This is a genomic window from Bacillus sp. REN16, from assembly GCF_020731355.1.
Classification (GTDB): Bacteria; Bacillota; Bacilli; order Bacillales; family Bacillaceae_L; genus Ferdinandcohnia.
The window spans coordinates 1-56,805 of the sequence record NZ_JAJFZK010000006.1; the positions used below are offsets into that span (position 1 = coordinate 1).

64 protein-coding genes, 3 pseudogenes and 2 riboswitches (1 of these 69 only partly in view) are annotated in these 56,805 nt (G+C 37.8%); of the genes and pseudogenes, 44 read left to right on the forward strand and 23 right to left on the reverse strand.

Going from position 1 to position 56,805, the window contains the following annotated elements; translation table 11 throughout:
• Positions 1-154 precede the first annotated feature (154 nt).
• Together LKW28_RS09030 and LKW28_RS09035 are read left to right on the forward strand one after the other, a co-directional pair.
• Entirely contained in the window at positions 155-862 is a 708-nt protein-coding gene (locus tag LKW28_RS09030) for a hypothetical protein (protein ID WP_229140043.1), read from the forward strand.
• Between the two features lie 57 nt (positions 863-919).
• Positions 920-1,414 carry a dihydrofolate reductase gene (locus tag LKW28_RS09035; RefSeq protein ID WP_229140044.1) on the forward strand — a complete coding sequence of 165 codons (495 nt, stop codon included), beginning with the start codon at positions 920-922 and terminating at the stop codon, positions 1,412-1,414.
• A gap of 16 nt (positions 1,415-1,430) precedes the next feature.
• Here the strand turns inward: LKW28_RS09035 and trhA are convergent, their stop codons facing one another.
• Positions 1,431-2,084, reverse strand: a complete 654-nt coding sequence (gene trhA / locus LKW28_RS09040; protein ID WP_229140045.1) for a PAQR family membrane homeostasis protein TrhA — start codon at positions 2,082-2,084, stop codon at positions 1,431-1,433.
• A gap of 248 nt (positions 2,085-2,332) precedes the next feature.
• Here trhA and ilvA point away from each other — a divergent pair, with 248 nt between their 5' ends.
• The 3 genes from ilvA to LKW28_RS09055 all read left to right on the forward strand — a co-directional run bounded on the left by ilvA (position 2,333) and on the right by LKW28_RS09055 (position 4,957).
• A complete protein-coding gene (ilvA, locus tag LKW28_RS09045) occupies positions 2,333-3,607 on the forward strand; it encodes a threonine ammonia-lyase IlvA (RefSeq protein WP_229140046.1) in 1,275 nt (424 codons plus the stop codon).
• Between the two features lie 94 nt (positions 3,608-3,701).
• A complete protein-coding gene (locus LKW28_RS09050; protein ID WP_229140047.1) occupies positions 3,702-3,953 on the forward strand; it encodes a DUF2535 family protein in 252 nt (83 codons plus the stop codon).
• A gap of 140 nt (positions 3,954-4,093) precedes the next feature.
• The gene (locus LKW28_RS09055) at positions 4,094-4,957 is read left to right on the forward strand and encodes a DegV family protein (protein WP_229140048.1); all 864 of its coding nucleotides are present in this window, start codon (positions 4,094-4,096) and stop codon (positions 4,955-4,957) included.
• A 19-nt stretch (positions 4,958-4,976) separates the two neighbouring features.
• Here LKW28_RS09055 and LKW28_RS09060 read toward each other — a convergent pair whose 3' ends face one another.
• The 3 genes from LKW28_RS09060 to LKW28_RS09070 form a co-directional block, all read right to left on the reverse strand.
• Positions 4,977-5,456: a PCYCGC domain-containing protein gene (locus tag LKW28_RS09060; protein WP_229140049.1), complete on the reverse strand. Its 480-nt coding sequence runs from the start codon at positions 5,454-5,456 to the stop codon at positions 4,977-4,979.
• A 169-nt stretch (positions 5,457-5,625) separates the two neighbouring features.
• Entirely contained in the window at positions 5,626-5,913 is a 288-nt protein-coding gene (locus tag LKW28_RS09065; RefSeq protein WP_229140050.1) for a hypothetical protein, read from the reverse strand.
• A 14-nt stretch (positions 5,914-5,927) separates the two neighbouring features.
• Entirely contained in the window at positions 5,928-7,178 is a 1,251-nt protein-coding gene (locus tag LKW28_RS09070) for an MFS transporter (protein WP_229140349.1), read from the reverse strand.
• A 247-nt stretch (positions 7,179-7,425) separates the two neighbouring features.
• Between LKW28_RS09070 and LKW28_RS09075 the strand changes: the two genes are divergently transcribed.
• From LKW28_RS09075 to cysC, 5 genes are read left to right on the forward strand one after another with little or no spacing between them, the layout of a single operon-like run.
• Positions 7,426-8,193, forward strand: a complete 768-nt coding sequence (locus LKW28_RS09075; protein ID WP_229140051.1) for a phosphosulfolactate synthase — start codon at positions 7,426-7,428, stop codon at positions 8,191-8,193.
• Entirely contained in the window at positions 8,178-8,738 is a 561-nt protein-coding gene (locus LKW28_RS09080; protein WP_229140052.1) for a histidine phosphatase family protein, read from the forward strand. Before LKW28_RS09075 ends, LKW28_RS09080 begins: the two co-directional genes overlap by 16 nt.
• On the forward strand, positions 8,719-9,426 hold the full coding sequence (locus LKW28_RS09085) for a phosphoadenylyl-sulfate reductase (protein ID WP_267497957.1): 708 nt from the start codon (positions 8,719-8,721) through the stop codon (positions 9,424-9,426). Before LKW28_RS09080 ends, LKW28_RS09085 begins: the two co-directional genes overlap by 20 nt.
• Positions 9,427-9,445: 19 nt before the next feature.
• Positions 9,446-10,594: a sulfate adenylyltransferase gene (gene sat, locus LKW28_RS09090; protein ID WP_229140053.1), complete on the forward strand. Its 1,149-nt coding sequence runs from the start codon at positions 9,446-9,448 to the stop codon at positions 10,592-10,594.
• 11 nt (positions 10,595-10,605) lie between these two features.
• Positions 10,606-11,205, forward strand: a complete 600-nt coding sequence (gene cysC, locus LKW28_RS09095) for an adenylyl-sulfate kinase (RefSeq protein ID WP_229140054.1) — start codon at positions 10,606-10,608, stop codon at positions 11,203-11,205.
• A gap of 29 nt (positions 11,206-11,234) precedes the next feature.
• Here cysC and LKW28_RS09100 read toward each other — a convergent pair whose 3' ends face one another.
• A complete protein-coding gene (locus tag LKW28_RS09100) occupies positions 11,235-11,855 on the reverse strand; it encodes a YitT family protein (RefSeq protein WP_229140055.1) in 621 nt (206 codons plus the stop codon).
• A 169-nt stretch (positions 11,856-12,024) separates the two neighbouring features.
• Here LKW28_RS09100 and LKW28_RS09105 point away from each other — a divergent pair, with 169 nt between their 5' ends.
• Positions 12,025-12,621 carry an SCO family protein gene (locus LKW28_RS09105; protein ID WP_229140056.1) on the forward strand — a complete coding sequence of 199 codons (597 nt, stop codon included), beginning with the start codon at positions 12,025-12,027 and terminating at the stop codon, positions 12,619-12,621.
• Positions 12,622-12,666: 45 nt separating this feature from the next.
• Here LKW28_RS09105 and LKW28_RS09110 read toward each other — a convergent pair whose 3' ends face one another.
• Positions 12,667-12,816 (reverse strand): hypothetical protein, encoded by a 150-nt coding sequence (locus LKW28_RS09110; RefSeq protein WP_229140057.1) that lies wholly within the window; start codon positions 12,814-12,816, stop codon positions 12,667-12,669.
• A 136-nt stretch (positions 12,817-12,952) separates the two neighbouring features.
• On the opposite strand from LKW28_RS09110, the gene LKW28_RS09115 reads away from it, so the two are divergent.
• The 5 genes and pseudogenes from LKW28_RS09115 to LKW28_RS09135 all read left to right on the forward strand — a co-directional run.
• A complete protein-coding gene (locus tag LKW28_RS09115) occupies positions 12,953-13,570 on the forward strand; it encodes a metallophosphoesterase (RefSeq protein WP_229140058.1) in 618 nt (205 codons plus the stop codon).
• A 182-nt stretch (positions 13,571-13,752) separates the two neighbouring features.
• The gene (locus LKW28_RS09120; RefSeq protein WP_229140059.1) at positions 13,753-14,535 is read left to right on the forward strand and encodes a GDSL-type esterase/lipase family protein; all 783 of its coding nucleotides are present in this window, start codon (positions 13,753-13,755) and stop codon (positions 14,533-14,535) included.
• Between the two features lie 23 nt (positions 14,536-14,558).
• Positions 14,559-15,140, forward strand: a complete 582-nt coding sequence (locus tag LKW28_RS09125; protein ID WP_229140060.1) for a YpmS family protein — start codon at positions 14,559-14,561, stop codon at positions 15,138-15,140.
• A gap of 101 nt (positions 15,141-15,241) precedes the next feature.
• Positions 15,242-16,486: an aminopeptidase gene (locus tag LKW28_RS09130; RefSeq protein WP_229140061.1), complete on the forward strand. Its 1,245-nt coding sequence runs from the start codon at positions 15,242-15,244 to the stop codon at positions 16,484-16,486.
• A gap of 122 nt (positions 16,487-16,608) precedes the next feature.
• Positions 16,609-17,157 (forward strand): annotated as a pseudogene (locus tag LKW28_RS09135) (magnesium transporter CorA family protein); the annotation flags it as partial.
• A gap of 39 nt (positions 17,158-17,196) precedes the next feature.
• Here the strand turns inward: LKW28_RS09135 and LKW28_RS09140 are convergent.
• A complete protein-coding gene (locus tag LKW28_RS09140; protein WP_229140062.1) occupies positions 17,197-17,718 on the reverse strand; it encodes an HD domain-containing protein in 522 nt (173 codons plus the stop codon).
• 151 nt (positions 17,719-17,869) lie between these two features.
• Here LKW28_RS09140 and LKW28_RS09145 point away from each other — a divergent pair, with 151 nt between their 5' ends.
• The gene (locus LKW28_RS09145) at positions 17,870-18,619 is read left to right on the forward strand and encodes an AAA family ATPase (protein ID WP_229140063.1); all 750 of its coding nucleotides are present in this window, start codon (positions 17,870-17,872) and stop codon (positions 18,617-18,619) included.
• Positions 18,620-18,649: 30 nt separating this feature from the next.
• Here LKW28_RS09145 and LKW28_RS09150 read toward each other — a convergent pair whose 3' ends face one another.
• Complete coding sequence (locus LKW28_RS09150) at positions 18,650-19,816, reverse strand: chromate transporter (protein ID WP_229140064.1); 1,167 nt, start codon at positions 19,814-19,816, stop codon at positions 18,650-18,652.
• Positions 19,817-19,966: 150 nt separating this feature from the next.
• On the opposite strand from LKW28_RS09150, the gene LKW28_RS09155 reads away from it, so the two are divergent.
• Entirely contained in the window at positions 19,967-20,662 is a 696-nt protein-coding gene (locus tag LKW28_RS09155; protein WP_229140065.1) for an AIM24 family protein, read from the forward strand.
• A gap of 51 nt (positions 20,663-20,713) precedes the next feature.
• On the opposite strand, the gene LKW28_RS09160 is transcribed toward LKW28_RS09155, so the two are convergent.
• The 3 genes from LKW28_RS09160 to LKW28_RS09170 form a co-directional block, all read right to left on the reverse strand.
• On the reverse strand, positions 20,714-21,664 hold the full coding sequence (locus LKW28_RS09160; protein WP_229140066.1) for a glycoside hydrolase domain-containing protein: 951 nt from the start codon (positions 21,662-21,664) through the stop codon (positions 20,714-20,716).
• A 90-nt stretch (positions 21,665-21,754) separates the two neighbouring features.
• On the reverse strand, positions 21,755-22,828 hold the full coding sequence (locus LKW28_RS09165) for a hypothetical protein (protein WP_229140067.1): 1,074 nt from the start codon (positions 22,826-22,828) through the stop codon (positions 21,755-21,757).
• A gap of 188 nt (positions 22,829-23,016) precedes the next feature.
• Entirely contained in the window at positions 23,017-24,228 is a 1,212-nt protein-coding gene (locus LKW28_RS09170) for an MFS transporter (protein WP_229140068.1), read from the reverse strand.
• Between the two features lie 249 nt (positions 24,229-24,477).
• On the opposite strand from LKW28_RS09170, the gene LKW28_RS09175 reads away from it, so the two are divergent.
• The gene (locus LKW28_RS09175) at positions 24,478-25,491 is read left to right on the forward strand and encodes an acyltransferase family protein (protein ID WP_229140069.1); all 1,014 of its coding nucleotides are present in this window, start codon (positions 24,478-24,480) and stop codon (positions 25,489-25,491) included.
• A gap of 66 nt (positions 25,492-25,557) precedes the next feature.
• On the opposite strand, the gene LKW28_RS09180 is transcribed toward LKW28_RS09175, so the two are convergent.
• The gene (locus LKW28_RS09180; protein WP_229140070.1) at positions 25,558-25,803 is read right to left on the reverse strand and encodes a DNA alkylation repair protein; all 246 of its coding nucleotides are present in this window, start codon (positions 25,801-25,803) and stop codon (positions 25,558-25,560) included.
• A 119-nt stretch (positions 25,804-25,922) separates the two neighbouring features.
• Between LKW28_RS09180 and msrA the strand changes: the two are divergent.
• From msrA to cspD, 3 genes and pseudogenes are all read left to right on the forward strand, one after another.
• A pseudogene (gene msrA, locus LKW28_RS09185) lies at positions 25,923-26,462 on the forward strand (peptide-methionine (S)-S-oxide reductase MsrA); the annotation flags it as partial.
• Complete coding sequence (gene msrB, locus LKW28_RS09190; RefSeq protein ID WP_324255029.1) at positions 26,439-26,885, forward strand: peptide-methionine (R)-S-oxide reductase MsrB; 447 nt, start codon at positions 26,439-26,441, stop codon at positions 26,883-26,885. The pseudogene msrA and the gene msrB, both read left to right, overlap by 24 nt.
• Positions 26,886-27,136: 251 nt before the next feature.
• Positions 27,137-27,337, forward strand: coding sequence for a cold-shock protein CspD (gene cspD / locus LKW28_RS09195; protein WP_229140071.1), 201 nt, complete (start codon positions 27,137-27,139; stop codon positions 27,335-27,337).
• Positions 27,338-27,593: 256 nt separating this feature from the next.
• Here the strand turns inward: cspD and LKW28_RS09200 are convergent, their stop codons facing one another.
• Positions 27,594-28,460, reverse strand: a complete 867-nt coding sequence (locus LKW28_RS09200) for a LysR family transcriptional regulator (RefSeq protein ID WP_229140072.1) — start codon at positions 28,458-28,460, stop codon at positions 27,594-27,596.
• A gap of 116 nt (positions 28,461-28,576) precedes the next feature.
• Here LKW28_RS09200 and LKW28_RS09205 point away from each other — a divergent pair, with 116 nt between their 5' ends.
• Positions 28,577-29,863, forward strand: a complete 1,287-nt coding sequence (locus LKW28_RS09205; protein WP_229140073.1) for an NCS2 family permease — start codon at positions 28,577-28,579, stop codon at positions 29,861-29,863.
• A 152-nt stretch (positions 29,864-30,015) separates the two neighbouring features.
• Positions 30,016-30,411: a VOC family protein gene (locus LKW28_RS09210; protein WP_229140074.1), complete on the forward strand. Its 396-nt coding sequence runs from the start codon at positions 30,016-30,018 to the stop codon at positions 30,409-30,411.
• 75 nt (positions 30,412-30,486) lie between these two features.
• Here LKW28_RS09210 and LKW28_RS09215 read toward each other — a convergent pair whose 3' ends face one another.
• Positions 30,487-30,858, reverse strand: a complete 372-nt coding sequence (locus LKW28_RS09215; RefSeq protein WP_229140075.1) for a VOC family protein — start codon at positions 30,856-30,858, stop codon at positions 30,487-30,489.
• A gap of 202 nt (positions 30,859-31,060) precedes the next feature.
• Here LKW28_RS09215 and LKW28_RS09220 point away from each other — a divergent pair.
• Positions 31,061-31,294 (forward strand): annotated as a pseudogene (locus LKW28_RS09220) (DNA alkylation repair protein); the annotation flags it as partial.
• Between the two features lie 42 nt (positions 31,295-31,336).
• Positions 31,337-31,702, forward strand: coding sequence for a DUF1801 domain-containing protein (locus LKW28_RS09225; RefSeq protein ID WP_267497958.1), 366 nt, complete (start codon positions 31,337-31,339; stop codon positions 31,700-31,702).
• A gap of 83 nt (positions 31,703-31,785) precedes the next feature.
• On the opposite strand, the gene LKW28_RS09230 is transcribed toward LKW28_RS09225, so the two are convergent.
• Complete coding sequence (locus LKW28_RS09230) at positions 31,786-32,664, reverse strand: LysR family transcriptional regulator (RefSeq protein WP_229140077.1); 879 nt, start codon at positions 32,662-32,664, stop codon at positions 31,786-31,788.
• 151 nt (positions 32,665-32,815) lie between these two features.
• Here LKW28_RS09230 and LKW28_RS09235 point away from each other — a divergent pair, with 151 nt between their 5' ends.
• The gene (locus tag LKW28_RS09235) at positions 32,816-33,505 is read left to right on the forward strand and encodes a CoA transferase subunit A (RefSeq protein WP_229140078.1); all 690 of its coding nucleotides are present in this window, start codon (positions 32,816-32,818) and stop codon (positions 33,503-33,505) included.
• Positions 33,506-33,520: 15 nt separating this feature from the next.
• Entirely contained in the window at positions 33,521-34,180 is a 660-nt protein-coding gene (locus LKW28_RS09240; protein ID WP_229140079.1) for a CoA transferase subunit B, read from the forward strand.
• Positions 34,181-34,263: 83 nt separating this feature from the next.
• Here the strand turns inward: LKW28_RS09240 and LKW28_RS09245 are convergent, their stop codons facing one another.
• Entirely contained in the window at positions 34,264-35,475 is a 1,212-nt protein-coding gene (locus tag LKW28_RS09245) for a NupC/NupG family nucleoside CNT transporter (RefSeq protein ID WP_229140080.1), read from the reverse strand.
• 218 nt (positions 35,476-35,693) lie between these two features.
• On the opposite strand from LKW28_RS09245, the gene LKW28_RS09250 reads away from it, so the two are divergent.
• Complete coding sequence (locus LKW28_RS09250; RefSeq protein WP_229140081.1) at positions 35,694-37,193, forward strand: YcdB/YcdC domain-containing protein; 1,500 nt, start codon at positions 35,694-35,696, stop codon at positions 37,191-37,193.
• A gap of 135 nt (positions 37,194-37,328) precedes the next feature.
• Entirely contained in the window at positions 37,329-38,555 is a 1,227-nt protein-coding gene (locus LKW28_RS09255; protein ID WP_420708851.1) for a TolB family protein, read from the forward strand.
• A 75-nt stretch (positions 38,556-38,630) separates the two neighbouring features.
• Here LKW28_RS09255 and LKW28_RS09260 read toward each other — a convergent pair whose 3' ends face one another.
• Entirely contained in the window at positions 38,631-38,828 is a 198-nt protein-coding gene (locus LKW28_RS09260; RefSeq protein ID WP_229140082.1) for a Fur-regulated basic protein FbpA, read from the reverse strand.
• Between the two features lie 88 nt (positions 38,829-38,916).
• Positions 38,917-39,020, reverse strand: a riboswitch (SAM riboswitch).
• Positions 39,021-39,651: 631 nt separating this feature from the next.
• Here LKW28_RS09260 and LKW28_RS09265 point away from each other — a divergent pair.
• Entirely contained in the window at positions 39,652-40,188 is a 537-nt protein-coding gene (locus LKW28_RS09265; protein WP_229140083.1) for a hypothetical protein, read from the forward strand.
• A 104-nt stretch (positions 40,189-40,292) separates the two neighbouring features.
• Here LKW28_RS09265 and LKW28_RS09270 read toward each other — a convergent pair whose 3' ends face one another.
• Positions 40,293-40,760 carry a hypothetical protein gene (locus LKW28_RS09270; protein ID WP_229140084.1) on the reverse strand — a complete coding sequence of 156 codons (468 nt, stop codon included), beginning with the start codon at positions 40,758-40,760 and terminating at the stop codon, positions 40,293-40,295.
• Between the two features lie 169 nt (positions 40,761-40,929).
• Between LKW28_RS09270 and LKW28_RS09275 the strand changes: the two genes are divergently transcribed.
• Entirely contained in the window at positions 40,930-41,262 is a 333-nt protein-coding gene (locus tag LKW28_RS09275; protein ID WP_229140085.1) for an AraC family ligand binding domain-containing protein, read from the forward strand.
• A 56-nt stretch (positions 41,263-41,318) separates the two neighbouring features.
• Positions 41,319-41,738, forward strand: coding sequence for a helix-turn-helix domain-containing protein (locus LKW28_RS09280; protein WP_229140086.1), 420 nt, complete (start codon positions 41,319-41,321; stop codon positions 41,736-41,738).
• On the opposite strand, the gene LKW28_RS09285 is transcribed toward LKW28_RS09280, so the two are convergent.
• The 3 genes from LKW28_RS09285 to LKW28_RS09295 are packed head-to-tail and all read right to left on the reverse strand — an operon-like array spanning position 41,665 to position 44,189.
• Positions 41,665-42,396: an ABC transporter transmembrane domain-containing protein gene (locus LKW28_RS09285; RefSeq protein WP_229140087.1), complete on the reverse strand. Its 732-nt coding sequence runs from the start codon at positions 42,394-42,396 to the stop codon at positions 41,665-41,667. The two genes, LKW28_RS09280 and LKW28_RS09285, sit on opposite strands and share 74 nt — an antisense overlap.
• Before the next feature lie 2 nt (positions 42,397-42,398).
• Positions 42,399-43,340 carry an ABC transporter ATP-binding protein gene (locus LKW28_RS09290; protein WP_229140088.1) on the reverse strand — a complete coding sequence of 314 codons (942 nt, stop codon included), beginning with the start codon at positions 43,338-43,340 and terminating at the stop codon, positions 42,399-42,401.
• A 42-nt stretch (positions 43,341-43,382) separates the two neighbouring features.
• Positions 43,383-44,189, reverse strand: a complete 807-nt coding sequence (locus LKW28_RS09295; protein ID WP_229140089.1) for an ABC transporter transmembrane domain-containing protein — start codon at positions 44,187-44,189, stop codon at positions 43,383-43,385.
• 307 nt (positions 44,190-44,496) lie between these two features.
• Here LKW28_RS09295 and LKW28_RS09300 point away from each other — a divergent pair, with 307 nt between their 5' ends.
• Positions 44,497-46,230 (forward strand): ABC transporter ATP-binding protein, encoded by a 1,734-nt coding sequence (locus LKW28_RS09300; protein WP_229140090.1) that lies wholly within the window; start codon positions 44,497-44,499, stop codon positions 46,228-46,230.
• Positions 46,231-46,268: 38 nt separating this feature from the next.
• Here LKW28_RS09300 and LKW28_RS09305 read toward each other — a convergent pair whose 3' ends face one another.
• Complete coding sequence (locus tag LKW28_RS09305) at positions 46,269-47,006, reverse strand: AAC(3) family N-acetyltransferase (RefSeq protein ID WP_229140091.1); 738 nt, start codon at positions 47,004-47,006, stop codon at positions 46,269-46,271.
• Between the two features lie 261 nt (positions 47,007-47,267).
• On the opposite strand from LKW28_RS09305, the gene LKW28_RS09310 reads away from it, so the two are divergent.
• The 5 genes from LKW28_RS09310 to LKW28_RS09330 all read left to right on the forward strand — a co-directional run bounded on the left by LKW28_RS09310 (position 47,268) and on the right by LKW28_RS09330 (position 52,550).
• Positions 47,268-49,508, forward strand: a complete 2,241-nt coding sequence (locus LKW28_RS09310) for an ATP-binding cassette domain-containing protein (protein ID WP_229140092.1) — start codon at positions 47,268-47,270, stop codon at positions 49,506-49,508.
• A 251-nt stretch (positions 49,509-49,759) separates the two neighbouring features.
• Positions 49,760-50,230: a tRNA (uridine(34)/cytosine(34)/5-carboxymethylaminomethyluridine(34)-2'-O)-methyltransferase TrmL gene (gene trmL, locus LKW28_RS09315; protein ID WP_229140093.1), complete on the forward strand. Its 471-nt coding sequence runs from the start codon at positions 49,760-49,762 to the stop codon at positions 50,228-50,230.
• Positions 50,231-50,370: 140 nt separating this feature from the next.
• Positions 50,371-50,471: riboswitch (TPP riboswitch) on the forward strand.
• Between the two features lie 101 nt (positions 50,472-50,572).
• The gene (gene tenA, locus LKW28_RS09320) at positions 50,573-51,253 is read left to right on the forward strand and encodes a thiaminase II (RefSeq protein WP_420708852.1); all 681 of its coding nucleotides are present in this window, start codon (positions 50,573-50,575) and stop codon (positions 51,251-51,253) included.
• Between the two features lie 213 nt (positions 51,254-51,466).
• Entirely contained in the window at positions 51,467-51,790 is a 324-nt protein-coding gene (locus tag LKW28_RS09325; RefSeq protein WP_229140095.1) for a PadR family transcriptional regulator, read from the forward strand.
• 4 nt (positions 51,791-51,794) lie between these two features.
• Entirely contained in the window at positions 51,795-52,550 is a 756-nt protein-coding gene (locus LKW28_RS09330; RefSeq protein WP_229140096.1) for an HAAS domain-containing protein, read from the forward strand.
• A gap of 91 nt (positions 52,551-52,641) precedes the next feature.
• On the opposite strand, the gene LKW28_RS09335 is transcribed toward LKW28_RS09330, so the two are convergent.
• Positions 52,642-52,848 (reverse strand): hypothetical protein, encoded by a 207-nt coding sequence (locus LKW28_RS09335; protein ID WP_229140097.1) that lies wholly within the window; start codon positions 52,846-52,848, stop codon positions 52,642-52,644.
• 190 nt (positions 52,849-53,038) lie between these two features.
• On the opposite strand from LKW28_RS09335, the gene LKW28_RS09340 reads away from it, so the two are divergent.
• The 5 genes from LKW28_RS09340 to mvaD form a co-directional block, all read left to right on the forward strand.
• Entirely contained in the window at positions 53,039-53,536 is a 498-nt protein-coding gene (locus LKW28_RS09340; protein WP_229140098.1) for a hypothetical protein, read from the forward strand.
• Positions 53,537-53,880: 344 nt separating this feature from the next.
• A complete protein-coding gene (locus LKW28_RS09345; RefSeq protein ID WP_420708854.1) occupies positions 53,881-54,153 on the forward strand; it encodes a hypothetical protein in 273 nt (90 codons plus the stop codon).
• A gap of 3 nt (positions 54,154-54,156) precedes the next feature.
• On the forward strand, positions 54,157-55,512 hold the full coding sequence (locus LKW28_RS09350) for a tripartite tricarboxylate transporter permease (protein WP_229140099.1): 1,356 nt from the start codon (positions 54,157-54,159) through the stop codon (positions 55,510-55,512).
• A 37-nt stretch (positions 55,513-55,549) separates the two neighbouring features.
• Positions 55,550-56,497 (forward strand): mevalonate kinase, encoded by a 948-nt coding sequence (gene mvk / locus LKW28_RS09355; protein WP_229140100.1) that lies wholly within the window; start codon positions 55,550-55,552, stop codon positions 56,495-56,497.
• A 27-nt stretch (positions 56,498-56,524) separates the two neighbouring features.
• Positions 56,525-56,805: the 5' portion of a diphosphomevalonate decarboxylase gene (gene mvaD / locus LKW28_RS09360; protein WP_229140101.1), read on the forward strand. The gene runs 694 nt beyond the window's last position; 281 of the gene's 975 nt are visible here — the first part of the coding sequence; it begins with the start codon at positions 56,525-56,527; its stop codon lies beyond the right edge, outside the window.

Sequence of the window (56,805 nt, forward strand, 5' to 3'; positions counted from 1 at the left end):
TGAAAAAGTGTTAAATTTAATATGGATAGGTGTTTTATATATGTCTCATTTGGCTAGGTCAGTTCAGACCCTTAAGCCTTTTTTTGTTTATAAATAATTTATGAAGGAATCCGACAAATAATGTCGAATTATTAAAGCTGTTAGGGGGTGTACTATGTCAATCAAACAGAATAAGCAAAAAAGTAAAGAAGGTAATGGAAACGTTAAAGAGTTAAATCAAATAAAGAAATACTTTATCTGGGGTGGAGGTATAACCCTTTTAATTCTTATCTTCTTTCCGGTCATTGTAAACTTCATTATGAATTTCGATTTTAGTTTTCGTGTGAGTGGAGATGAAGGTGAATGGATTCCTTTCTATGCTTCTTTTTATGGTGCGCTACTGGGAGGTGGAATCTCAGGTGCTTTAACTCTTGGTGGTGTTTATTTAACAATACAACATGAAAGACAAAATAGAATCCTCGAAACTTATCCTCAGAAAAGAAAACATGCAGGAGATGTACTAATTTACATGGAAGAGGTAAAGAAATTTGTTTCCGAAGTGTATGATAAGGAAAATGAAGAAACATTAAATAAATATGATGGAAAGTTTTCGGAGCAATTAGGGAAATTTACTTTTAATAATAATAGTATTCTCAACTCAGCTGCTATGGTAAATGGAACTTATTTTTATAATACAAGAAAGGTAATTGCTCACCTTAAAGCAATTGAAGATTTTCAAAGAACACCAGCAATTCATCCTTACCACAGGTTAGATATGGATATGAACCAAGTTGAATATGCAAAAATTGTGCTTGAAACAATTAATGAATTAGAAGAACAAGCAAGAGAAATTGATAGAAAAATTGATGAGTTAAATTATTAGGCGAATTTTAATAGGGTATAATTTATCCTAGGACTTTTTTGTGAGGATGTGTATTAAATGATTTCATTATTACTGGCAATGGATAAAAACCAACTAATTGGTAAGGACAATGACCTTCCTTGGCGATTACCAGCGGATTTGGCCTATTTTAAAAGGGTAACCATGGGGCACGCGATCATTATGGGACGAAAAACGTATGATTCGATTGGCCGCCCACTGCCTGGCAGAGAAAATATTATTGTTACTCGTGATACTTCATACAAAGCGGAAGGCTGTAAGGTGATTCATTCAATTGATGAGATTGTGAAATTAAGAGAAGAAACCGATCAGGAGCTCTTTGTTATCGGCGGTGCCGAGATTTTTAAGATGATACTTCCATATTCAGACCGTCTTTACATAACTGAGATTGAAGAGGAATTTGAGGGGGATACCTATTTTCCGGCATTTAATAAGAACGAGTGGAAAGTCATCTCAAAGGAAAAAGGCATTAAGGACGAGAAAAATCCCTATGATTACACGTTTATAGTTTATGAAAAAATCCCGCAGAACTAAATCTGCGGGTTTCTTTTTAGGATATAAACGGTACATCAACGACATAGAATAACACGGAGAAAAACATCGCAGCGCTTCCCGCCAACACAAACAAATGCCAGATTGCATGGTTAAACGGCAGCTTTCTCCATACATAAAACACTGCACCAACCGTATACAGAATTCCGCCTGTTAACAATAACATAAATCCGTTGAATCCTATACTTTCATATAACGGCTTAATGCCCGCGATAATTAACCATCCCATAAGGACATAACAAACCGTTGAAAGGATCATAAATTTTTCTACAAAAAAGACCTTAAACACGATGCCAACGACAGCTAGTCCCCATACGACTCCAAATATCGTCCAACCTAGCCAGCCTCGTATCGCTACTAAAACGAAAGGTGTATACGTGCCGGCAATTAATAAATAAATCGCCGAATGATCTAAGATCGCAAACACTTTTTTCGCTTTTAGATGTGTGATGCTATGCAAAAGGGTTGAAAATAAATATAGAAGAACCATAGTGGTCCCGAAAATAGAGAAGCTCACAATATGCCAAACATCCCCATATTTCACGGCAAACACGATTAACATAACAAGGGCTGGAATACTTAATAAAACTCCGATACCATGTGTGATGGCATTTGCAATTTCTTCCTTTAGTGTCTCTTGCCTAAACGTCATTCTTTTCACCTCAATACAATTCTTCATCCAATCATACTGCTAATAAAAACAGATTTCAAATGACATTTGTCATTTTACATAAAGGTTGTTAAGAAAATTTTGAAATGGAAGCGATTCATTTAAAAAAGTAATAAAATATTTAGAAAACTTTGCTACATATAGGCTTATTCATGTTATAATGAACGAATTAAATATTTCAATACTGTACTGTGTTGTTGCAGAAACACACGAAAGGGGATATGGGGCTCATGGCACACGAAGTAAAACAAAAACTAGATGGGATCCATGTAGAGGATATCATAAAAGCAAATCAAACATTGAAGGATGTTATAATCCATACACCTTTACAAAGAAATGAATTACTATCTGAACGTTACGAATGTAACTTACTAATAAAACGAGAGGACTTACAAATTGTTCGTTCTTTTAAAATTAGAGGTGCTTACAATCGAATTAAAAATCTAACTGAACAAGAGCTTAAAAACGGAGTCGTTTGTGCAAGTGCAGGAAACCATGCACAAGGAGTGGCGTTTTCCTGTTTTGCATTAAAAATCCGAGGCAAAATCTATATGCCATCTACAACACCAAGGCAAAAGGTTTCCCAGGTAGAAGCTTTTGGACGAGATTATGTCGAGATTATCTTAACCGGTGATACTTTTGATGATTCCTATGAGGAAGCGGTAGCCTGTTGTGAAAGAGAGAATCGCACGTTTATCCATCCTTTTGATGACACGGATGTGATGGCTGGTCAAGGAACGGTAGCGGTCGAAATTTTAAATGATTGTGCAGAGCCTGTTGATTTTGTATTTGCTGCAATTGGCGGGGGCGGACTTATTTCAGGTATCTCAACCTACATGAAGAGCATTTCTCCAGAAACAAAAGTGATCGGAGTTGAGCCAGAGGGTGCCTCAAGCATGAAAACATCGATTGCAAATGGTGCAGTCACGACTTTGCAAAAAATTGATAAGTTCGTTGATGGTGCAGCTGTAAAAACAGTTGGTGAAAAAACCTTTGAAATTAGTAAACAGCTTGTAGATGATATTGTTGTTGTACCGGAGGGAAAGGTATGTACAACGATCTTGGACTTATATAATGAAAATGCCATTGTTGCAGAGCCTGCTGGAGCATTATCAATTGCGGCCCTTGATTTGTACAAGGATAAACTAAAAGGCAAAACTGTTGTCTGTGTGCTTAGTGGCGGAAACAATGACATCAGCAGAATGCAGGAAATTAAAGAACGTTCGATGCTGTATGAAGGCTTACAATGCTATTTTATCGTGAATTTTCCACAAAGGGCTGGCGCATTAAGAGAATTATTACTTGATGTATTAGGCCCAACAGACGATATTACCCGATTTGAATATACAAAGAAAAATAACAAGGAAAATGGTCCGGCACTAGTTGGAATTGAACTAAAGCATAAGGATGACTATCAAGCATTAGTGAACCGAATGATGAAAAAAGGGTTCCCATTCCGCGAGTTAAATAAAGAAAATACGACATTATTTAATTTATTAATCTAATAATGTTAATTTCACGAATTCAACATAATTAGACAAAGACGAATTGTTTGTTCTCATGTATAATAAAAGAAACGGGTGAAAAAGGACTGATTGTTTGCTATTCAAAAGCCTAGAGTTCAAAAATAGTTATGGACAGAAGGTTAAAGTAATTGAAATTCCAGTATTGGAGAAAGGCAACACATATCGCTTTATGCTCGATTTTCGTTTACAGGCATATTTGTCGAAAATCATGTTAAAATCAAGTCCAAATCAAATCTATTCGTTTCGAGAATATTTAAAGACCGTTCTTAAATGGACTGATTATGAACGTATTTTTCAACTAGATATTTTAAAACATAATGCATAGTTTTAGAATGAAGCCGATTTTAAAACAATTAAAATCGGCTCTTTTTTTGCATTTGAGCATTATTTGAGCAATTTACCCGTTAAAATATGGACAAGCTATTTAGTAAAAATAGATAAACGCCAGACGTAGGAAGTGAACGTATGACAAAGGTGAAAATTGTAACAGATTCTACAGCCGATCTTTCAAAGGAGCAAATTAGAGAATTGGGTATCTCCGTCGTTCCGTTATCCATCACAATTGATGGGGTTACGTTTCTTGATCGAGTGGATATTACACCAAAAGAATTCTTAACTAAAATGAAACAATCAGCCGAACTGCCAAAAAGCTCTCAGCCAGCGGTTGGGCACTTTGTCGAGCTATACGATCAATTAGGAAGTGACGGCAGTGAAATACTCTCCATCCATATGACCGGGGGGATGAGTGGTACTGTGGCATCTGCTGAAAATGCGGCAAGATTGAGTGAATCAAAGGTCACTGTGATTGATTCCATGTATATCTCTAGAGCCTTAGTATTTCAAGTTGTGGAGGCTGCCAAAATGGCAAATGCGGGACACACGATGGATGAGATTGTGAAACGGATTGAGGAAATAAGAGAAAACACAACATTATTTGTAACGGTTGATACATTGGAAAATCTGGTTAAAGGCGGGCGAATCGGAAAAGGTAAGGCACTAATTGGGTCGATACTGAATATTAAACCAATCGCGTCATTGCAGGATGGTGTCTATACTCCTGTGTCGAAGGTTAGAAGCCATGCGAAAATTGTAAAATACTTAAGTGAAAAGTTTGCCGAAGATGTAAAGGATAAAATGATTAAAGGTGTCGCAATTGCCCAAGTCGATGCAGTGGAGCTTGCCTCCAATTTAAAAGATGCGATTAAAAAGTTAACCGGATACGAAGACGTTGACATCGTTGATACTACGCCCGTCATCAGCACCCACACGGGTCCCGGAGCGATTGGGTTTATGTATTATGTGGAAATAGAACGCAAAAATGACGTGTGAACATTCACACGTCATTTTTTTAGATTTCGGGCATTGGAGTTGGTGTTGGATTAGCGTAGCCTTCTTTGTAAGTTTCATCAATCATATCCCGAATTTCACCTGGTGATTTACCCTTTGAATATTCCATTACGGATGTAGCTGCAATTTCTAGACATACCATACATTTTGTACCATGATCATCCCATACAATCGCATCACCTTTGTTTTCATGAACAAAGCAATCATAATTATCACGGTGACCCACAGAGTCAGCGCAACCACAGTAACAAGGTATCGTTTCAAGTAGATCTTTATTTATTGCTGCAGCTTTATAAATTGTCACCATTTCCTCTGACTTTCCATCTAAAAAAGATGGCATTACATCTATTGAAGCGGTTTCTTCACGAATATCTCCCATTACATGTTCTTCGCCGTTTGATTCATGATCTTCATCGTTTTGCGAACAGCCAACCATACCAAATACGAGAATAAGCGTGAGAAAGACAACGATCTTTTTCATAATAAACAACCTTTCTTATCTTATGTAAGCCTATTTTAACATATCAAATGTTTGTAAAAAAAAGAATTCACGATTTTGTCATAAAAAGAAAGCTCAAGAAGCCCGCCTATCGGATTGCGATGGCTTCTTGGGCTAGATAAGTAAAAAAAGGACATCGTAACCGATATCCTTACTTACCTTCTGATTCTTCATCTGATAATTCTAACTTCTCTCCTCCAATCGAAATATAGGTGAGAATATCTAAATCAGGCTTAGCCTTGGCCATACCTTGAATATATGGTGTGATCGTATCTTTAAAATCCTTACTAACACCCATCTCCTCACAGTGCCCATAAACATACATTTTCTTATCATCAAAGAAGAAAGCAATATAGCCAAGCGCCTTCTTATCCTGATTAACGATATTCAGAATTTGACATTCTTCCTTAATCAATTCTGGAGAAACAAAGATTTGCAAGACGATTCCTCCTTTTATGTTAACTGCAATTTTTTAAATAGAGAATCATTTGTTTCCTTACTTGGATTTTTCTTTTTCACCCGAATTAAAATCATACATAACAGGCCAACGACTAATGTCAACGATGCAGTGGTTAAAAACATTCCCGCGCGTGACCAATTCATGAGCCAGCCGTAAATAGGGGGACCTATTGCTACGCCTAAAAATCGAACAGATCCATAAAGAGATGTTACGAAACCTCGTTTTTCTGTTGAAACTGAACCCGTGATAAAGCTATTAATACACGGTAATACGAGTCCAGTACCGATGCTGCTGATGGCCAATACTGCAATGAACGGAATTAGACTTTCAAAAAAAACCAACAATGCAAATGAGACAGTCATGAGAAATAACCCCACGATAATGAGATTTTTCATTAATGGCATTTTTTTCCCGATTTTACTGCCCGTAATGTAGGAAGTTGTTGTCATACATAAAAGAGGGATGGCTAAAATCGCTCCTTTAAGAACACCATCTGTATCATAGGTTTTCTCTAGTACATCCGATAAATAAAAGAGAATTCCAAACAGAGTGAATAAACAGGTTGCACCGGCTAAATAAGCTGTAAATAGCCATCTCCCTTCATTTTTAAATACTGAAAATAACCCGTGTACATATTTTTTGAGCGGTGGTGGTTCTTTCTTTTGTTTTTTCTCCTTGACGAAAAAGATCGTAAGCAGCACAGAAAGTAAACAAAAGATTGGGAAAGCGAAAAAGGCTGCATACCAAAATAACAGTGCGAGTAATGAGCCAATTATTGGCGAGATCACCTTTCCAAAGCCATTTGAGGCTTCAACTAACCCTAAGACACGACTCTGTTTGCCGCCTTTGAATAAATCACCTGTAAGTGCCATTGCGATTGGTGCTGTTCCTGCTGCCCCTATACCCTGCATAACCCGGCCAGCCATGATCCAATAATATGGACTCGAAAACCAAGCAGCTGCCATTCCAGCAAGCAGTCCACCTGTACCATAGAGAATGAGTGCAGGTATGATGACGGCTTTTCTAGAAAATCGATCTGAGAAATAACCGAGCAATGGGATCGAAAACGCAGCTGCTATTGAAAAGGTAGTAATAACAAGACTCACCTGGAATTGACTAATATCAAGTTCCTTTTGCATTTCGGGTAAGACTGGGATGAGCATTGAATTACCAAGAACAAGGATTAGTGGAATTGAACTAATCGCAACAATAGTCATTGCTGAATTATTTTTGCTGGACAAGATTTGCATCTCCTTATATTTCGGTGTGAAATGAACAAAATTGAAATCAATTCATGCTTTACTATTTTTTCAAATTCTCGTTATGCCTATTCTGTTAGTAGTTTCCAATTGAAAGAAACATTAGAAAAGCCCATTCTTTACACCATTTACCTGTTTTTGAATAACATAGCAACTGTAAGAAGATGGGTGTATATAACAAAAAAGAGATAAACAACCGGTTTATGTTTGTTAACAAGGAGGAATTATGCCTATGGACTTTTTAAATGTTCCTGAGCGAACAAAGGGAGATCGGAGCTATGGAATTACCTCAATTGCTGATTTTGGTACGCCTGTTCCCATAGTGGAGGCGCATTTACGTGATTACCATGCCTATATAGATATCGCGAAAATCGGAATTGGTTCCGCATATGTGACCCCGAATTTGCAGGAAAAAATCAATCTTTATAAAAAATATAAGGTAATCCCATATTGTGGCGGCACGTTTTTTGAAAAATGCTTTGTCCAGGAAAAACTTGATGAATATGCTAAAAGCCTCCAAAAGCTTGGCATTGAATGGATTGAGATTTCAAATGGGACGGTAGATATCCCGCTTCATAAAAGGCTCTCACTCATAAAAAAATGGAAAAAGCATTTTAATGTGATTGCTGAAGTAGGCTCAAAGGATCAAAATAGGGAAATGCCATTAGCTGACTGGGAGCAGGAAATAAATTTGCTGTTAGCAGCGGGATGCAAGTATGTGATTACAGAAGGCAGGGATTCTGGTACTGCCGGAATTTATAACCGTTCTGGCCAAGTTAACACTGAATTAATTGATCAGATTTCAAAAAATATTGATGTCAATAAACTTATTTTTGAAGCTCCGACACCAAAGCAGCAAATGTTTTTTATCAACGAATTTGGTACAAATGTCAATCTGGGTAACGTCAAAATTACTGACGTTTTAGTTTTAGAATCACAAAGACTGGGCTTGCGGAGCGAAACCTTTTTCATGGGAGAGAAGACATGGAACTTACCTTGATCAGGCACCTTCCCACAGAGTGGAACGTGAAAGGGGTGCTCCAAGGAAGCCGAAACATTCCAATACTAGAAATAAATAACGTTAACAAAGAGGATATAGAAAAAAACAAAAAACGGTTAAAACAACATTACTCCTTGGTCTTAACGAGTGAATTAACCCGAACACAACAAACTGCAAATGCTTACGGATATGACCATTTTGAAATTGAGCCATTGTTAAATGAAGTTCATTTTGGCGAATTTGAAGGGAAAGAAAAAAGTCTACTTATAGAAACACATAAAAAGAACTGGTTTACAAACCCGCGTGAAATTATTCTTGGGGAAAAAATCACGGACTTAGAAACTCGGATGCTTGAATTTTTACAAAAATATAAGGATTACGAGTCAATTTTAGCATTTGGTCACGGATCCTGGATTCGTGCATGCGTATCTTATTTCAGATTTGGAACGATTAATAAAATGAATCAGCTGGAAATAAAAAATAATCAAATGCTAACAATCGAAGCAGGAGAGGAGGAGTTTGAGATTGGGCGTTATCACATATGAAAACTGGAATGAACAGAGTGTTTCGGACATCGTGAAAAACAACAAGGACTATTATGACATATTAAAGTGGGCATATAACAGTTATTCGGCTGAAGATATTGTGTACGCATGTAGCTTTGGGGCAGAGGGAATCGTATTGATTGATTTAATTTCAAAGGTGAAAAAAAACGCTCGAATCGTCTTCTTAGATACTGGCCTCCATTTTAAAGAAACATATGAACTCATTGAAAAAATCAAACAAAAATATCCAACTCTTACGATTGAATTGAAAAAACCGGTATTAAGCCTAATGGAGCAGAAAGAAAAACACGGTAATGAATTATGGAAGACGAATCCGAATTTATGCTGTCAAATACGGAAGATTGATCCTTTACATGAGGTTCTTACTGGTACAAAAGCATGGATCTCGGGTTTGCGTCGTGAGCAGGGACCTACCCGCAAAAATACGGAATACGTAAACAAGGATGAAAAATTTAAAAACATTAAAATATGTCCGCTTATTCACTGGACATGGGACGATGTTTGGACGTATATCAAGCTTAACAATCTTCCCTATAATGAATTGCACGACAATAACTATCCGAGTATTGGCTGCGCGCCATGTACAAACCAAGTTCTAAATGGAGATTTACGTTCAGGCAGATGGGCGAACTCCGATAAAACAGAATGCGGATTACATGTGAAATAAGGTAATGGAGGTTATCAAATTGGCATTAAGTAAACCGCATGGCGGTACATTGGTTAATCGTTTTAATCCAACGATTAATTATGAAGAAATCGATAAACAAATTGAACTCAGCAACATGGAGTTAAGTGATTTGGAATTACTTGCAGTAGGTGCATATAGTCCACTTGAAGGATTTATAGGGAAGGCCGATTATGAATCGATTCTTCACTCGATGAGACTTGCTAATGGACTTCCGTGGTCAATTCCTATTACATTGGCAGTAGACAAAACAGTTGCAAAGAAAATCTCAATCGGGGAAAAGGTCCGATTAGTTCAAAATGGCGAGGTCTACGGAGTGATCGAGGTCATCGAGAAATATCTGCCTAACAAAGAAGTAGAGGCATTTAAGGTATATCGGACAACAGAGACAGCACATCCTGGTGTCAAACGATTATTTGAAAGACCCAATGTTTATATTGCCGGGCCGATACATCTTGTCAAACGTCCAAAGAAAAAGAGGTTCGAAACCTTTTATTTGGATCCAATTGAAACTAGGGCCGTTTTTGAACACTTAGGCTGGAAAAAAGTAGTCGGATTTCAAACGAGAAATCCAGTTCATCGAGCACATGAGTATATTCAAAAGTCAGCTTTGGAAGTCGTCGATGGATTATTTTTAAATCCGTTGGTCGGTGAAACAAAATCAGATGATATTCCAAGTGATATTCGGATGGAAAGCTATATGGTTCTCCTAGAAAAATATTATCCGAAAAACAGAGTGTTCCTATCTGTATTTCCAGCTGCGATGCGTTATGCCGGTCCAAGGGAAGCAATCTTTCATGCATTAGTCCGGAAAAACTATGGGTGTACACATTTTATTGTAGGTCGCGACCATGCGGGGGTTGGAAATTACTATGGTACCTATGACTCTCAAAAGATTTTTAGCCATTTTACAGAAGAGGAACTAGGAATTTTACCATTGTTTTTTGAACATAGTTTTTACTGTAACAAGTGCGGGAACATGGCCTCTGCCAAAACATGTCCTCATAGTAAGGAGGACCATGTAATCCTATCAGGGACAAAAGTACGTGAAATGCTAAAGGCAGGAAAAAAACCACCTAGGGAATTTAGCAGGCCAGAGGTAGTCGAGGTCCTCATTCGAGGCATGGCAGAACAATATTCGAAGATATAAAGGTGGGTAATATGGGCGAAGAACAACATATTATATGGCATCAAGCTGCAATAACGAAAATGGCGAGACAACAACAAAATCAACATAAAAGCTGTGTGATTTGGTTTACAGGACTATCAGGTTCAGGTAAATCATCTTTAGCAAATGCCCTAGACCAGGTGCTTTTTACAAATAAAGTGCAAAGTTATGTCCTTGACGGGGACAATATTCGCCACGGTTTAAATGCTGGCCTTGGTTTTAGCAAAGAAGATCGGAAAGAAAATATTCGCAGGATTGGTGAGGTGTCAAAGCTTTTTGTAGAAAGTGGGCAAATTGTCTCGACAGCATTCATTTCGCCATTTCGTGAAGACCGTGAGCAAGTAAGAAATTTGTTTCCTGATGGGGAATTTATCGAGGTTTACGTAAAATGTCCAATCAATGTTTGTGAAAATCGCGATCCAAAGGGCTTATACAAAAAAGCGAGAAACGGAGAGATACCCGATTTTACCGGAATAAGCTCCCCGTACGAAGAACCGGATTATCCAGAACTGGTAATCGAAACGGACAAATTTACCATCTCACAATCCGTAGAAAAAATAATTGACTATTTAAAACAGAGGTCAATTCTTTAAAGTAAGAAAGTGATTTCAGCTTTCTTACTTTACTTTTTTCTCCAACCAAGCTGGTTAGTTGCGATAAAAGAAGGTGCCCTAAGATGATAAATAAAATCAATAATGTTCGTTGATACGGTTTGACAAAGGATTGCATAAAAGACAATTCGAATATCAATGACGGAAGCTGTTAATAAGAAAATGAAAAAGTTCAGCCAAAGCATGACTTTGCCCGGTGACCAATCATTGTATTTAGCAATCATTAACGTCGGAATGACCATCCCGCCACTAGATGAACCACTTCGGATTAATAGTCCTACCCCTATACCGAAAATCATGGCCCCACAGAGTAAGTCAAGCCAGAAAAAGGGTGTAAGAAATGAGCCAAGTGTAGATACAAAACTCACCGTAACAGACGTAATCGTAACAGCAATCATCGTTTTTACGGTCCAGGAAAATCCGAAATATTTTAACGCAAGAATTAAAAAGGAGAAATTGACAATCCATAAAGACGTACCTAAAGGTAATTGTGTCCAGTAATTCATCAAAATCGCAAGCCCAGCGGCACCACCTGAAGGAATGTTATGAGGGAATAAAAATAAGGACATACCAAGCCCTTGTAAAAATGCGCCACTAACAATGCAAATATAGGTAATCACAGCTTTAGGCATTGATTAAATTGACCTTTCTGATAACGTTTATAGAACTCATAAATATGTAACCTCCCGAAACTCACTCTCCTTGTCCATTTTATGTTGACAAGCTATTCAATATGTTCGAAAATTGTTCACATCCATTTGAGTTGTAAGTTTGTCACATATTCTTTAAAATGAGATGAGAATGAGAATTAAGGATGTAGGTGAAAACGTGAAAAAAATAAAATTTTTAGTAGTTGTTGCACTTATTTTTGTTTTAGCAGCATGTGGCAGTGGAATTCCTAATGCGTTGAATTATGAGGTCTCCGATTTCTCCTATGTGAATCAGAATGGTGAAGATTTTAGCTTAAAGGATTTAGAGGGGAAAGTTTGGATAGCTGATATGATTTTTACTAATTGTGATACAGTTTGTCCGCCAATGTCAGCTCACATGGCTAAGTTGCAAGGCATGGTGAAAGAAGAGGGGCTGGATGTTGAATTTGTTTCCTTCTCTGTTGACCCGGAAGTAGACACACCTGAGGTGCTGAAGGAATATGCGGAAGGCTATAGTGATGATTTATCTAACTGGCATCTGTTAACCGGATATACAATTGATGAAATAACTGTATTTGCAAAAGACAGCTTTAAAGCATTAGTGGCAAAACCTGAAGGCCAAGACCAAGTATTGCATGTGATTAAGTTTTACTTAGTTGACCAAAATGGAACTGTTTTGAAGGAATACAATGGGGTCGAAAATACTCCATATGAAGAAATTTTAGCCGATATTAAAACAATTCAATAGAAAAGTAAGGGACTCCAGGGTGGAGTCCCTTTTTAATGGTTTCCTTTAATCCTCGGGCAACTCAACACCATCCACTACAACGGTCTCAAGTTCTTTCCAGAACAGCTCATGGCTCGTAAAGGTGAGGCAGCCGCTTGAGATTTTCTCTGGGAATTCTTGATCCTGATCTGGTTTATTTTCACGCTCTTTTTCCATAAGGATGACCTCGTTTCGTATAGTTCTTTTTGAACATAGTTTTAAAAAGAATTCTCCTTCTTATCCTGCCTTACTTTTCCAAAATAATTTTCATCGAATTAGAGAAAATGAAACTGTAAATGAATGTTAAAGGGGATTGAATGATGCTGGCATTGCTATCATCCTCGCTTTCTATTTGATTAAAAAAGCCAATAAAAACACATACAACGTGAATGTAAATAAAATTGTTGTTACTCCAGCTCAAGAGTTTGTAAATCCAACGCAAATTAATGTTCTCCACCTATCAGACTTACATCTTGAAAATCTATCAATTACTCCTGAAGAATTATATAATAAAGTTAAAGATGAAAAAATTGATTTAATTGCTGTTACGGGTGATTTTTTAGATCGTAAACGCAGTATTTCCAAGTTAGTTCCGTACCTTGCTATTTTTAATAAAATTTCCCCGAATAATCTTGTACTAACCCATGATCCAAACCTTGTATTGCATATGAAGGATTATCATTTTGGTTATTTATTGTCAGGCCATTTTCATGGTGGACAAATTTGTTATCCAAAGCCATATCGTTTGGTGAAAATGGGGAAACTTGTTAGAATGAAGATGATTAAAGGTTTTCATACGCATGATGGAAAACCATTTTACATTAATGAAGGATTGGGACAAACTGGCGTGAATATTCGTGTCCGAAGCACCCCCGAAATTACAATTCATACGCTGACGCTGGGTGAAAAGAGCGCTAGTCAAGCTATATAAAGACGTCCATATAGACGTCTTTTTTCCGCATTTTTTCGAATTGGTTCAATTTTTATGACGATTAAAAATATTACTGTGAATTCGTGATATTTCGTTGAAACTGGAATCGTTAGTGGTTTTTTTACGTACTATAATACTAAACTTGTAGACAACTGTCACAAAGAGAAATGTAGGTGACCAGGATGTATAATCCATTTTTATCCATTATTATTACTATGCTTTTGATGAGCGGATGCTCTGGAGGAACGCCAGTAACAACTGGTATTGCCACCAGTAACCATAATACAGGTCTAACCCCGAAGCGGGAGATACCAGATGATTTTATCCCTAGGGAACTTCATATTGCGTCAATCGGTGATTCTCTTACAAAGGGTGTCGGTGATGAAACAAAGCAGGGGGGCTACACTTCCTTGCTAGAGGGAAAGCTGCTTGGTGAAAAAGATGTAAAATCTGTGACTCTTGAAAATTTCGGTGTGAAAGGGCATAAAACATCAGACCTTCTAAAGCGATTGCAAAATGAGGACGTGCAAGAAGGGATTGCCGGTGCCGATATCATTATCATTACGATCGGCGGTAATGATATAATGAAAATTGTAAAAGAAAACCTTTTTGATTTATCATTAAATGTGTTTCAAAAAGAACAGGAAAAATATGAAGTTCGGCTTCGTAAAGTACTTGAAAATATCCGGAACAATAATAGTGATGCAGAAATTGTATTGGTTGGTCTTTATAATCCATTTGGTTGGTTTATCGATCTTTCTACTGAAATTAATACGATCGTTGATAATTGGAACGAAGGTAGTAAAAACATTCTTTCCGAATTTGACCATACTAAATTTGTAGAAGTGGATGATGTATTTAGCCAAACAAGTGATAATCTTTTATCAGAAGATGAGTTTCATCCAAACGCAAAAGGGTATGAAATAATGAGTAAAAGGATTTTTGAAGCAATCATGTTTGAGTGATTTCCTTCGAAAGGAGGTCTTTGATGAAAGTAAAAAATAAATGGAAGGTCTTTTTTCTAACACTGCTTGCGATTAATCTAGTCTTTGTACTCGTTTTTTTCGGGTTACTTTTCGCGCCGAATAAAGAAGTGAGCCCAAAGAAAAAGGGTGTTACAAATGATCATGTGAATCTATCTGTTGAGACGAACAAAGAGGACCTAACAAGAGTTATCAATAACTTTTTAAAAAAAGAGGCCAAGGATACCCCGTTAAAATACAAGGTTCTGCTGACCGAACGGGTAATGCTGCTTGGGACGATTACGGTATTTGGAAAAGAGATAGATATGGTGATGACCTTTAAACCTGAGGTACTGGAGAACGGGGATTTGCTTCTTCAACAGGAAGCTTTTACTGTTGGCCAAGTGAGCCTGCCGGTAACGTTTGTTTTACGTTATATAAATGACTATTACAATCTCCCGGAGTGGGTTCAAATTGATGCAAAAAAACAAGATATCTATGTCTATCTATCTGAAATGAAAATGAAAAGCGATACGAAGGTTGAGGTTGATACCTTCGATTTAAGCAAGGATGAGTTAAGGTTCAAATTACAGGTTCCAATAGACTAGTGAGCAAATCAATGATTGGTTTGCTTTTTTTTGAAATAGTTTATCGTGATGGTTTGGTTATGCTAATATAATGTTATACATAAGATATTGGGGGTATTAATATGGTTCTGCCAAATTTTGAGGAGAATTTACAAAAGTATGCAAAGCTTTTGGTAGCAAATGGACTTAATGTGCAAAAAGGTGATTGGGTTAAAATGACGATCACAGTCGATCAAGCACCACTCGCTCGTCTTGTGACAAAAGAGGCGTATGCATTAGGAGCTGAGAAGGTTATCATCAAATGGTCTGATGACGAAATTACAAAGGAGCATTATCTACACCAGCCTGAAGAAGTGTTAACTGACATACCGGAGTACGAAATCCAAGAATCAGATGATCATGTTCTAAATCATAAGGTTTGCCGACTATCGATTGTTTCAAGTGATCCAGGATTTTTAAGCGGAGTTGATTCTGCTAAAATTTCAGCTTTTCAAAATAAAGCGGCAAAGGCTTTCAAGGTTCAACGTGTTGCAACACAAAACAATGATTTAAAATGGACAGTTGCGGGTGCGGCCGGAGCAGGTTGGGCAGCAAAAGTATTCCCAGACTTAGCAACTTCCGAGGAACAGGTAGATGCACTTTGGGATCAAATTTTCAAAACATGCAGAGTGTATGAAGACGACCCGGTTGCTGCATGGGAAGAGCATACACAAACATTAAATGAAAAGTGCGCAAAATTAAACGATATGCAGCTTGATGCTTTACATTATCGTGCTCCAGGAACTGATTTGAAGCTTGGCTTGCCGAAAAATCACCTTTGGGAGAGTGCAAGAAGCTATAATCCAAAAGAGGAAGAATTTATTGCAAACATGCCTACGGAAGAAGTGTATACTGCTCCAGATACCCGCCGTATGGATGGAGTAGTTCGCAGCACGAAGCCATTGAGCTATGCGGGTACATTAATTGAAGGCATTGAGGTCCATTTTAAAGATGGAAAAATTGTTGACATCTCAGCTAGGGCCGGGGATGAGATCATGAAGAAATTAGTATTTGATAATGAAGGCGGAACAGGTCTTGGAGAGGTAGCATTAGTGCCCGACCCATCGCCAATTTCACAATCAGGTATTACCTTCTTTAATACATTATTTGATGAAAATGCGTCAAATCACCTTGCAATTGGTGCAGCATATCCAACGAATCTTCGAGGTGGGACCAAAATGAAAGAAGATGAATTAAAAGAACATGGATTGAATGTTTCGACTGTTCATGTTGATTTCATGATTGGCTCAAGTGATATGGATATCGACGGCATAAAACAAGATGGAACAGTTGTACCGATTTTCCGAAAAGGTGACTGGGCTATATAGGAATGGATACCCCAAGGAAAGGCTTTTGAAGAGCTTTTTCTTGGGCTTTTTTTGTGAAAATTTTTGGATAGGAAAAATCATGTAGTTACAAACAGCGATCTTTCGAGTACAATATTACGGTGTTTAAAAGAACAAGATTTGCCTTCATGGCAACTTTATATCTCAGATATTTAAAACAAATTAGTAAAAAAACCGATCTAATCGAAAAAGAACTGCATCAATCGATGAAAAATAAGGAGCTTTTTTCGCTCTTAAACTTTGAAAAAAGTTTAGTCTATTTTACGACCTCATTGAAGTCGAACAATATTGTCATGCAGAAAATGTTGAAAAGCAATTATTTAAAAATGTATGAAGATGATCAGGAATTACTTGAGGATGTTATCATTGAAAATCAGCAGGCAATCGAAATGGCAGAAACTCATACATCTATTCTAAGTGGAATGATGGATGCCTTCGCGTCCGTGATTTCCAATAACGTAAATATTGTGATGAAATTTTTAACTTCGATTACGATTATTTTATCTTTACCCACAATGGTGGCAAGCTTTTACGGAATGAACGTATCGATTCCGTTCCAGGAATATCAATATTCATTTTTAATTGCAATCACCATTTCGTTTATTTTATCAAGTATTACTGCTTATATCTTTTGGAAAAAACGATTTTTTTAGAGTTTATCGCGTTGGTCCGGTTTTTGGATTGACGCTTTTTTAATGCTGATTTTCCATTTCTTCTTCAACTAATACATCTAATCTGGCAATCATTTTCGCCGCTTTGTCCTCATCAATTTGACGATAATGATGGAGACCTCCTTTTTCTTCATCCATCTCATCCGCAAGTTTAGTGATTGCTTGAAGAGGAGTCCGCTTAATAAAGCCTTCTTCAATATAGGAGTCGGTGTGGAAAAGAATCGCATAGGCAATTTCCTTAGCATATGTTGGATTTTCACCTAATCGAATTAATAATTTATGTGCACGTTCTGCTCCTTTAATCGCATGAATATCATTTTCCTTGTACATGCTATAATCCCATTTTCCATTTTTGTACCATGTATAATGGCCCATATCGTGGAGCAATGCCGCTTTTGTTGCGAGATCGACAGAAACATTCTGCTCCTTGGCCATTTTAAACGCATGGTATGCACAAGCAATGGCGTGTGCCTTCCCTGAACGAGACAGGTACTTTTGCGCAATCCGATGATTAAAGATGTCTGTTAAGGTAACATATCTCATTGACAGGCCTCCTAAAAAAGATAAATTTTTTGAATTTTATCATGTATGCAGGATATTATCAACATATAATAATCCAATTTCACTGGAAATGGGTGGAAGATTCGAAAACAAGTGGTAAAATATTTGTATTACGATAGTGTGGTGATTGGACTTGTTTTTAAGAAATGTGAAAGTAATAGCAGATAATCTTCATAATTTGAGGGAATATCCTTTTTCAATTCCAAGCATTAGGGGATTGGACCAACTTGATTTTCATGAGCCCGTGACTTTTTTTGTAGGGGAGAATGGGTCTGGGAAGTCCACTTTGCTGGAAGCAATCGCTTATAAGTGCGGGTTTAATACGGGAGGCGGAGGAAGGAATAATTACTACACGTTTGAAGATGACACACCTGCCTTAAGTGAACACATTCGGCTTTCTTGGATGCCGAAAATTAACCAGGGATTCTTTTTACGTGCGGAAAGCTTTTTTCAATTTGCGTCTCATTTGGATCAATTGGCTGAGGAGGATCCTACTTTTAATTATAACGGGTATGGTGGTAAGTCGCTGCATGAACAGTCCCATGGTGAGTCATTTTTGTCGTTATTTTTGAATCGATTTGGCGATCAAAGCATCTATCTTTTGGATGAGCCTGAGGCAGCCTTATCCCCAGCACGTCAGCTTGCGTTTTTACGAGTGATTCACGACTTGGCAAGGAGGGGAGATGCGCAATTTATTATCGCTACACATTCTCCGATATTATTGGGCTACCCTGGCGCACAAATATACAATTTTGATGCTTCTCCGATTGGGGAGATTGCCTATGAGGATACTGAGCACTACCAGATTACGATGGGGTTTTTAAATCGACGAGAGCGGTATTTGGAGGAGCTGTTTCGGGAGGATGAAGAGGAGGATATTTAGCCTTAAAAAATAGACTGCCGAACTGACAGTCTAAAATAAGCTTAAAATGGCTCCACCAATTGCCCCCGACACAACCACTATCCAAGGTGGAAGTTTCCAGTAAACTAGCATACTGAACAAGATTGCAGCACAAGCAAAATCGATGGGCTCAAAAACGGTACTTGTCCAAATTGGGTGATAGAATGCAGAGATTAAAATTCCGACAACTGCTGCGTTTACCCCTATTAGGGCTCCTTTAATTTTAGGATTTCGACGTAGTGAATCCCAGAATGGCAGTGTTCCTAAAATGAGCAGGAAAGCTGGTAGAAAAATGGCGATAGTTGCGATTAACCCGCCTTGCCATCCACCTATCACGGCTCCTAGATAGGCTCCAAAAGTAAAGAGTGGACCTGGAACAGCTTGTGCGGCGCCATATCCGGCTAAAAATGCTTCTTCACTAATCCACCCTGTCGGAACAAATTCACGCTCTAATAACGGTAATACAACATGCCCGCCACCAAAAACAAAAGAGCCCGAACGATAAAAGCTATCAAATATTGCAATCCATTCTAAGGAAGTTACCTCCCTTAAAACCGGCAAAACAATGAGCAAACCGAAAAACAACGACAAACAAATAACAGCAAATCTGCGAGATATCGGGAACTGTAGATTAGTAGTTTCGCTGTCCGCTTGATTCTTAAATAAAACAAATCCCAAGATTGCTGCTAGTAGAATAACTCCAACCTGTGTAAAGGCTGTTTGCCATAATAGTGTTCCAACTAACGCTAATAACGCGAGTGATTTTCTTGGTAAATCAGGGGTAAGCTTTTGCGCCATGCCCAAAATGGCATGTGCTACAACGGCGACAGCGACTAATTTCAATCCATGAATCCACCCGTCAGTGCCTACATTAAAACCTTGGAGGATTAAGGCAAAAATAATCAGAGCAATCACCGAAGGTAGAGTGAACCCTAGAAACGATACTATTCCGCCAAGTACACCTGCGCGCATGACACCAATACCGATACCCACCTGACTACTTGCAGGGCCAGGCAAAAATTGACACAATGCCACTAAATCTGCATATGTTTTTTCATCCATCCATTTTCTTCGGCGGATATATTCATCATGAAAATAGCCCAAATGGGCAACAGGCCCCCCGAAGGATGTCAGTCCTAGTCTAGCTGAGACAAGAAGAATCTCTAGTAAATTTTTCATTATGTTCTCCTTTTCATAATATTATCGGAATTATACCATTTGTAAGCAGGGTTCTACAGATAAACCCCATACAATTTACAAAACCTTTACAAAATGAAACCTTTTTGCCTGCTTAATCGTAAAACAAACTAACGAAAGGATGTGGGTGGAATGAGCAAATACTCAATCTCGGAATTTATAAGAAATACGGAACAAGAGGACAAAGGGGAAGGACTTTTTGAATTAGAGACTCCAAGAATGTTAGAGGTCAATCTAAATGGCATGGTTTGGGCTAAAGCAGGCTCGATGATCGCGTATAATGGAAAAATCAAGTATGAACGTGAAGGGATCCTTGAGCATGGACTAGGAAACTTGTTTAAGAAAGCGTTGACAGGTGAAGGGACTTCTTTAATGAAAGCGAATGGACAGGGGAAGCTGTACTTAGCAGATAGCGGGAAAAAAATCATCATCCTTCAGCTGCAGAACGAAGCAATTTACGTGAATGGAAATGATCTTCTTGCATTTGAACCATCCTTAAGGCACGAGATTAAACTAATGAAACGTGTCGCAGGTATGATGGCTGGCGGATTGTTTAATGTTCGGTGCGAGGGAAGTGGAATGCTCGCAATTACAACGCATTACGAGCCACTCACGTTGCGGGTAACGCCGGGAAAACCAGTTATAACAGACCCAAATGCCACTGTTGCATGGTCAGGAAACCTTATGCCTGAGTTCCAAACAGACATTTCATTTAAAACCTTTGTTGGACGTGGAAGCGGCGAGTCCATCCAGATGAGATTTGAAGGAGATGGCTTTGTCATCGTTCAACCATATGAAGAAGTTTATATGCAGCAGTCGAATAGTTAGCTAATAATCAGAAGCATGAGAATGATTAACTCATGCTTCTTTTATTCTTATTTAAGGTCCCCACAGAACATCGACGAGTTCACGTTTGAATAGATTTGTGTCAATGTTGCAGGTTTCTGCGTCCAGTCCATATTGCCAGCCCCAAGCAAGTGAGCCTTCTGGAGCTAATGGTTTAAATTCAGGTGCTTTTGCTTCAGCAGTGATTCCTATGCTCGGTGCAGCTGTCCAAATATAGTTTTGTTCGAGGATAGCTTTATTGCCTTTTCCAGCCTCTTGATAAGCTTTAAACAATGCTTGTTCAGGGTCAAACACTCCATAAATTCCTGATTTGTAGTTTGACGCTACAATGGTATCAAACCAGCCCTTAATAAACTCTGAATCGACTGAATAATCAGGTTCAATATCGGCAAAAATAGCGACTCCCTCAGGGATTCCTAGTTCACCAGCCAGCTTAATTGCTTCTTTTGCATGTGCCACTCCATTATCATAACCGGTCGCATCATTAAAATGGTTATAGATTGGTAGGATAAAATCTCCCTCAGCATGTATGATTTTCATTTGTTCGGCTGTAAGGCCAACCGAGATCCCATCACGTTCACCAATGTAACGGCCAAATACAACAGGGTCACCGAAGTTTTCTTTTACACATGCATAAAAATCCTTTGTTGTTTCACTTGCGGAATCAATTCCCCACACAATTTCAGGTAGATTATCACTTGGCTTTGCTTTTTCATCCTTTTTTTGATCTTGCTGTTGCTGCTTTTCTGGCTCTGCTTGTTTATCATTCTCATTATTTTTATCTTGATTATCTGGATTCTTTTCATTTGCTGGTGGCGGTTGATTCTTATCTGTATTGGCAGGAGGGGGAGTGGGTGGTGCCTCGGTGGCAGGAGTTGATGTTACAGGCTTGGTTTTGTCCTCTGTTACATAGAAATACACCGCACAGCATAATAGGAATCCGATGACAGCCGCAATGATTAGGTTAAATCCTTTTTCTGTCATTTCATCACCTCACCTTTATTCTCTTTGTATCATATGTAAGGTAAGAGTGTGCCGTGTGGGTTTGGGCTGGTGTACGCACACCAACCCATTTTAAAAAGAGACATCAGTTGTCTGCTTTTTGTATGTGATTTTTTGATGGATTTGGAGCAAATGTCTCAAACTGAGAAATACCTCGATTACGATCAGCGATAATATGAACCAAATTCCAAATGATAGGACAATATGACGGATATGTGAAATGAGGACGATATCCGTTTGAAGTCGGAATGTAAATGTATCAAACATAGCAAAGGTAAAAATTCGGCTCCACTGGGTGACATCATAAACGAGAATGCCTTGTTTAAGCCCAAGATGTTTGATGCGGATATAAAGCCTGATGACCTCAATCATTTCTACAATTATGTAAATAGCGAAGACAACAATCCAAACCGTTACGATGACGTTTGGATTCACAGTACCTGATATGATACATGCAATCCCAGAAATGGATAAAGCTCCGTGGAGGATACAGTTTGTATTATTCCAGTCGTTTTTCAGGGACCAGTTCTTTCCAATGTACCTTTTACCGATAAAATAAATCCCGACACCATAGAACAAGAAACCAAGCAGAAGCAGGCTAGTATTCAAAAAGACAGGTATTTCTGGAAAAATGGTATTTAGTATAAGTACCATAGACTGTGTGCTAACAGTGGTTAATAAGATAATCCCATGAACTTTATGATAGGTATTGGTTTTATGGATTTCGTAAAAGGCAAATAGCGAGATGACGATATAAAATAGCCATAAGCCGATGTTTACAATTGAGATAACCATGGCAGGAAGAAACCAATCGTTAAAAATGTAAAGTAAAATTCCACAAATGGAGGAAGCGGCCACCCATGTCCCAATGCCAAACCGATTAATCGGATGTTTGAGATGAAGCTCCTTAAATTTGCCTTTCCAAACAGCCATTCCTAAAGAAAATAGAAAGGAGAGCCAAAGGGTTACGTTGATCATCACTAAAATTTCACCATATACATCAAACCCAGCTGTGAAATAGTTGGAAAGGACACCTCTTGTCATAATCCCAATCGCCATAACTGCAGCCAAAGTGGAGGTTTTGACGTAAAGATTCGTATATTTTATGTAGAAAAACCCAATAAAAATGAAAAGTATCCATAACAAAAACAATATAATCACCTGTGTAATCTAATAAAGTACTAATCTATAATATCACTTTATGCCTGAAGGTAAAAATAAATCCTGAACAAAAATATAAACTTATCAGAAATTCGTTTTTCGTAAAAGTGTGGTGAAAATGAGGTAGAAAAAAACGCTAGGATTCACATGTCCTAACGTTTAGATGTGTTTTATCATTTATTTTTCGCAAGTACTTCCCGTTTCACGATGCGTTTTCGTTGATCATCATTTAGATAGGCTGTTGCAAGGGCAACTAAGAGTAATACACCTGTAACGGAGAAAAGGATTTGCGTTGGAAACAGACCTCCAAGTATACCTCCCAAAAGCGGGCCGATCATTCCACCGATTTGGTTTGCGGTTTGGTTCAAACTAAAAGCTCGGCCACGGAAATCTTCCGGTGTTGATTTGACGACCAACCCGTTTAAAGCAGGGAAGACTGCACAGAAGAAGATCCCATATACAAAACGAATAAGTGAAAAGCCCCAAATATGGGTAAAGACGATTTGCGCTAATGTTCCGATTCCAGCCCCTAAAAGTCCGATGAATAAGACGCGTTGGAAGCCAGCTTTATCTGCCCATTTTCCCCATACTGGGGCAAACAGTGCACTTGCAAGACCTGGTAAAGAAATGATAAATCCGGTTAGTAATGTAGCGTAGCTCGTATGACTTGCGATATCGGCAATGTATAACGGCAAGATCGGGTCGATGATCATCGTAGAGCAGCTGACCATGAGAGTAAGAATTAAAACTAACAAGAATGGGCGGTTGCTAACCGCAATGCGAAAGTCCTTGATTACAGAACCTTTTTCCTTGTTCGGTTTGAAATTTTCTTCTTTTACGAAAAAGATAATCAAAATTGTGGCGAAAAAAACGATGACTCCTGCACTTGCAAAGGCCCAGCGATTCCCCCAAAGTTCAGCTAAACCTCCACCTAATAATGGCCCCAAGATCATCCCGGTTGCTGCGGCTGATGAAATCATTGAAAGTGCATAACCAACTTTTTTCGTCGGTGTATTTGTACCAACAAGGGCAATCGCCCCTGGGATAAAACCACTTAGTAAACCTTGCATAAGGCGAAGACCTAAAATTTGATAAGGATTTGTAACAAATGCCATTAAAGTGTAAACGACAAAAAGGGCAAATCCTGCCCGAACAATCATTGGTTTACGTCCATATTTGTCGGCAACTCTTCCCCAAAACGGTGTCGCAAATGCACCCGCAAAAAAGGCGGCCCCGTAGATTAGTCCTGACCATAATTCAGTGTTATCGTGTACCCCAATTTCCAACAGAAAAATCGGTAAAAATGGGATAACCATCGAAAAGCCTGAAGCCGTAAAAAAGACGCCAATCCAAAGAACCCATAAATTTCGTTGCCAATTAGGCATATTTTTATCCATCTCCTAAAATATAACTTCATATTCTAATAGATTGATAATACCACAATTGAGGATTATTTTCATTAGGCGAAACTTTCGGGTATAGAAATAACCGTTTGTTTCAATTTGATTAAGATTTTTCAGTATAATTACAAACGAGTCATCATCTTTAAAAAAGCATTTACAAATCAAAGACAACGGAATAAAATACCTCCTTCCGATGCTATAATACGATAACAATAGTATGGAGGTTTTATGATGGCTACTAAGCGAGAGTATTATTTTGATAATGCTAAGTTTATTCTAATATTTCTTGTTGTCTTTGGACATTTTATCCAGCCTTTTATAGATGATCATAAAATCATCATGACAATTTACCACTTCGTTTATTCCTTCCATATGCCAGCATTCATTTTAGTTTCGGGATTTTTTGCAAAGGGATTCAAGAAGGAAGGCTATATTAAAAAGACAGCGAAAAAATTGTTGATACCATATTTAATTTTTCAGCTGCTTTATACGATTTATTATTACTACCTATATAAAGGTGAATCGTTATTATTCGAACCCTTTAATCCGCAGTGGTCACTTTGGTTTTTAATTAGTTTATTTTGTTGGAATGTAATGCTGTATGCTTATATAAAGTTACCTGTGAAATGGTCATTGGCCTTGGCGGTATTACTCGGGGTTGGGGTTGGTTATATTCCGTTCGTGGAGAATTATTTAAGTTTGTCGCGAACATTTGTCTTTTTTCCTTTGTTTTTATTAGGCTTCTATTGTAAAAAAGAACATTTTACCGCGCTGAAACGTCCGGAGGTACAAGTGGGATCAGCTATTCTGCTGTTAGTCATTTTGATTGGGTATTACTTTGTACCAGAATTCAACACGGGTTGGCTACTTGGATCAAAGTCTTATGAGACACTGTCACATGAAAATCTAGGAGGGCTTATTAGACTTGCGGTCTATGGTGTTTCAATTGTGATGACAGTCGCATTCTTTTCCCTTTTGCCGAAAAAACAATTTTTCTTTACAAGCTGGGGAACACATACATTATATGTCTACCTATTGCATGGCTTTGTAATTAAGTATTTCCGAAATAGCGATTGGCTTGATGTAATCAGCGATACCGGTAATTTTGTGATATTAATAGTCGCGTCACTGATTTTAACCTTGCTGTTATCAACCAAAACCATTCGGACGATTACCCAGCCGTTAATTGAACTTCGATTCTCAAGCCTGAAAAGACTTTTTAGAATCAAACAGGAAGGGTATTAATAGTAAGGGACTTCTCTCTTGAACCGGTCTAATCGGAATGCCAAGAGAGATGTCACTTAATTGCTTTCACCCTTTATAATTTTGAGCTCTTTTGACGAATGATTGTTCGTCCTCGATAAGGCCGCAAATACCACATTGTACTTTGATTTCTGGCCCGCGGTATGGGACATGGAACGGGTCAAGATTTTCGGTGTATTCTTCTATAACATCACCACTTTGCGGGTCCATTTTCACTGACCTTGGGACTTGTTCAATGATATTAAATCTTGAGCGATTACTTTTACAGTTAGGACATAAATAAGGACTACTCATTCCTACACCTCCTATTTTTTACTTTTTCCTGAATGAGGAAAATGTATGAGCGTATTTTTTTGAACGTACAGTAGAAATGATATAATGAAAATAAGTAAAAGGAGAAAGGAAGCGGGCATATGGAAAATACACATGAAAAAATGGAAAAAGCAACCTTTGCGGGTGGCTGCTTCTGGTGTATGGTCAAGCCGTTTGATACACAGCCAGGAATTATTGAAGTTGTTTCAGGATATACAGGTGGAATAAAGGAAAACCCGACGTATGAAGAAGTTTGTTCCGATACAACAGGTCATTACGAAGCCGTTCAAATCACATTTAACCCAGACATTTTTCCTTATGAAAAAATAGTTGAACTTTTTTGGCAGCAAATTGATCCAACAGATGCGGGAGGACAATTTTTCGATCGCGGAGACTCTTATCGTACGGCCATTTTCTACCATACGGACGAGCAGAAGAAAATTGCTGAACAATCAAAGCAAAAGCTTGCCGAAAGCGGAATTTTTTCAAAACCTATCGTTACGCCTATTCTTCCTGCAAAGGAATTTTACCGTGCGGAAGAGTACCATCAGGATTATTATAAAAAGAAACCAGAACATTATAAACGTTATCGCACAGGTTCAGGAAGAGATAAATTCATTAGGAAACATTGGGCTGCAAAGGAATTTGAAGATACGAAGAAAAATCTGACCGACATGCAGTATTATGTGACACAGGAACAGGGTACAGAGCCACCGTTTCAAAATGAGTTTTGGAACAATGCAAATGAAGGTATATATGTAGATATTGTTTCGGGCAAACCGTTATTCAGTTCATTGGATCAATATGATGCGGGATGTGGTTGGCCAAGCTTTACAAAGGCAATTGATGCGAAGGAAATTGTGGAAGAGCTTGATACATCACATGGTATGGTTCGTACTGAAGTAAGAAGTAATACGGCTGATTCACATTTAGGTCATTTATTTTATGATGGTCCCGGCCCAACTCGTATGCGTTTTTGCATTAATTCCGCAGCACTTCGTTTTATTCCGAAAGAAGATCTTGAAAAAGAAGGCTATGGGGAATATATAAAGCTTTTTAGTTAAAAAGCTTGTCTATACAACTTTTAGGAAAAAATTACTATTTTCAAAATTGTTGATTGACTATGTTTATCCGCAGTGATATGATGAAATTAACCATTTTGTTGCGTTATATAAGTTTAAAGAAAGAAAGAACGTTAATTTCGGCAATTCTTCTGAAGTTATATGTGAATTTGTTTTAGATTTATGTAAGTGTACAATGGTTAAATTTTTCAATGCACAAAGGGTTTGTGTGTTCATTTTAGGAGGCATATTTCATGCAAAATGGTAAAGTAAAATGGTTTAACAGCGAAAAAGGCTTCGGTTTCATCGAAGTACAAGGTGGAGACGATGTATTCGTACACTTCTCAGCAATCACAGGTGATGGCTTTAAAACTTTAGAAGAAGGTCAAGAAGTTTCTTTCGAAATCGTTGAAGGTAACCGTGGACCTCAAGCATCTAACGTAGTTAAATTATAATTTAACATATAAATGAGATCGGAAAACAGTCCTACTGATGTGGGGCTGTTTTTTATTGGACTTGGGTCGGAGGGATAGGTCTGTTGTACAAGTTTCGGACGACAAAAGTGGTTTCATGGTACAAGCATGGGTGGGAAAAGTCCAGATTATGTACTGCAAGGCAAGTCTCACAGTACAAACATGGTGGAAAAAATTAAGCGCATCTACCGCAAGACAGGTTTCACTGTACAAGCAAGGGTGAAAAAGGGAATGTAGCTTAAGATAGTTTTTCCTTTACCAACTCGATAAAATTTTTAGCTGGTGTTGAAAGATAATGATGCTCAAGCCAGATTATTCCTAATGAAGAATACAAATCCGCGTCTTTAATTGGAGCTGAGTAGAGAGTTCCATCCCCATACACATCCAATACTGATTTTGGTACGATGGTTGCGCCCAAACCGCCCTTAACCAATTCTATTAATACATGCATATCAGAGCACTCCGCAATACTGGAAAATTGAAGTTTTCGTTTTGAAAATGCTTCATGAATGATATTATAGCTCCCCAATCCCTCTGTACTAGGAATGATGAGAGGGATTTGTGAAATCTCTTCCAGCAAAATCATGTCCTTTTTCTTTTTACTTACAAAGACAAATGGCTCACTAATTAGATGTTCATAAATGAAGCCTCGATGTTCAAGTGGAAGTCGTACGAATGCCAGTTCGATAGCTCTACTATTTACCATTTCGCCAAGATAATAGGAATCATTTTGTACAACCTTCAAGGTTACAAGCGGATATTTTTTATGGAAGGCTCGAAGCAGATCCGAAAACCCCGAAACAGACAATGTGTTTATCCCAACAGCAAGAACACCCTTTGTTCCTTCCTCGGTTTCTTGAATTTCATTTTTAATTTCCTCCACACTGTTGACTAGATGTAATGCACGCTGATAAAGAATGTCACCTTTGTCGGTTAACTCCATTCTCTTGCCATTGCGCTCAAATAATTTAACTTTGAGCTCTTCCTCTAATTGCTTCAGCTGCATACTTAAGGGTGGCTGAGACATATGGAGACGATTAGCTGCGGCAGTTATATTCTTTTCTTCTGCGATTGCGATAAAATAGCGTAATTGCTTAATGTCCATGTTATTCTCCTTCCATACGAAAAAAGTATGGTTCCTATATGAATTATATATTTTTCATATGGTAGAAGTCCATGTTATCATTAGTTTTGTTTTCAACGGATAGAAAGGTGATTAATATGGAACGATTATTTAACTTAAAACAACATGGAACTACTATTGGAAAAGAATTTTCGGCAGGATTAATTTCATATATAACTGTAGTCTACATTATTATTGTTAATGCAACGATTCTTGCTGTGGCGGGTATCCCGATGGAGGCTGGAATTATTGCAACCATCTTAACCAGTTTTTTAGGATGTGTCATCATGGGATTATGGAGTAACACTCCCATCCTTCTTATTCCTGGAATGGGTCTTAATGCCATGTTTACTTACACGATTGTCCAATCAGGGGGATTCACGTGGCAGGAAGCGCTAGCAATGGTATTCGTTTCTGGCCTGATTTTCGTAGTGATTGCTTTCACACCGTTGGCAAAAGTGATTACTGCCTCCATCCCAAATTCGTTAAAAGAAGCGATTACGATTGGGATCGGAATTTTACTTATTTTAATCGGTTTTGACAACGCAGGGATTATCACTAGCTCTGAGCATACGTTATTGACAATAGGTGATTTAAGCAGTCCAACTGTAATCACAACTTTTATTGGATTGATCATCACGGTCATATTATTTATTAAAAATGTACCTGGTAATCTTTTACTAAGTATTATGATTACATCCGTATTATCGATATGGATGGGTGGAGCCCATTTTGAAGGAATTTCTTTGTCTACACCTAATTTTCAAGAATATTTAGGGGTGTTTGGTCAATTATCATGGGCGGAAGCAGGTAATATTGTCTTTTGGTTAACTTCTATATCATTAGCAATGGTTCTCGTTTTTGAAAATATTGGCTTGATTCATGGACATACCAACATGCTAAAACGCCCAGAAAATAGCAAAAAATCACTTCAAGCTACTGCGGTATCTGTTTTATCTTCTGGTATTTTCGGAACGAGTCCAACCGTTGCATCAGTGGAGACAGCAGCTGGTATCACAGCGGGAGGAAGAACAGGATTAACCAGTATCGTAACAGGGGTTATGTTTCTCGCTTCGATTCTTTTTATTCCAGTGATAAAAATGGTCCCAGCAAGCGCGGTTTCGCCAATTCTTATCTTAATTGGTATTCTTATGCTGCAAAATATCGTGAACATTTCCATGGATGATTTTACGGAGAGCTTTCCAGCGCTATTAATTATTGTGTTGATTCCTTTAACATATAGCATTGCAGACGGAATGGCAATTGGCTTTATTTTATACCCAGTAATGAAGCTGTTGATGGGGAAAGGGAAGGAAATCCATCCTGCACTTTATATGATTGCGATATTATTTATTAGTAATTTTGTGATTCAGTATGTGTATTAAAACAAGCAGTCCGTATACAGGGCTGCTTTTCTTAATGAAAGGATCTTCGAATAGAATTCCTTATATTTTCCGATAATGAAGAAGGTGTAACGACATCTTAAGTAGAAAGTACATAACGTAGTAAAAAATTTGTGAAAATGTAGGTGGATATCATGGGAAGATTGGTACATTTCGAAATTCATGTAGATGATATGGAGCGAGCCAAAACGTTTTATGGAGAAGTGTTTGGGTGGCAATTTCAAGATTGGACTGACTATGCGGGAATGCCTTATTTTGGAGCTGTAACTGGCGATGAAAATGAACTTGGTATAAATGGGGCATTGATGCAACGTCAGAGTCCTCCTCCAGAAACAAACCAGCCTTTAAATGGCTATGCATGTACAATGGGTGTAGAGGATTACGATTCGACGGAGCAAAAAATTATCGCAAAAGGTGGGAAGGTAGCGATGTCGAAATATGCACTTCCTGGAATGGCGTGGCAGGGTTACTATGTGGACACCGAAGGAAATATATTTGGAATTCACCAGCCGGATGAGAATGCGAAATAGTTTCCAAAAGCCTTTTTAAAGCAAGAAAGCCTTTTGTCACAGGACAAAGGCTTTTTTACTGCATTATGTATCTGTTTACCGATGCTGATCGAAAAGAATTTGATTCCCGTCTGGGTCTTCTATTATAAAATGCGCTGGTCCTTCGGTTGAATTATTAGCTTCTGTCAGCATGGTGATTCCTGTTTCTTTAAGCTGCTTTTGGATTTCTCGAATGTCCGTAAAGGTATCAAGATTTTGAGCGTTCGCATCCCATCCAGGGTTAAAGGTAAGAATGTTTTTATCGAACATCCCTTGGAATAATCCGATTACGGTATTTTCGTTTTTCATGATAAGCCAATTTTGCGAGATATCCCCACCGAAGATTTGAAAACCTAGATTTTCGTAAAATTCCTTTGATTTATGAATATCTTTTACATTTAAACTAACAGAAAATGCACCAAGTTTCATATTTTCCCCTCCATGTTATGATTTTAGTTTAACTATAAAGGAGAATAGGGAAAGCTACAATAATCTCCTTTTTATATGGGCTTTTATTTGTCAGAATGAAAGTATTACTGGTTCAAAAGCAGGGAATTTTTCGAGAGGATGATTTAACATGACATTTGATGATTCTGGTAATCATGATGCCATGTATTTAGCGGGTCTTTATACAGTACATGTGGAGCGAAATCGGGTCCGCTATGTAATGAATAGTTTTGTCTTGTCTGTGGTGACGTATGTCGCTGAGCTTAATAATGAAGCAAAGCAAGTCGCGGAACATATTGGGAAGGTACACGTGGATGTGGGAAATACTGCATGTAAGGTTCCTCTTGCGTCTGAATACATAAAAAAAGTAGAAGCAAAAAATAGAGTGGGTATGAAGCGAAAAACATGTATTTGCTGAAAGTGGACGTACACTATAACTTATAAACTGAAGGTGAAATGTTTGGAAAAAACAAGGACGATTGAACCGGTTGATCAGTATATTTTGAATCTACCAGAAGATATTCAAAACATTACTAAGGCATTAAGAAGAATGATACTGGACGCTTCCCCCAATCTGGTTGAAGAATATAAATGGTCGATGCCGAATTACACATACAACGGATTGGTATGTTATCTTCAGGCTTCTAAAAAACATGTGAATCTCGGTTTTCATAGAGGTATTGAACTCCAAGAACATGATACGGATCAATTATTGCGAGGTTCAGGTAAAGGAATGAGACATATTAGAATTAAAAAGTTGGATGACATTCAGCCGGAAGTTTTTACTGGGCTAGTTAAGGTAGCAATGGAATTAAATGAGAAATAAAAATAGGGACGGAAAACCTTCAAACACCGAAATGTGCTTGAAGGTTTCTTTTTTGAAAAGTTTTGTCTAAATAAAAATCCATTTTACTGAAACTCCTCAGCAAGAAACTTAAGCAATGCCCTTACCGCAAATGATTGGTACCTGTCTTTTTTTGTAATGACGACAAGTTCCCACATTGGCGGTGATTCAAGCGTGATCATGTTAATTTGAGTTTTATCCATTTTTGAATAGATGGATTTCGGTAATAGAGTAACCCCGAGTTGGGCAATGACAAGTTCAGCTATCAAATCCCATTGTGAACTCACATAAGCAATCGCAGGGGAAAATCCTGCTTTTTGACATTGTTGAATGATCAAATTATGCAAGGCAAATTCTTGATTAAAAAGAATAAAAGATTCATTTTCTAATTGTTCTAGTTTTATAGACTTTTCACTAGCTAATTGATGTGTACGATGCGTGAAAAGCATAAATTCTTCTTTGATAAATGGGTGGACCCTAAATTTATTGTAATCTGTGGGGTTGACGACAATCCCAACATCAACTTGCCCTTCATCTACTAAATGTTCAATCCGTTTGGCACCAAGTTCGATTAATTCTAATGAAACTTGCGCATGACCCATGCCAAATTTCCCGGCAATGGTGGGAAAGAATAGTGTTCCAATTAAGGGAGGTATCCCAATTTTAATATTTCCAGTCGGCAAGTTCATAAGGTCGTCTAATAAAGTATGAAGTTCATTTGTAGCACCCAGTATTTTAGATGCTTGCTTATATACGATTTCTCCTGCATCTGTCAGTACCAGCTTTCGGGTTGAGCGTTCAAATAATTCAACCTTGAGTTCTGACTCCAATTTTTTGATGGACTTGCTTAAGGTCGGTTGTGATATGTAGGTGTTGACCGCTGCTTTCGTAAAACTACCGTAAACTACTACTTCCATAAAATAGCGCAAATCTTTTAACTCCATTGAAGCCTCCTTTTATTCCATTTCGTAATAAAGTTTATTCTTATTATTCATTTTACCGATAAATGGGGGTATTGTAAAATTTTATTAAGAAGATATTGAAAATTGAAATTAAAGGAAATGAAGCTATTTTGTATTTCAGGAGGGGAAACAAATGAAAACAATATTTACAAGCTTTGAAGAGGCTGTAAGCGGTGTCAAAGACAGGATGACCCTGATGGTAGGAGGTTTTGGTCTCGTTGGGATTCCGGAAAATTTAATTCAAGGCCTTCGTAATACGAATGTAAAGGATTTAACGGTGATTTCAAATAACTGCGGGGTAGATGATTGGGGACTTGGTATCCTTTTACAAAATAAACAGCTTAAAAAGATGATTTCCTCTTATGTGGGTGAAAACAAGGAGTTTGAAAGACAGGTTTTGAGCGGGGAATTAGAGGTACAACTTGTCCCACAGGGTTCATTAGCGGAGAAAATACGAGCTGGAGGAGCGGGGATTCCTGCATTTTACACACCAGCGGGAGTAGGGACCCCAATCGCTGAAGGACGTGAAACGAAAGTGTTTAATGGAAAAGAATATTTACTAGAAGAAGGATTAACAGCTGATTTTAGTTTAATAAAGGCTTGGAAAGCGGATAAACTAGGAAATTTAGTTTATCGTAAAACGGCACAAAACTTTAATCCGATAATGGCGGCAGCGGGAAAATATACGATTGCAGAAGTAGAGGAAATTGTCGAGGTCGGTGAACTTGACCCTAACGAAATTCACACACCGAGCATTTATGTTCAAGGTCTTATTGTAGGTAACCATGAAAAACGAATTGAACGTTTGACAGTAAGAGATTAAGGAGGGGGTAAAAGGATGTCTAATAATGTGAGGGTGCAAATTGCACAAAGGGCAGAGCAGGAAATTCAAGACGGAAATTATGTGAATCTGGGAATTGGAATGCCAACAATGGTAGCAAATTATATTTCTGACAATAAACATGTGGTCCTTCAATCCGAAAACGGTTTATTGGGAATTGGCCCTTATCCTACAAAGGAAGAGGTAGATCCAGACCTAATCAACGCTGGTAAAGAAACAGTCACGGCAATGACAGGTGCTAGTTTTTTTAGTAGTGCCGAATCCTTTGCCATGATTCGCGGGGGCCATATCGACATTGCCATTTTAGGCGGAATGGAAGTAGCTGAGAATGGAGATTTGGCTAACTGGATGATTCCTGGGAAAATGATCAAAGGCATGGGTGGCGCAATGGATTTAGTTCATGGTGCTAAAAAGACGATTGTCATCATGGAGCATGTGAATAAGCATGGGCAACCAAAAATCCTAAAAGAATGCAGCTTACCACTAACAGGTCAAAAAGTGGTCGATCGAATCATTACGGACCGAGCTGTAATCGATGTTACAAACGATGGCTTAAAATTAGTTGAGGTGGCAAGGGGATACAGTATTGAAGATGTTGTTGAATCGACTGAAGCTGAATTGATTGTATCCGATTATGTGAAGCTAGAGGCTTATTAACATAGTTATGGGAAATCCTCCAAACGTTGGTGTTTGGAGGTTTTGTACTGTATTAAATAGAGTAGTTGGACATTTTACATTTTCTAAATAAACATCCCTGCAATTGCGGCATTTAATAAGGAAGCAAGCATTCCAGCTGCAACAGCCCGTAATCCCATTTTTGCAATATCGGGACGTCGTGAAGGCGCCATCCCACCTAATCCCCCAAGCAGAATCGCCATCGAGCTAAAATTTGCAAAACCACATAATGCAAAACTTACGACAATGACTGTTTTTTCAGAGAGTTGGTTAATTTGAGGAGCAAAGGAAGAATAGGCAACAAATTCATTTAAGACTAGTTTTTGACCAATAAAGCTTCCAGCGGTAATTGCTTCTGACCAAGGTACACCTACTGCAAATGCGAGTGGTGAAAATATGACGCCTAAGATTCCTTCAAGACTTAAAGCATCATAACCAAAAATGCTGCCAAGACCACTTAGGATCCCATTTATTAACGCAATTAGGGCAATAAATGCCAATAACATTGCCCCAACATTTAAAGCAAGTTGTAAGCCATCACTTGCGCCACGTGCTGCTGCATCGATTACATTAACAGAATCCGTATCTTTTGCCATTTCAAAGTCTTTGATTTGAGAATCCTCGGTTTGCGGTAAAATCATTTTTGCTAAAACAAGACCAGCAGGTGCTGCCATGAAACTTGCGGCTAAAAGGTATTCTAAGGGGACTCCTAGTAATGCATACCCGACGAGCACTGAACCTGCAACAGAAGCGAGTCCACCTGTCATGACGGCAAATAGTTCCGAATTCGTCATGCTTGCTAGGTAAGGGTGGATGACAAGAGGTGCTTCAGTCTGGCCAACGAAAATATTTGCAGCAGCAGACATTGATTCGGTCATCGAGGTTCCTAATAGCTTCGATAAGCCTCCTCCAATAATTTTAATGAACCATTGCATAATCCCGAGAAAATAAAGGACAGATATTAAAGAAGAAAAGAAGATAATAATGGTTAACACGTTAATAGCAAAAATGACACCAAATTCCTCTGTGTTTGAAAGAGACCCAAATAGAAAAGAAATCCCTTCATTAGCGAAATTAATGACATCCTGAACTCTCATTGAAACCCAATTAAGTCCAGCTCTTCCTGCTTCCCATTTTAAAACGATAAACGCAAAAATTAATTGAATCAGTAATCCAATAAGGATTGTACGGATATTGATATGACGTCGGTTTTGTGAAAACAATAAGGCTATCCCTAAGACAACAAAGATTCCGAAAATCCCCCAAATAATGTTCATCTAATCACCTCTATTGGTAGAATTTTCATCTTTGGATAATAATATACGATTAAAATATTTAATAGAATAGCCGGTGTTTTTCAGGGCTAACCAAATCTCGCAATGGACTATACCACTATTCCTTAGAATGAGTCTGGAAGATATATGTAAAATACATATTTTATAAGGCTATCAAAATGCTACAATACCAATATAATGAAATATCATGGAGGACAATGATGAGCAAAATGATAGAGAAATTACAGTCTTTTTTACCAGTGAAAGCTGTAGAAAGAGTTTCGGAGTTTGATGAGGAGATTTTTGACATTGTTGATTACGAAACAGAGGAAGTAATCGGAAGCTATTCCATGAATGAAAATGGGGAACTAGTGACTTTTTCGCTAATTGAAGATGTTCATGAGGGCAATCTCACTAAGGAGCAAATGGCAACAATTGTTCAGAATTTTGTCGACACCTTTTTCCCAGGGAAGAAGGAATTTGAACTTTCTGCAATCTTAGATTTAGATAATCCGTACATGATTACATATGAAAAACGGGATGAGAAATACGGTTTATTTTTACATAGTACTGGCTTTACGGTTTCCGTTTCAACTTCTGGGCAAATCACAAGTTTTCACTCAACTGATGAAGAATATGAGGTTCGATATACTGAAATTGTCGTATCGGAAGAAGAAGCATTGGAAACATACATCGAAGGACTAGACTTTGAGCTGAATATTCAACAATTTGATTCAGAAGTTTTTAAAAACGGGGATAACCAGTACCATCTTGCTTACAGTGTGATTGAGCAGATTATGGATATACCGGTTGATGGTTCAGATTCCACAAGTATCAGTGAGGAATATGCTGCTGACTTACAAATAGAAAAGCAGGAGTTTCCTGCTGAGGAATTATATGAATTAGTTAGTTTAACATCTGAATATACGCTTTTGGATTCACAGGTTGATGATAAACAGCGAATTGAAGTTTGGTCAAAGCAAGACTTAGTTGAATCATATACTTTTGATATGGAGGATGCGAGCAATCATGTTGTTAAGCTTTGTATAGAAAAAAAGACGGGGCTCCTTTTACAACTAAACAATGGAGAAGAACATGATAATAGCGGGGATGAAATAGGCATAGATAAGGCAAAGGTTCAGCTGTTAAAGCTGTTGTTCAATCAATTTCCAGATGCACATGAACGATTTAAGCTCGAAATTTTTGAATATGAAAATGATGATGTTGAAGATGAGTTGGGGGAAGACTTTGAGGATTTTGAGGACAAAGCTGACTATGAGCTTGAGGAAGATATGGATGACACAGAATTTTTGGAATTTGAAGAATGGGACGAAGAATTTGTGGAAGTTGAGGAAACCTACACCTTTTATGTTCACTTATTCCACCATGGACTGAGAATTGCAAATCATGTCTCAGTGATTCAGGTAGGGAGGTATACAGGAAAAATTATTCATTTCAATTTGAATGTTCCGTCACAGGACCAGTATGTTAACTTACCAATAAAGCCTCTTCTTTCAAAAAGTGAGGCAAAAGAAATCCTAAAGAAGTATGTGAAAATGGAAAAAATGTTCATTCGTGAATATGATGAAGACGGTAAAAGCATTTACAGCCTAGCCTATACCTCTGATTTTCCAGAGACAATAGGCAGTGTCCGTGCTATTGACGCTGTTACCGGAAAAGCGATGTATGTAGATGTGGGAGATGCAACGTTTATCAATTAAACGGGACACCGGGACAGGTCCATTGACCCAGGTTTGGATAGAACGTGTCCCTTTGATTTAAGTAATCGATTTTCCATATTATCCCTGATAGATCCTTCTAATGTTTTGGTGAATCTATGAGTAGGAGGGATTGATGTGGGAATTCGAATTATTTTACTGCTAACTTTCATATGGTGTCATTCTTCGATGATAGGAAGTGCGGAAGCACCACTGACTGCTGCATTTATTCGCGATCACCAGTTGTGGATCAAAACGGGTGAGCAAGAAATACAAATCACAAAGAATCGAAATGTCATTTCACCAAAGTGGTCATATGATGGTCGTTTTATAGCTTTTATTGATGGCGATGAAAATGGAGAAAAATCGGATTTATACATTTATGATACAAAGGAAAAGGACATCTACCAACCTTATGTCCGGGTTGTAACATCTGACTTTAAATGGTCCCCAAACAAAAATCAGTTGGCTTACACTGATCACGGGCTATTAAATGTGACAAAAATAAAGAATGGACGGCCGCAAGGATTTGAAAATGTCTCATTAGGAGTTGCTGGATTTGAATGGTTTCCAAATGGGAAAGAATTTATTGTTTCATCACAAGCCAATTTATTTCCGACAGGGTGGAGCCCAATCCCACTTTACAGAATTCCGGTAGACGCAAATCTTGCTAAGGAAAAAATGAAGCATTTTTTTACAATTCAAACGAAAGAGCCTGATTTGTTTGGAATTGATGCCGATTATTTCAAGTGGAGTTCTGATGGGAAGTGGGTTAGCTTTTTGCTAATACCAACAGCTTCTTGGTCCATGGATAGCAATACATTATGCGTTCTGTCATCAGAGGGAAAACAGTTTCAAGCAGTGGGAAAAATGTTAGGATTTAATGATTGGTTTAAATGGGCACCCTCATCTAATCAATTAGCTTATATATCAGGAGAGGGAAGATTTTTTGTAGAAAATAAGAAAATGACAATTGCTGATATCCCAATATCTAAACAGCAACAGGAATATACACCTAAAGGATTTGTTGACCTCGATCTGGAATGGTTTACTAAAGATCTGGTCATCGTGACTCGTGCGAAAGAGAACAAAGAGTGGAAAGAAGGACCTGTACCAACTATGTTCACTTCACTTTACGTGATAAATATAAGAACAGGGGAGCAAAAACAAATATCGTTTCCAGGGAAGAATGAACTTGACGTCGAGCCACAAGTCGTTGAAACTGATATTTTTTGGTTTCGAAAGAATGCAGAGGATTCTAAAGGGGATGTATGGGTAAAATATAATATAAATGGAAATGAACAAATATGGCTCAGAAAAGTTGATTCTGCTCCAACATTTTTTTCACAAAAGGAAAATTCATAAGGGAGCGCTAATGATAGCGGATAATAAAAAGGGGGTTAGTGGAAAAAACACTAACTCCCTTTTTCGTGACGCATATTAAAAATTTTTCCACCGTATGGATCCATTACCAGTATGAGGGTGACCTTTAGTTTGGATTTTAAAGTATTCATGTTCCAATTCAGATAATGATAACTCAAAAAGATGTTTCTCATCTTTTTTATAATGATTAAATGCCATTAGCTTTCGAATAAGTTCGTTTCTTCTTTTCTCAACAGTATTTTTTAATACAGCCATAATAAAACCTCTCCTTTCGAAATTGGCTATCAGAGAAAAACCATTAACCAAGATAAGAAGAGGTATTTTTCGATTCAGGTGATAACCTCGCTTATCTTTCAAGCCTAGAAGCTTGCTGGATTTAGCACAGTATTCGCAGAATCTGTTGCTGAGGTTTCACAGGGCCAGTCCCTCCACCTCTCTTGATAAGATTTTATATTATATTCAGTTTAACATTATTATTCCGATGTGTCTACTAAGATTTATGCCGATATCAAAAATGTAATGAATCCGTCATAATTTTATTAAAATCTAATGCTTGGGCAGATTGGACCCAAGCATTTATATTTCGAACAAAATGTAATCGATTAGTGATTTTGTCATATGTTTTGACCTTTTAAATTTACTTTTGATGATCATTTTCAAGTGCAGCAGCAGTACTTTTTACCTGCTTTTTTGAACCCTTTTGGCTATTCTTGATATGACCTTTTGCATCTACTTTTGAATCTCGCAGCATTTGAACAACCTCCATTTAGATTTCTTTCCACTTATTTTTCCAAACGAAGTTGATATTATTCCAGTAGAGGGGGAGCTTATTGTGAAACAAGTGGGATTAAAACTTGTCCTACTATTTTTGCAAATTATAGAGGAATCCCGAAGTTTTTGTCGAAATATTGCATTGTATCATTACCATTGCTCTCATTGAATTCGAATCAGACGCTCTAAACATCTATTTACCTCATCCGTTTTGCCCACAATAATCTGCTGCTTTTTAAACAACGTATTTAAAAATCCGTTTATCATTATTTATGAATCCAACAAAATTAAATTCAGGAGTGATATTTTGAAACAAACCCATGAAGGATTAATAGAATCCAAGAATATTATCAACGCTTTAGCAAATGGAACAAATCCAATCACTGGTGAAAAAATTAGTGAAGATAGCTTCTTACATGACCCCAGAATGATTCGACCGTTATTTTTCCTATCCCAGTACTTAGAACGTACACCAACATCCCCAACTAAGAAAAAGAAACCCAAAAAATTTACAATAACACCAGTTGAAAAAAATGGTATCGTGTTGCCTAGCGGAAAAATAGGTATTAATGTATTTGCCAAAGCAGTAAATGAAGTAATTGATGAAAATAAAAGTAAGAAATTAAATGGCACAGTCATTAATAGAAGATTAAAGGCTCTTGGGATTTTAAGTGAGGAAACAACTGACAAAGGGAACACGAGCACAATTACGAATGACCAATCGGAGGGGTATGGAATCGAGTTTGTGATAAGACAGTATAACAGTAGGGAATACAAACAAATTGTTTATAATGAGGTTGGTAAACAGCTTTTACTAGATAATTTAGAGAGAATCATGAAATGAAAGGATTCTCCGTAAATATCGTGCTTTAATATGCAGTAAGAAATATTATTTAAAAAAGTGGCACGAGTAATCGCCCACTTTTTACCTGAATAGAATTGTAAGACTCAGTCCTGTTTTTGTTCTTGCTTTTTCAAATCGAACATCCCTGATGAAATATCATTTAGTTTATTGAGGAAGCGATTAAATCCAAACCCAACGAAGAAGGCGACACTGACCTGGGCATATGGACCTTCAAGATTATCCGTGAAATCAATCATTAAAATGCCGCTTTGGATTAAATTGACAGCGATAACAGCCGTTCCAGTTGCAAATAACGGAAAGAAAATATACATGATCCAGTGACGTGGATCAATGAATTTATCGTTCATATAGTGGGAGCAAAACATATAAAGATGCCTGAGTGATCCGCCGATGGCGCCGGCAAGAAAATAGTACAAAAAGGGTTCAATTTCCGATAATTTGGGATATGTTTCTTCAAACAAACCAATCCACAATGCTCCAACAGCTAAAAAACTCCCAAAAAATATAACGGATAGGTATACCAGAATCAGAATCTTTACCCATCTTTTCATAAGAACACCTCATTTACATCATTTTATGAGTGTTAAGGGCTAATGGTGCATGGATTTGTGGGTGCTGTGTTCATCTGTGCGTTTGCATTTTTTGAATATTTACAATAGTTGATGTATAGTAAAAGATGATTATTTTTGGTGAGGTCTTTTTTGCTAAGGAGATGTTTGTTTGAATACAGGAAAAATAGCGAAGCAATTGAATCATCTTATTTTTTCGTTACTACTGTCAGGTTTTAAGAAATGTAAGCCGGATTGGTATAAGCCTTTACGTGAGCAACCACGCTTTTCCCTTTGGGTGATCACAAAAGGAAGCGGGGAAGTCACGATAGACGGTACGAATCATAAATTAAAAGCAGGAAAAGTCGTTTTTTTCAACCAGGTATGCTTTGTGAAAAAAAGACATCTTCATCAGACCCGCTTGAGTTTTATTTTATTCGTTTTACATATGCAGTGGCTTATGAAGAAAAAGAAAGGTGGCATTTTGACTCACATAAAAACATAGGTTTTCCATTATATGGCGTGTATTCGATTACAAATACAGGTAGTTTTATTCATGTTTTGGACCAAATTCATCAACTTTCTAAACGCAGAGGTCCAACCGTAGCGATGCATCGAAAATTACATTTTCAAGAATTATTATTACTGTTCCTTCAAGATTTTCGATCGCAGAAGATTGCAGGAAGTTCTACAATGGCCATCGATTCAACTATTGATTATATGGTGAATCATTATCATGAACACATGACATTATCTGATTTAGCAAAAATGGCTGGACTGAGTACAAGTCATTACGCACGGCTTTTTAAAGAATATGTTGGGTATAGCCCAATTGATTATTTAACCCATGTTCGGATTGACCGAGCAAAGGAATTATTGGCGATTTCCGATTTTCGGATTAAAGAAATCAGCCAAAGCGTTGGTTATCAGGATGATTTTTATCATAAAATGAAATTTGCATTTGTGACAGATGCCTCATAATTGTTTCCCGAATATCATAGATAACGGATTGCCCGGTAAACTGCAAGGTATTATTTTGAAAGTATGTAAAAACAGAAGAACCTATGATTAACACAAAATAAAGTATGCCAAGCCAAATCAAACCGGTGTAATCCTGACTTCGGAATAATTGCTCTGTATCTCCTTTTAGAGATGTGACTGGGTACAGGTTGTCATTGATGGAAATGTGATTGTTTGAAATCTGCAAAGCATCTGGATTTTTTATACTTGTATTCCACCCATGGATGAGATAATTTGTACCTTCAATTGACACAATCCTTGCTTTTTGAAAATTTCCGGGCATTTCAGTTTTCGCTTCGTTTAGACGAAAATAAGTGTGATCCTTGAAGGTTGTAACTTCTTTCCCTTTAACACCTCGTTCTTCTAATGTATGTAATGCTTGATCTTTTTCGGATTGATTGACATAAACCATAGGCGCATAGATTCCATTGATATGTTGATCAATTGCCACTTTAATAATATAGGGCTGTGCTAGACCTGCCATAACAATAAATGCTGTCAGGAGGAGAGAGAATAAAAATAGCTTCCAGTATGGCTTTGCAAAGGCCAGAATGTTCGAAAGTAATTGTTTATCACTATATTTCTTTCTTTGGTATGCCTCGTTTGCATTTGCGTTCATATTCAATCCCTCCTCTTAATCGCGAACTTTTTTCCTTGTGAATCGATTGGCTGTTGTACATGGAGTCCTGTTAACTGCTGAGTGTACATTTTTTTATAGAAACCTTCTTTTGTTAAAAGGGACTCATGTGTACCATGTTCAATGATTTTACCTTTATCAAGAACGATGATTTGGTCTGCGTGTTGAATCGTGGAAATTCGATGGCTAATAATGATCGTTGTGCTACCTTTCATTTTTGTTTTCATTGTGTGTAAAATATTCTTTTCGGTTTTTGAGTCAACAGCAGAAAGGCTATCATCAAAAATCATAATCGGCGCTTCTTTAACCAAGGCCCGTGCAATGCTTACCCGTTGACGTTGTCCACCGGATAAAGACAATCCACGTTCACCTAATTTGGTTTCAAACCCCTGTGGTAATTCAATAATATCCTGATAAACATGGGATTGCTTCGCAGCATTTTCTATTTGTTGGTCAGCATACCCCTTTGGATCAAAACCGATATTTTCGCTAATCGTAGTTGAAAATAGAAAATGATCTTGTGGTACAAATCCAATGGATTTTCTTAATACTTTAAGTGGAATATCCCGAATATCGGTATGATCGATAAAGATGGTGTTACGAGCCGGATTGTAGATTCGTAGAAGCAAATTAACAAATGTTGATTTACCACTTCCGATTTTCCCCACAATACCCAATGTTGATCCTTTTGGTATGTGTAAATTAATATTTGAAAGTGCCTGACCTTGCTTATTTGTATATGAAAAATTCAGGCTGCTAATCTTAATTTCACCTTTTATGGTCGGTATGTCTACAACGCCTTCTTCATCTTGTATAGTTGGTTTTGTAGTAAGGACCTGTCTGAGTCTTATATCAGCGGCAGTTCCTTGTTGAAGCAGATTAATTATCTTCCCTAAGTTTTCAATAGGACCTATTATGAGTGACAAATACGTATTAAAAGCAACAAATTCACCTAGAGAAATAGTATCTTACATTACTAAAATAGAACCAAACACAATTGAGGTAAGATAACTTAACCCAATGATACCTTGGCTAAGTGAATTAAAAAGAGAGTTTGATCGAATTAATTGTTGGTTTGCCTCTACATTGGTTTGATTGTCTTTTTCAAATTTCTTTTGTTCGGCATTTTCTTGGACATAGGTTTTAATAATCCTAATCCCGGAACAAAACTCTTGAACACGGCTTGTTAATGCGCCAATTGCCTCTTGTACATGATTAGAGTGACTTCTTATCGTGATCCTAAACCGATAGGCCAAGTAAGTTAAAGCTGGAAGGGGTAAAAGGACGAATAAGGTTAAGTAAAGATCGATTGTTGTTGCCATCATCAGAACAGTGACAGTAATGAGAACAATGGCTTCAAGTGTTTGGAACACACCTTGCATACCAATTTGTCTTAAAATATTTACATCATTGACAGCATGTGCCATCAAGTTCCCTATTCTTTGTTGTTGATAATACTCTGTTTGGAGGGTTTCCCAATGAGCAAATAACCGCTTGCGAATATTTCGTTCTAATAATCTTGATAAACGAAAAAGATAAATTCTGCCTGTTGACCTAAACACAAAGACTCCAAACCCGACTACAACCATCCAAAAAGCAATGGTGAACAGTTCTCGCCTACTTATCGAAAATAATTGTATTCCATCTGTAAAAATTTCTAACAACATCGGCACAATAAGTTGAAGCACTAGCGAAATCGTTAACAAAATGGAACCGATCAAATATCCCCATTTGTATTGAAACAGATGCTCACGAAAAATGGACTTACCATTCAATTCATCACCTTCTAAAAAATGTCGTAAGGTAAGATTACCGTATAACTCACATTCGTAACATGGATTTCCGTATCAACTTACATGGATTATCTTGCTATGGACGCGTTCCGGAAAAGCTCGGATCAAGGTGAGGTTTAATAAGTAGTTAATTGAAATGAAACCGAAAAATAGTTGTTGAAGGTCAGTATTTAAGGTTAGACAACAAAAATTCAAGAAGCAGTTAAGATAAAACGGAGTCTAAAAGCGTAACTTTTTAAGGTTTGATTCGTATGTAATGGGGTAGGATTTTTATGAAGGAGTCATGCAGATGAAAAATGAAGATAGAGGGTTGAAGCCGTTTTTTCGGTTAATTTGGTCGACGAATATACCGAAGGCGGCTCTAACCATAGGGTTACTTGGTAGTATTATTACGACGTTTGTCGGTCTTTCCATCCCATTATTAACGCGGGAACTTGTGGACGGATTTTCTGGGATATCTGTTAATGCCACACTCATTGCTGTGATTGCAGCCGTGTTTATAATACAGGCAGTAATTGACGGAGTGTCAACTTACATGTTAGCAGCGGTAGGACAAAGGATTGTGGCAAGGTTGCGTGAATTAATGTGGGAGAAGCTTATTCGTTTGCCAGTCAGTTATTTTGATAAGCAACAAAGCGGTGAGTCGGTGAGTCGTATAGTCAATGATACTGGCATTGTAAAGGATTTAATCTCACAGCATTTCCCGCAATTTATCACAGGGGTTATTTCGATCATTGGAGCGATTATCATTTTATTAGTTATGGACTGGAAAATGACGCTGCTTATGCTGATTTCCGTTCCCCTTACAATGTTCGTAATGATGCCGCTAGGTCAAAAGATGGCGAAAATATCCCGCGGGCTGCAAGACGAAACAGCGACATTTTCGGGAAAAATACAACAAACCATCAGTGAGATTCGTTTAATGAAATCTTCAACAGCTGAAGGCTTTGAAGAGGAAAAAGGTGTTAAGGGTGTTCGGAATTTACTTACATACGGGCTGAAAGAGGCGAGGATTTTTGCGCTAATTGGACCATTTATGTACACAATTGTCATGATTGTCATCGTGGTCATCATCGGTTATGGGGGTATCCGCGTTGCCAATGGATCAATGACGACAGGATCACTTGTTGCATTCCTGCTTTATTTGTTCCAAATCATTTTTCCAATCACATCATTTGCAATGTTCTTCACTCAGCTTCAAAAAGCAAAGGGAGCCACTGAACGGATAATAGATATCATCCAACTTCCATTGGAGGAGGGACAAAACGGCAAGGAAATCGATATTTCAAATTTGCCGATCTATGTTGAACATGTTTCCTTCCGTTACAGTGGTGAGGAAGCAGTTATACACGATGTATCCTTTGAAGCGCAGCCTGGACAAATGATCGCATTTGCGGGACCAAGTGGTGGAGGTAAAACGACAATGTTTGGCCTATTGGAACGTTATTACGAACCTTCATCCGGTAAGATCCAAATTGGAGATACTTCAATCCAAGAGCTTTCGTTGGAGTCATGGAGAAGTCAAATCGGTTATGTTTCACAGGAGAGCGCGATGATGGCTGGAACCATCCGCGAAAATTTATGTTATGGATTAAAAAATGCGGAACAAATCTCAGACGAACGGCTATGGGAAGTCGCAAAAATGGCCTATGCTGATGAGTTCATTCGAGCCTTCTCAAACGGATTAGACACAGAAGTAGGGGAGCGCGGTGTTAAATTGTCCGGTGGGCAACGACAGAGAATTGCGATTGCACGAGCATTTTTACGTAATCCAAAGATTCTCATGATGGATGAAGCAACTGCAAGCCTCGATAGCCAATCCGAAAGCATCGTTCAAGAAGCACTTTCACGACTAATGGAAGGACGCACTACCTTTGTTATCGCTCATCGATTATCAACCATCGTCGATGCCGATCAAATCATCTTCATTGAAAAAGGGAAGGTGACAGGTATGGGTACACACGAGGAATTAATTAAGGGGCATGAGTTGTATCGAAGCTTTGCAGAGCAACAGTTAGCATAAAGCGATTGGGACGGAGGGGCTCCTCTGTCCCAGATATATCATGAAAATATTTTAGGATCTTCTTTTAGTATATGAGTTAGCAATTCTGTCATTTTTACAGTATCACAGACTCTTACGTTCGCATCGCCAAATTGACCTTTGTACATCACTTGATTAGTAAGAAAAACATTGTCCACTCGTTCGTATTTTTCAGAGGTATGACCAATATGTCTTCTTTGTGGCACGGAAATTTCCGTTTTATCCGGTAATACGGTAAAAAGCTGTTCATGTGAGTCGGTTAGTCGATCTGGTATATCAAGCCATTCCTCAACTCCATGAATATACGTACATCTACGTAAATCAACACCGATTAACAAAATGCTTGCCTTTTGATCTAGTAATTTGCCCCAACTCGACTCCCTTGCACAAGGCGTATCGAATTTTTCATTGCCCTCAACAAATTCACGTGCACCTTTTCCCAAAGCAGCTACTGAATGGGTGGGGTGCCACGAGCGAATAACCCCGGGGCGTTTTCTGAAAAGTTCTGTTAACAGTCCAACACAAGATGGTGATTCATCAATATAAAACCGTGGATTTTCAGCATTAATATACGACCATGTATGGGTAGGGAAAACTAAAAGTCCATTTTTCATATATTCAGACAATGCATTAAGAACGGTATCCGCACCACCATCAACCTGCCCAATACTTTTCATCGACGAATGAACTAGCAATGTTCCATTTTTATCGATTCCTAATTGTTTAAGATGATCTAGTAAGTCTTGTTTTGTATACATCTCATTCTACCTTTCTATCATTCTACCAATAGAATATCATATTTAATTTACAAGTCCATCTTGGGACGCGGGGACAGGTCCATTGACCCAAAAAAAGCAAGTCAGCCATATACGGCCAACCTGCTTTTATAATGCCCCTGCCAAGGAATTTCATTTTACCACAAAAGGGGGGGATTGGCCCTAGGTATTTCCGAAAAGTGTATGATAAGATGGACAAGCTGTTACATAGTACTTAAAAGATGTTAAAGGAGATGATGATGAGTGAGACAGGAGTTTATCGAAGTTATTAATGGAAGAGAAAACAATTTGAAGAATGTTCATGTCCAGATTCCTAAGGGGAAAATAACGATTTTCACAGGGGTCTCTGGTTCAGGGAAATCATCGATTGTGTTTGATACGATTGCTCAGGAAGCGGGGCGCCAGTTAAACGAGACCTTTAGCAGTTTCGCCCGACAGTTTCTGCCGAAATACAGCCGTCCCGAGGCCGATGAAATTAATAACCTATCCACCGCTATTATCGTGGATCAAAAACGACTTGGTGGAAATGCAAGATCTACGCTTGGGACGGTTACAGACATTCATCCTTTGTTTAGACTTCTTTTTTCACGCTTTGCCGAACCCAGTATTGGTTGGAGTAATGCTTATTCCTTCAATGATCCAATTGGAATGTGCCCACATTGTGAGGGAATCGGTAGAACGATAACGATAAACCTTGATGCTGCGTTAGATAAGGAAAAGTCCTTAAATGAAGGTGCCATTTTACTGCCTGGTTTTGGACCTGGCACATGGCAATGGAAAGCATATGCTGAATCAGGTTTCTTTGACAATGATAAGAAAATCAAAGACTATACAAAAGAAGAATTTGATAAACTTATTTATTCTGAAGAAGAAAAAATCGTAGTAAGTTATATGAACGGTGAAATCAATACCACTTATTTGGGCTTAGCTGTAAGATTTATGCGCCAAAATGTAGGTAGGGATAAAGATACCTCGAAAGCTGCCGAGAAAAAGTTAAAGGAATTCACTACAACTGGCACATGTCCAAGCTGCCAAGGTTCACGGTACAACCAGGAGGTCTTGTCTTCTAAAATCAAGGGCTATTCCATCTATGACCTGACAGCGTTGCAACTTGATGAGTTATGTGATGTGCTTCAATATTTCGATGACCCAAATTTAAAACCAATTGTTGATGGGATTCTAGAACGTGTAAGAAATCTTTGTGATATTGGTTTAAGTTATTTGACCTTAACGCGCGAAACTCCAACCTTATCAGGTGGTGAGTCACAACGAGTTAAAATGGTGAAATATTTATCCAGCAACTTAACTGGGTTAATGTACATATTTGATGAACCAAGTACCGGACTTCATCCACGTGATGTTTACCGTTTAAATGAATTACTTGTCAAATTACGTGATAAGGGAAATACGGTTTTAGTCGTGGAGCATGACCCAGACGTCATACAGATTGCAGACCATGTCATCGATGTTGGTCCCAATGCTGGTACGAATGGTGGTAACGTAATGTTTAGTGGAAGTTATCAAGGTTTATTGACTTCAGATACACTAACAGCTAAATATTTAAATCAAAAAATGGAAATAAACGTGAATCCAAGATCAGTTGCTGAGTTTTTAGAAAGTAAAAAAAGCAGCCTGCACAATTTAAAAAATGTCAGTATTCGTGTGCCAATTGGTGTTTTTACAGTTGTTACGGGTGTGGCGGGGTCTGGTAAAAGCACACTTGTAAATGAAGTTTTTGCAAAAGATTTTCCGGACTCCATAAGGATTGACCAGAGTCAAGTGCATGGTAACATTCGTTCTAACCCGGCAACTTTTTCAGGGATTATGAATTCGATTCGAAAAGCTTTTTCTGTTGAGAACAACGTAGACGGTGGGTTATTTAGCTATAATTCTAAAGGCGCCTGCGAAACTTGTGGTGGAACTGGAACGGTTGAGCTAAACCTATCCTTTATGGATAAAATGGAAATGGAATGTAGTGAATGTCACGGTGACCGTTACAAACAGGAAGTACTTCAATATCTCTATAAGGGAAAGAATATTGTTGATATCATGGAGATGTCCGTGGCGGAAGCAGTGGAATTTTTTGAAGCAAAAGACATTCAGAGACAACTAAAAAGCATGGAAACAGTTGGTCTTGGCTACCTGTCATTAGGACAACCATTAAACACGTTATCCGGTGGGGAAAGTCAAAGATTGAAACTGGCGAAAGAGCTTAATAAAAAGGGAAATATCTATATTCTAGACGAACCGACAACTGGATTGCATCTATCAGATGTCTCCAATATTCTTGTGATTATCAAAAAATTAGTAGACAAAGGTAATACCGTTATTGTCATTGAGCATAACCTGGATGTCATTCGAAATAGTGATTGGATCATTGATCTAGGTCCGGATGGTGGTACTGGTGGTGGAGAAATTTTATACGAAGGACCACCGGCAGGTCTTAAAGATTGTGAGCGTTCGATAACTGCGAAGTATATTTAAGAAGATGACGAAGGGACAGGTCCGTTGACAGTGATGGGACAACGAATCTGTCCCATTATTCTCTTATTTTCTCCGATATGGCTATAAATAAAATAAACCTGCGGGGAGAAATCGTATAACTGCATTTTTCCCCATAAATGTTGGTTTAGTCATAGTGTCGTTCTTTTAAGTGACCAGTATGTTTTATAGGTGAGATTATCCTCTGATATGCTATAATTTTGGAGGATAAAAAAAGTAGGGAGTGACCATTCTTGGCAATACATGTTGTACTATTCCAGCCAGATATCCCGGCTAATACTGGAAATATTGCACTAACTTGTGCAGCAACAGATACAGCTTTGCATTTAATCCGTCCACTTGGCTTTTCAACTGATGAAGAAATGATCAAACGGGCAGGTTTTGATTTTTGGCATTCTGTAAATATCACATATTATAATTCATTGGATGACTTTTTTTCAAAGAATCAAGGTGAGTTTTATTTTATTGAAACGTTTGGGGAAAAAACTCATTCAGCCTTTGATTTCAGTGATCGTTCAAGGGAACATTATTTTATGTTTGGAAAAGAAACAACGGGTTTACCAAAAGATTTGCTAGAACGACATAAAAATCACTTTTTGAGGATCCCAATGAATCACCATATTCGTTCACTCAATCTATCAAATACGGCTGCAATATTGGTATATGAGGCATTAAGACAGCAAGGCTATCCCAATTTAAAATAAAAAAACTTCCGTTTCATAAGATTTCTTGTTGACCTGCAAAATACCTGCAAGTTCCTTATTCTAGAAATAATAAAGCTTCAGAATAATTGCTTTTTTCCACCAGCTATGTTTAACTGGTATCTAGTAACTTAATAATCTAACAATTCGACTAGGGGAGCATGTAAATGCTGAGAGGTAGAAATATCGACCCTTTGAACCTGATCTAGGTAACACTAGCGTAGGGAAGTGGAGTTGGTATTTTTCGTGAAAACGATTATGTATGCCGAACCCATTTCTAGTCTCTAGTGATGGGATTTGTTTTTTCTCTCTCCCGATGTCAGATGGTAGAAGGAGGAAATGAAAGTGAGCAGTCAATTTACAGATCGATTATGGAACCGGGTTGAACCCATTTGGAATGCGTATTTGGAGCATCCTTTTGTGAAAGGGATAGGCGAGGGATGGTTAGAAAAGGATAAATTTAAACATTATATGAAGCAGGATTATGTTTACTTGATTGAGTATTCCCGTCTATTTGCGCTAGGGAGTGCAAAGGCCCCTGATTTAAAAACGATGTCCATTTTTGCAAATCTTTTGCACGGTACGATGGAGATAGAAATGGATCTTCATCGCCAATATGCGGCAAAATTCGGTATATCTTCTGAAGAACTAGAGGCAACCGAGCCTGCATCCACTACTACTTCATACACAAGCTACATGCTAAATGTTGCCCAACTTGGTGGTGTTGAAAATGTTGTCGCAGCTGTGCTTTCCTGTGCATGGAGCCATAACTTTATTGGGAAAAAACTAGCATCTTGGCCGGGAGCAATAGAGCATGAATTTTATGGAGAATGGGTGAAAATGTATTCATCAGATGAATTTACTGCGTTATCCGAAGATTGTAAAACTCTAATCAATGAAATCACAAGCGGAAAACCTGAACGAGATTTAGCTGTACTTGAAGAAATCGTCGTCAAAACCAGCAAGTTCGAATACATGTTTTGGGATATGGCGGAAAACCAAGAGGATTGGCCAATCACAAAATAATCCAAAACCTCTGTTGACAACCCCGTACCAATTCATGTAAGGTATAAAAAAATATTGACAAAAAAATGAAAAGAATTTAGAATAAAAACAACTATTTTGTAAAGCAAGATAGTTGTTTTTAAAAATGCTATCTTGTTTTACCAACTACCTAAGATAACTTTATTTTTTTATACACTACCTTGCATAGCATATTAGAGGAGGCAGTATGATGAAATGTCGATAAGAAGCCAGCTGTTAAAGGGAATATTAGACGGATGTGTATTAGCCGTCATTGAAAAAGAGCCAATCTATGGTTACGAACTTTCACAAAAACTGCTGAATATCGGTTTAGCTGATGTAAGTGAAGGGACCATTTATCCGGTTCTTTTGCGGCTCCAGAAGAATGGACTTATTCGAGGAGAAATGCGCCCTTCTGAATCAGGACCGAATCGGAAATATTATTTTTTGACAGACAAGGGGTATGAGGCATTAGAAAGCATTACGGAAGAATGGGAGCAAATTTCAAAACCGGTGAACGAATTATTGAAAGGAAGGTAAGGATATGCTATCAGCAAAAAGTGAGTTCTTTATAGACAATCTAAGAATGTACTTGATGATGTCAGGAAAAAATGATCAAGAAGTTTCGGAATTAATTGAAGAACTAAAGGATCATCTTAGCGAAGCGGAGAAAAGTGGGAAGAGTATAGATGATATTGTTGGTCAAACACCAGAACAATACATGGCTTCATTAAAACAGGAAATGAGGACAGATTACAAACAGCTTACAAAATTTCTACCAATCTATTTTATTGGAGTCATTGCTTATTTCCTCATTGGACCAGCCATAAGAGGAGAGTTTGAACTTAACTATATTCAAGTTATTGGGATCCCGATCTTAGCAGTGTTGGGGCTAGGGATTTATGTTTATTTTTTACAGAAGGCTGGTCAGAAGCAATTTTCAAAGAAGATGTTTTTTCTTAGTGGAGTAATTGCAAGTATGAGTGTAACGACCTTAGCAATTGTCATCATAGTTGGAAGTACGATATTTATGAATCCGTTTTTTATCGGTGATACGACAGCTGAAGTGGCGGTGATAGTGATTTGTGGTAGTATTTTTATTGGAACCGCGATTTGGAGTAAATCATGGGTTTTTATTGTGATTCCAGTTTTCCTTATTATCCCCGATGTTTTTACCCGCTTTACGGACGTGAGTATTGAAACGATCATTATCATTAGCATTTCTTCTTTTGTATTAATGTCTGTGGTCCTCATTCTAAATATATTAATAACAGAAAAAAGGAAAAAAAAGCTCGTCTGAAAGTTTTTTAAAATTTGATGTCTGACTTGTTTATTGCGCCGCAAAATGTGGTGCTTTTTTTGAATGAACGGAACAATTAATTTAGGTAAATTTATTTTTCCGGATGACTCTTACCTTTCTTATATACCTCATATTCTCCCCAGGACAAAAAGCAAAGTCCAACTAAAAAAGAAAGTAAACTTAAGTTACTAATGCTGTCCCAAATTCGTACACTGCCAAAAGTTTCACTTACATATTTTACAACAATTAGAATGGTTGCAATGGCGATTAGTAAGATTCCCATACTTCTCTTTACCAAACAAATCACTCCCAAATAGAATCACGTAATTTTTATTCCTTTAATTTATATATCCATATTTTAACATTTAATGCACATTTAATGGACCGAATTTTATTAAATCGTTTAATTTGGGTATTTAATCGGTTTCTTCAAAATAGGATGGAATTAAAGTGACTTGCAAGAATATTTGAAAATATGAGGTGGATATATGGATTTTAGCAATTTTAAATCAATCAAAGATTATGGCTTTGTAGGTTATATTCCAGTTAGTCAATTGATGCAAAATCAATCTATCATTCCTCATTCTAGAGGGGTTTATATGGTCCTATATACTCCTGACATTTCTCCAAAATTTTTGAATAAGGGTTCAGGCGGTTTTTTCAAGGGCAAGGACCCTAATGTTCCAATCGAAGAGTTAAAGGTCAACTGGGTAAATGATACAAAAGTTATCTATATAGGCACCGCCGGTGGTGGAAAAAGCGCTGCGACGTTACATTCTAGAATCAAACAATTAGTAAAATTCGGTAGGGGAAAGAACGTTGGTCACTCTGGAGGAAGGCTGATTTGGCAAATAGAAAATAACCATGACTTGATCATTTGCTGGAAGGAACTACGTGTTGATGATCCATATGTTGTTAAAAAACAGTTAATGAGAGGATTTAAGAACATGTATCGAAAAAGGCCATTTGCTAATTTAGTTGATTGATTTCAGAATAGGTTCATACAAAAACGAGAACTAATCTTCGGATAGAGGATAATTTTTCGCTTATTTTCCTTTAGAACAACGACAAAAAAGTAGCCCAATTTATCTTGGACTGCTTTTTTGTCGTTTCTTTAGATAATAGAGAATCTGGGACACGGAACCTGTCCCCCTGTCCCACAATCAAATAATATGTAAAATTTGACCTACATCAAATAATAGTGATAATCATTTTCAGTAAAATAATTTTAGCAGAATAAGAGGAATTTCCAAATTAACGATAGATTAATTATCTGGGTATAATATCGCCAGGTGCATTTGAGTTATGGGGAATGAAAGGAGTCTATATGATGGATGAAGGAAAAATGGATGGAGTTATGACCCTAGAAAAAGAAAAGGTAAATGAGAATGTTGAAGTATGGGAAGATCTTGTAAATATAAAAAGCTTGGTTCTTTCATTATTAATATGCAGCTTTATGACACTAGGAGGGTATTTTATTGCACCAAATGAACCCCCTGCTCCTTTGTTTTTCGGATTAATTGGAGCTGTAATAGGCTTTATTATATGCAGCATTTTAATTAAACCAAAAAGGATGTTCCATGAGGCGGAAAGTGAGGAGTAAGGATTGGACTTTGTATTAATATTACAAATGATTTTGGCCGCAGTAATGGCCGCTGCTATATATACCGTTGTAGGTGTTGCACCAGGTACCGATGAAACGGCAACAATTGCACCTGTGATTTTGGTATTAGTACTTTCAGGCTTAGAACCTGTTATTATATTAACCTTCTTTATTTCAGCCATTGTTGCTTGTAAATTGACAGATTCAATTCCGGTTGCTGTCGCGGGAATTCCAGGTGGAGTAATGGCAACTCCAATGGTCGAACACGCAGTAATTCTTAAAAAATTTGGACTGTCCGATGTCAGCATTCGAAAAATGGCTTCAGGCTCTGTGATTGGTACACTTGTAGCGGTACCTGTCAGTTTGCTTTTAGCCAATGCATTAATCCCGGTTGAAGATGTTATTAAGGAATATGCCAACCCGTTATTTTTTATTGGTGCAATTCTTTTAGCGCTTATGTGTAAAAATAGATGGCTTGCCATTGCTTCAATCATTCCATTTGCTCTCTTAATTCAAGGACTGCGTCATTTATATTGGGGTGTTGGTGCAGTTCCTGAGGGTACGAATGTTTTTGTATCATTTTTCTTAGGAATCACAATAGGCCCGGTTATTCTTACTTTATTTGAACTTTTAAACAAGGAAAAAAGGGATAGTCTTGAACGATTTGATAGAAAAACAATATTGTTTAATAATACAAAGCAATCGAAGGGCTTTCCAAATCCATTTACAATCTTAACGAAGAAAGAGCTTGGTATGGGTGCATTATCTTCATTAATAGGTTCAATCACTTTTATTATGAGTCCCGTGGGAATTACGATTTTATTAGGGGAAGTTTTTTCAAGCCGTACGAAAGATCCTAAGGAGAAAGCCGCGCTTGCAATCGCATGTATGGAGGCGTTAACGAATGCAACCTATATAGCAGGAACATTAATTCCACTAATCGCTTTAGGGGTTCCATTATCACCTATGGCAATTGGCCCAGCGAATGCATTATTTAATGCGCCTCCAGTTTTTTCATTAGAGCATAATATCCACCACATTCTATCAAAAGGGGATTTTGTTTGGGCAACACTTATTGGAGCGGCTATTGCTATAGGAATCACATTCTTTGTCACAATTAGATTTTCCCAGCAAATTTGTGCTTTTGTCTTTAAAAGAATTCCTCATGAAGCAATGCTTGGTTTGTTTTTTAGCCTGGTGATATTGCTTTCGTTCATGGATGCTGGTTGGATTAATGTTGGTGGTGTTTTATTAGTCGGATTAGTTGCTGGGGTCCTTCACCGCTGGGGTATTAATTACGGTGTTCAATTTATGGTGCTCTATTCAGCACCATGGATCATTTTAAAAATAGTAAGTTAATAGAATTTTTAAAAGAGTAAGGGCGGGTGTAGAAAAGATGATTCAACTTTCTCAAAAAACAGCTACTGGCAGTGCACACGGTAAATTAATTTTAACAGGAGAGCATGCTGTTGTGTATGGGATGCCTGCAATTGCGCTACCTTTTCCATTGGTTAAGGCAGTATCAACTGTTGAGGAAATTGCCGATGAATCGGTGATTTCCTGTGAATATTATGATGGTCCTCTTAATCAAGTTCCGGAAAAATTGCGAGGAATTGCTGCTTGTATAAAAGAAGCATTGAAAGTATTACATAAACCACAAAAAGGTTTATGGATTCGGCTGAATACCTCAATCCCAATTGGTCGGGGACTTGGTTCAAGTGCTGCAATCGCAATGGCAGTTGTAAAGAGCCTATATTCTTTTTATGGGGCGGCCTTAAGTCAAAAAGACTTAATGACACTTGTCCATATAGCTGAAAGCTACGCTCATGGCAATCCAAGTGGAATCGATACTGCCGCGGTATCAAGTGATTTTCCGATATGGTTTCAAAGAGGGAAAAGGCTGAAACAACTTCAACTTGCTAGACCACTATTCATGGTCATTGCGGACACTGGAAGGATAGGAGATACCCATAGTGCTGTATCGATTGTAAGAAAAAACTATAAATATAAACCTGAATCGACAAAAAAGTCATTAAAACAGCTTGGATACATTTCACTTGAGACTAAAAATGCGTTAGTAAACGGTAATGTGAATTCACTTGGTAGTTTGATGAATCGAGCACACACCGAGTTGTCAGAACTTGGTGTTAGTGATAATGGGATTGATAAGCTTGTACATGCAGCACGGAAAGAGGGGGCGCTTGGTGCAAAACTAACTGGTGGTGGTAGGGGAGGATGTATGATGGCTCTAGCACATAACCTAACTCAGTCCAAGGAGATTGCCAATGCGTTAATGAAAGCGGGGGCACGTAATGCCTGGTATTTTAAATTGAAAACTGATTAAGTTTTATAGAATGAAAGAGGGATATAGATGAAAGCAACTGCAAGAGCATTTACGAATATTGCATTGATAAAGTACTGGGGGAAGCGGGATGAATCACTTTTTTTGCCAATGAATAATAGCCTTTCTATAACACTAGATAAATTTCATACAACAACTAGTGTTCAATTTTGCGAATGCCTTATGGAAGATATTGTTATACTTAACCATTCACTCATGGATACAAATGAGGCAAGAAAAATCACTACATTTCTTGATCGCTTAAGGGGAAGTTCAGGAAAAAGGGTTCATGCAATTGTAGATTCGATAAA

Excerpts from the sequence above, each read along its gene's own strand:
- LKW28_RS09030 (WP_229140043.1), top strand. The coding sequence starts at position 155 with ATGTCAATCAAACAGAATAAGCAAAAAAGTAAAGAAGGTAATGGAAAC.
- LKW28_RS09035 (WP_229140044.1), top strand. The coding sequence starts at position 920 with ATGATTTCATTATTACTGGCAATGGATAAAAACCAACTAATTGGTAAG.
- trhA (WP_229140045.1), bottom strand. The coding sequence starts at position 2,084 with ATGACGTTTAGGCAAGAGACACTAAAGGAAGAAATTGCAAATGCCATC.
- ilvA (WP_229140046.1), top strand. The coding sequence starts at position 2,333 with ATGGCACACGAAGTAAAACAAAAACTAGATGGGATCCATGTAGAGGAT.
- LKW28_RS09055 (WP_229140048.1), top strand. The coding sequence starts at position 4,094 with ATGACAAAGGTGAAAATTGTAACAGATTCTACAGCCGATCTTTCAAAG.
- LKW28_RS09060 (WP_229140049.1), bottom strand. The coding sequence starts at position 5,456 with ATGAAAAAGATCGTTGTCTTTCTCACGCTTATTCTCGTATTTGGTATG.
- LKW28_RS09075 (WP_229140051.1), top strand. The coding sequence starts at position 7,426 with ATGGACTTTTTAAATGTTCCTGAGCGAACAAAGGGAGATCGGAGCTAT.
- LKW28_RS09080 (WP_229140052.1), top strand. The coding sequence starts at position 8,178 with ATGGAACTTACCTTGATCAGGCACCTTCCCACAGAGTGGAACGTGAAA.
- cysC (WP_229140054.1), top strand. The coding sequence starts at position 10,606 with ATGGGCGAAGAACAACATATTATATGGCATCAAGCTGCAATAACGAAA.
- LKW28_RS09100 (WP_229140055.1), bottom strand. The coding sequence starts at position 11,855 with ATGCCTAAAGCTGTGATTACCTATATTTGCATTGTTAGTGGCGCATTT.
- LKW28_RS09105 (WP_229140056.1), top strand. The coding sequence starts at position 12,025 with ATGAGAATTAAGGATGTAGGTGAAAACGTGAAAAAAATAAAATTTTTA.
- LKW28_RS09110 (WP_229140057.1), bottom strand. The coding sequence starts at position 12,816 with ATGGAAAAAGAGCGTGAAAATAAACCAGATCAGGATCAAGAATTCCCA.
- LKW28_RS09120 (WP_229140059.1), top strand. The coding sequence starts at position 13,753 with ATGTATAATCCATTTTTATCCATTATTATTACTATGCTTTTGATGAGC.
- LKW28_RS09125 (WP_229140060.1), top strand. The coding sequence starts at position 14,559 with ATGAAAGTAAAAAATAAATGGAAGGTCTTTTTTCTAACACTGCTTGCG.
- LKW28_RS09130 (WP_229140061.1), top strand. The coding sequence starts at position 15,242 with ATGGTTCTGCCAAATTTTGAGGAGAATTTACAAAAGTATGCAAAGCTT.
- LKW28_RS09140 (WP_229140062.1), bottom strand. The coding sequence starts at position 17,718 with ATGAGATATGTTACCTTAACAGACATCTTTAATCATCGGATTGCGCAA.
- LKW28_RS09150 (WP_229140064.1), bottom strand. The coding sequence starts at position 19,816 with ATGAAAAATTTACTAGAGATTCTTCTTGTCTCAGCTAGACTAGGACTG.
- LKW28_RS09155 (WP_229140065.1), top strand. The coding sequence starts at position 19,967 with ATGAGCAAATACTCAATCTCGGAATTTATAAGAAATACGGAACAAGAG.
- LKW28_RS09160 (WP_229140066.1), bottom strand. The coding sequence starts at position 21,664 with ATGACAGAAAAAGGATTTAACCTAATCATTGCGGCTGTCATCGGATTC.
- LKW28_RS09170 (WP_229140068.1), bottom strand. The coding sequence starts at position 24,228 with ATGCCTAATTGGCAACGAAATTTATGGGTTCTTTGGATTGGCGTCTTT.
- LKW28_RS09175 (WP_229140069.1), top strand. The coding sequence starts at position 24,478 with ATGGCTACTAAGCGAGAGTATTATTTTGATAATGCTAAGTTTATTCTA.
- LKW28_RS09180 (WP_229140070.1), bottom strand. The coding sequence starts at position 25,803 with ATGAGTAGTCCTTATTTATGTCCTAACTGTAAAAGTAATCGCTCAAGA.
- cspD (WP_229140071.1), top strand. The coding sequence starts at position 27,137 with ATGCAAAATGGTAAAGTAAAATGGTTTAACAGCGAAAAAGGCTTCGGT.
- LKW28_RS09200 (WP_229140072.1), bottom strand. The coding sequence starts at position 28,460 with ATGGACATTAAGCAATTACGCTATTTTATCGCAATCGCAGAAGAAAAG.
- LKW28_RS09205 (WP_229140073.1), top strand. The coding sequence starts at position 28,577 with ATGGAACGATTATTTAACTTAAAACAACATGGAACTACTATTGGAAAA.
- LKW28_RS09210 (WP_229140074.1), top strand. The coding sequence starts at position 30,016 with ATGGGAAGATTGGTACATTTCGAAATTCATGTAGATGATATGGAGCGA.
- LKW28_RS09215 (WP_229140075.1), bottom strand. The coding sequence starts at position 30,858 with ATGAAACTTGGTGCATTTTCTGTTAGTTTAAATGTAAAAGATATTCAT.
- LKW28_RS09230 (WP_229140077.1), bottom strand. The coding sequence starts at position 32,664 with ATGGAGTTAAAAGATTTGCGCTATTTTATGGAAGTAGTAGTTTACGGT.
- LKW28_RS09235 (WP_229140078.1), top strand. The coding sequence starts at position 32,816 with ATGAAAACAATATTTACAAGCTTTGAAGAGGCTGTAAGCGGTGTCAAA.
- LKW28_RS09240 (WP_229140079.1), top strand. The coding sequence starts at position 33,521 with ATGTCTAATAATGTGAGGGTGCAAATTGCACAAAGGGCAGAGCAGGAA.
- LKW28_RS09245 (WP_229140080.1), bottom strand. The coding sequence starts at position 35,475 with ATGAACATTATTTGGGGGATTTTCGGAATCTTTGTTGTCTTAGGGATA.
- LKW28_RS09250 (WP_229140081.1), top strand. The coding sequence starts at position 35,694 with ATGAGCAAAATGATAGAGAAATTACAGTCTTTTTTACCAGTGAAAGCT.
- LKW28_RS09260 (WP_229140082.1), bottom strand. The coding sequence starts at position 38,828 with ATGGCTGTATTAAAAAATACTGTTGAGAAAAGAAGAAACGAACTTATT.
- LKW28_RS09270 (WP_229140084.1), bottom strand. The coding sequence starts at position 40,760 with ATGAAAAGATGGGTAAAGATTCTGATTCTGGTATACCTATCCGTTATA.
- LKW28_RS09285 (WP_229140087.1), bottom strand. The coding sequence starts at position 42,396 with ATGAACGCAAATGCAAACGAGGCATACCAAAGAAAGAAATATAGTGAT.
- LKW28_RS09300 (WP_229140090.1), top strand. The coding sequence starts at position 44,497 with ATGAAAAATGAAGATAGAGGGTTGAAGCCGTTTTTTCGGTTAATTTGG.
- LKW28_RS09305 (WP_229140091.1), bottom strand. The coding sequence starts at position 47,006 with ATGTATACAAAACAAGACTTACTAGATCATCTTAAACAATTAGGAATC.
- LKW28_RS09325 (WP_229140095.1), top strand. The coding sequence starts at position 51,467 with ATGTCGATAAGAAGCCAGCTGTTAAAGGGAATATTAGACGGATGTGTA.
- LKW28_RS09330 (WP_229140096.1), top strand. The coding sequence starts at position 51,795 with ATGCTATCAGCAAAAAGTGAGTTCTTTATAGACAATCTAAGAATGTAC.
- LKW28_RS09340 (WP_229140098.1), top strand. The coding sequence starts at position 53,039 with ATGGATTTTAGCAATTTTAAATCAATCAAAGATTATGGCTTTGTAGGT.
- LKW28_RS09345 (WP_420708854.1), top strand. The coding sequence starts at position 53,881 with ATGGATGAAGGAAAAATGGATGGAGTTATGACCCTAGAAAAAGAAAAG.
- mvk (WP_229140100.1), top strand. The coding sequence starts at position 55,550 with ATGATTCAACTTTCTCAAAAAACAGCTACTGGCAGTGCACACGGTAAA.